Consider the following 57,671-nt stretch of genomic DNA (forward strand, 5'->3'; position numbering starts at 1 on the left):
CCTGTGAAGATGCGCTTGGCGATTTGCCCGACGCGGAGCAGTTCAAGTCGCTTTGGAACAGTGACGAGGTTTCGACGACGAAATGGGGTGATCCAAGCCCCTTTGCCCAAGAGCTTCGCTGCATGACTAACGACGCGTGGCATTTCGGGCATCCGCGCGACTGGAACCCATCGTTGCTCACGTCGAGCCTTCTGACCGATCACACGGAAATTTCGCGGCGGCGCTTCCGCAGTACCGAGGGCGGTAATGTCGAGCCTATCTCGCGCTTCTTCAAGCTGGCATCGGATGGTGTGTCGAACACTCTGCGCGCTGGCACGGATGCCGCGCGCGGCGCTTTTACCAGCCCCAGGCCGATCCACTACAAATACGACCGCTGCGTCACCGTGCGCGAAATGGCGCGGCTTCACGGCTACCCCGACTGGTTCCGGTTCCATGAGACGAAGTGGCACGGTGCGCGGCAGATCGGCAATTCCGTGCCGCCTCCGTTGGCGCGAGCAGTCGCCGGGAAGGTGATTGAAGCACTCGGCTTCGAACCGACACGTCCGACTGAAAGCCTGACGCTTGGCAAGACGGCTCTACTGCGAATGGACATGTCGCAAGCCTGTGAATTTTTTGAAATCGAGAATCCGATCAAGGCGCGCGACCGCAAGAGCGGCGCGCGGAAACGCAAGCAGTCGGAAATCGAGGCGTCAAATGCCCTTGATGCGAGGTAGAAGTTCAAAGATCGCATCGCTCGCGAGCGTGAGCGAAGTGAGATTTTCAGCATCGGCCTTCGCGACCGCCTCAAACTCAGTCACGTAGAATCCGACTCCCTTGATGGCCCGCAGCCCAATCGGCACAACGGTCTCGACATCGTCATTTGCCGCAAACGCTGCCTGAACCTGATTGATAATCTGGCTCGGGATAAACGGGTCTTTGGCCTGCTTCGCTTCACAAGTCACCAACACCGGCTTTGGCTCCTTGGCACTCCCAGCATGGCCAAGGAACAAAGCGTCGATTTCTGTCGAGCGCAGTTTGATGCCCATTTGCAGGTGCGCAAGCTCGAGGAACTGGAACGATCCCGCTACCGCAAAATGGGACTCAATGACCTTGAGGTTGATCGCCACCTGTATCAGCCATGTCTCATCTGACCTGCCAAGGGATTTCGTTACCAGCGGAATGCTTATCGACTGGATCTTGTACCGGTCGGCGTCGAGGCGGACGGGAAATTCCTCAGGGAAAGCGTCTGTTTGCCCTTTGGCAAATGGGATGAACTCGAAACACTCTCCCGCGCCTGTTCGTTGGACGGCAGCGTAACCCTTCATTGCAACAGACACGGGCCAATTCTTCGACGTGTTTCCGCCTCGCAAGAGGTCCTTCATAAAATTAGCCGGATTGCGGTCGCTGAGCTTTACCCCTTTGGAACGGCAATCACGGATCGCTTCGGCAACATCGTCGAGGCTCATCAATGTCCGGCGTAGCGAATTGCCCTGCTCATCCCAGTGCTTTTCGAACAAATGTTCGATGACGATCGGTTTTTGTGAGGCCATACTCGACACATAGCTCAGAGCAATTCTTCATGGAAGCAGCGACCAGATGCTTTCCGAAGCTTGAGCTCGTAACCTTCGGCTTCAAGCAGTTCCTGCTCATCGTCAGGGCAGAACATGAGCGCAGAGTTCACCCAATGCGGTGAGCCCAAGTTCGGCTGAACGCCAGCGATCCTTACCGTTAGGAATGCAATGTACGACCGGGCTGTCGCCGTGGGTCCAGTCAAATCGACCGGCATGCATTACCTTGTTGGTCATGTCCCTGAAATGGAGGTCGAGCCGCTCGCCATCTGCTTGAACAACGATGCCAAGCGGCGGATAGCCGCTATCTTTGAGCCGTTCTGCTAAGCCCAGCATATCATCCAGAAGGCGCAAGTCCGAAGCAATCTCCGCAAGGGCGTGGTCTGCCTCGACTTCCATGCCTCCGCTTGTCACGGCAGACTGATACCCAAAGGTAAGCACCACCTGCAAATTGCGGCGAATAATTCTAGCGATCTCTTCCGGCCTATGCATGGAACCTCCTAGGGAATTTCTGCAGCAGGTGGCACGAACGAGGCAACAAGTTTGCGCCAAAGGAAACCCGGGCGGTAACCTAGATCGGGCGGAATCGGTTAAGCGCCCATTGAATCATGGAACAGCAGGGGCTCGACCCGGACCTCCCTTAGGTTCGGCCCCAGCTCCGGGCGGCCGATCTCGCGCCCGCGCGCGCGGGGACCAGCGGCTCAAGCGGGCAGGCGGCGGCACTTTCCGCCCCGCGTCCGACTTTCACCCAAGCAACGGCCGGGTAAAACTCCACGTTTTCTGGGCTACGGCCGGAACGGCCGGGTCCGTGGCTATTCTGTTCGTACTATTCTATGCCCCCCTTCCCTTCCTCCCCTTCGATCTATTGGGTAGGGAAAAAGTCAGCCGTCCCGGCCGCACCCACGTTTCCTGTGGGTTTCGACCCGGACGTAACCCGGACGTAAGTCGGCCTTAGCCTTGGTAACCCGGCCCTCCGTAGTGATACCCGGCATCTTGGGCATATCCGCCGGACCGGAGCCTCAAGCCCATGTAGGACGGCACGCGATCATCGGTCCCGGGCTTGCCCGTCCCGATGCCGGCCGCTTCCTTGAGTGCCTGGGTCAGCTTCGTCTTTCCGCCGGGGCTTTTCTCGCCATTGCGTTCGCACCAGCGCAGCCACGCCGCATACATTTCATCCTTCGGCACGCTGAACCCCGGCCCGAGGTCGCACATCTCAGCGAGAAACGCGGCGATTGGCGAACTGTGCTGCTGAATATCGTCAATCGCGCCCTGCGAGGCGGAGGGCAGCGCGAATTGTCCCCGTTCTTGAAGGCGTTTCCATCCGGCGATTGCCCAATTCAGGATGCCGGGCAATTCGGGAAGCAGCCTGTCGATCAGGCCACGATCCTCCTGCCCGAGAAAGCTCTTGTCGAACATCAAAGGCACAAAGCGGTTCGCCAGCGCGGGGCTGTTCTCGTCATCGAACCTCGGCAGGCCGTTGGCGAGGATCAGGAACCGGACGCTGAGGCTACCGTGCCAGTACTTGTCACCCTTGCGGTTCACGCTGACCGGGTCCTCGCCCGAAATGCGCAACAGGTTGGTGGCGATCTCACCCAGATCAGACTTCCGACCCAGCCTCATATCGGTGATGGCGGCAACCTGTTTCCCGATGAGGGGCTCGAGGCCGAAATCCTTGCCGAGCTCGCTCACGCTAGGCGCTGCGACATTCGGCCTGCCGATCAGGCCTGTCAGCACCTTGAGGATGGTCCCCTTGCCACACCGGGGCGGCCCAACCAGCAGGAAGATTTTCTGCAACGAGGTGTCTGGCAGCAGCAGATAGCCGAACACCTCCTGTAACACGTCCGGCTCCGGCCCGTCCGGCCACAGCGACCGAAGGAACTTGATCCACTCCACGGGTTCAGGCGCACCGGGGTCATACTCGAGGTCCAACGCGTTCCGGGTGAAGAAATCCGGCGTGGGTGGCAGCAATTCACCGGATGGCAGGTGCAGCAGGCCGTTGCGAAGTGAGATGATCTCGAGCGGCGGCGGTCCCGCTTCCCCCAGCCATACCGGCGGTGCCTTCGCGTCCGCCTCCTCGTGGCAGACCGCTTCGAGCCCCTCGGTCACCCTCCTAACCTTCGTGGGGTCCGGGTTGAACGGCTGATAAATCGGCTTGTCGTCCTCGACCTTCGCGACAACTACCGCATCGTTGAGGATGTGATACAGCTTCGACTGCATCGTCTTGGCCTCCACCAGCGCGTAGGCCCCGTTGCGATACTCAAGCCAATCGCCGTTCGTGTGCAGGGTGTTCGGGAAGAGCTCGGCCCGGAGCCGCTGCGCGGTGCGGAACGGGGTGGCGAATGACAGGACCCGGCGACCGTACTGGTCAACATCATGCGCGAAGTCGCACGCACGTTCGATCTGCCGCTCAGCATATCGGATGGCCCCGCTGCCCTTGTCGAGGACGCTGGCGGATATCCCGTAATCCCGATCAAGGATCACGGCGGCAATCGTCTGGTCATCGCACCCGGCTCGGACAAGGTCGCAGCAAACCGCGAATAGGGGTTCAGACCTCGAGCCGTACCGTGCCTGTTCGTCCGGGTCGCAACCCTGCACGATCAGCATTCGGGTCCGGCCGCTCACGGCATCGGGCAGCATCTCGATGTCGAAGGGCGGGGGGAGACCCTCGAGCTTTACTTTCCCCTGTCCGGCGGCTGGGGCGGCGCTCCTAGCTGGTGCCTGCCTGAATTCGCCCAGGTGATAAACCCGGTCATCGTGCCGCTCGATTGTCGAAGCGAGGACCGGGACCCGCCCGGCCTTCCGCTTCTTCTCGTTGGGCAGGTTGATCGTGCCCGGAAGCCGCATCACCCGATCACAGTTGTGGCAGCTATCGGCTAGGAAAAGCGGGCTGTCGGAAAAGTCGATCTCGATTTGCTCGTTGTATCTCTCCGCCTCCTTGGCCTCCTCGATTTCGCCGCCGATGTAGAAGCTGCGCTCTTCGAGACGCCAGAACCCCTGCGCACCGTTGCCGCTGTCCAAGATCAGGGACGGCAGAGGGCGGTAGGAACGCAGCGCCGCGACGGCCGCCTCCTTCGCTTCATCCGGGTCAATGTTCTTCCGGGCATCGAGGTCAACGTGACCCCAAGCGAACTCCTCCACGTCCTCTTTCTTCGCCTTCGAGCTTATGCGCCCGATTGTCGGGTTCACCGTCCAGTAGAGGTTCATGCGGCCGGAGCGCTCACTGAGCCACGCCAACGCGCGGTCCTCTTCGCCGGAGAAGAATGTCTCGGTGTGTGTCTTCGGCCCCCTCTCGGGCGGGTCCGGGAATATCGCTGTCAGCGCCCAAGGTCCCTCGGGACGGACCCATTGCAGGAATGCGATGGCATCTTCGAGGCGGGCCTCGGGGAGCGTGACTTCGCCGTCAACGGTCCGCTCTTCGTCCCCGGGGCTGGGGGCATTATACTCTTCCACGGAAAGTCTCCTTTCCACCCTGTGAATTGGGCCGTTCGCCTCTGATGGTCAGGGCGGGCGGCCCTACAGTCAGGCGGCCTCGGCTACGCGCTCGAGCTTCTTTGCATCGACCCACGCCTCAACCTCGCTACGGACCCACGCAACGCGATTGGGTGCGAGCTTGACCGGCCTCGGGAACTCGTCGCGCATCATCAGACGGCGCAACACGGATTTGCTCAGTGTCGTGTGCTCGATCACGTCAGCCCGGAGCATGAATGCCGTGGACTTGGAGCGCTTCGGCTCCTTCTTCTCGGCAGCGTCATCAGCGCTGGCCTCGATCTCTTCGGTGGGTGCCTCTTCGGCCATGTCGTCCTCCTTATCCCGCGCGGTTCGCTGCGGTTCGGGAGGGTATTCGCCCGGATCACTGACCCGGGAAATTATGGCTATTGGGTACGATTACACGCGCGCGCCCGGCTCCGGCGCATCACGCCAAGCAGCGATCTCCCGGAATGCCAGCCTCTCATAGTCTGCCAATTCCCCTCGGCTGTCTTGGCCCAACCGGCGGTCGAGCGAGGCGAGCTCGTCCGCCAGCCACGCCACTGCCTCGCTCGGAGCGTGGGGGTCATCGCCGTGATCGTCCTTCGCCGTGCTGTAGAGAGTGGCGGTGACGGACCTGCCCGTCGCATTGCGCCAGTCCATGAGCACGAAGGCGGCCGCCCGGAGCTCCGGCTCGCTCGGCCTCTTGCCCCGTGCCGTCCTTTGCTCGCCCTTCCTTCGGTCCCCCTGTGTGGCATTCTTCGGCGGCCCGCCCCGTTCGCGCCGGATGAGGAAATCCATGAACCCCTCGCCGTCATCGTCACGGGTGTAGAGCCAATACCAGTACTGGATGAGGAGGTCGAAGGGACAATCATCCGCGCCAAGGGTGGTTCGGCGGATATGCTCGAGGTCCTCTTGGATGAGGTCCGCCAATTCGGGCGACTTGCGCCGGATGCCCTCAATGCGGCGCGGCGTTTTCGCGGCCCGGGCCTGTCGCCGGGCCTCTCCGAGCAACTCTTCCCGCTTTAACGCAGCGGGGGCCTCGTGGAATGCCGCATCGGCGTGGGCGCGGGCCTCTTCCTCCGTCCATTGGGCCATCGGGACCGGAGCCGGGAGGTCGGCAACCATGCGCTCGTATTCAGAAAGCCAATCGTCTCCGCTCATGCCCAGAGTGCCCCCCAGCGCAGCATCGCCTCTCGGACCTCGGATGCGTAGGTGTGCTTGTTGTAGGTGCGCCGGAGTTTCTCCCTCGAGTGACCGAGGACCTCCTCGATATGTTCGCCCGGGATGCCCATCTCGGCCATGCACGTTGCCACCGAACGACGAATGTCATGCATGGTCCAATGCTCCATCGGCTCGGGCGGCTCATCGCCCCGTTCCACTGCGGCTTCATTCGCCTTCTCGCTGATGATGCGCATGATGCGATCCTGTGCCTTCGAATATCCGCTAACCGGGGTCTTGCCCCCGGTCGAGGAGAACACGAATTTGTCCTTGAACACCGGAACACTGTCGAGGACTTCGACCGCCGGAGGGGACAGGTAGAATGTGCGGCCCCGGCGGTTCTTGACCCGAGAGGGCACGAGAACAACGGCGGGGACCGTCTCCTCGTCATCCTTGTCGAGCTTCACGTCTCGCCGCTCGCTCCGCTCCATTTCCCCGATCTCTGCCCGCCGCGCGCCCGTGAGTATCAGCATACGGTACATCGGCCCAAACGGATTGCCCATCTCGCCCGCCGCGTCCCATACTTGGCGAAGCTCGTCCATCGAGAGCACCCGCTCCCGTTCGGTGTACGCCTCGACCCGATCAAGGCGGCTAATCGGGTTGGTGGTGATGAGCTGACGATCAACCGCCCAATGGAAGAACTTGCTGAGGTGCTTCCGCATCTCGATTGCGGCCGGTTCGCCGCGCCCCGAAACGACCTTGTCGAGGACGGCGTGAATGTCGGCGCGTGTTATCTCGGAAAGCTCCCGGCCGTGCCACTTCTCGAGTTCGGGCTTCGTGAGCCAATTCCGGGCGAGCTCCTCCCGATTGCCGCTCTTGGCCGTCACCGGCCGGGCGTACTCGTCAATGAAGCGATCAACGAGCGCTTCGACCGTGCGGGACGAATGGCCGGAGGCGGCCTCCTTCCTCTTCTCGGCGTAGTCCACGCCTTGCGAGGCCAATTCCATGATCTCGAGCGCCTGCTTCCGGGCATCGCCGTACTTGACCTCCTTTGCCGTGCCGAGCGTGACGCGGGTGGGCGGACCCTTCTTGGGCGTTCCGGCGTTCGTCACCTTCCCCTTGCCCGCGACACGGTACACGACAGACCACGTCATCTTGCCGGTGGGCGAGACCCGGAGCCGGAGACCGTCGCAAGCGGTGTCCCTGACCTCGAGCGCCAACGCACCCTTCGGGACCCTGAGGTTGCTCAAGTCAGCGTTCGCCAGCCGCCGCTGCTCCATCGGGTACTTCTTCGCTGCGCTTGCCATCCCGGCCCTCCTCAGTAATCTGAGGATACCGGCTAGGTTACCGGTACCCGGGTCCCGGCGAACCCCGCCGAAACCTTCCGAGCTCCGAATAACCCGTAAACCGCAGTAATCCTAATGTTTTCCGAACGCGACGGATTCCTCCGGAACCTCCCGGACCGCAGGAGGCGGACCTTGCCAAGGTTGGGGTCGAGGGTTCGAATCCCTTCGCCCGCTCCATCGTCGTTCATTCGACAGACCTTTCGAAACTAATCGCTCTTATGGTTGGCATCGGCCAGCTGTCGCCGGCCATTTCGACGTCGTCGAGGTGCCCTCGGTCATTTGCGATAGAATGGTCAGCCGACAGTAACCGTTCCGGGAGGGTCAATATTCGCGGAGCGCGCAGGATAGGTCAGCCGCCGCCACAGCCATTCCAACGGTCCCTGACGATGCGAGCCCAGCCACCAGCGGCTCCAAGCCAACATCAGCGCGAAGAAGGCGAGTCCAATCGCATAGGTTTCGGGCACGCGAAGCGTACCCATCATCCCCAACCCGATCCCGTAAAACAGAAAGCTCATCACCACGCTGGTCGCAACATAGTTTGTTAGCGCCATTCTCCCCGCGTCCGCCAGTGCGCGCTCGACCCGCGGCAAACGGGAGATCGCCAGGAGAAAGGTCGCCGCATATGCGAGCCCCAACGGCGCGGTTCCGGCGAGCGAAGACCAGTGGGATTGCTGGTGGGGCATCTGTTGCGCGTAAACGATCGCGCACGGAACCCCGATGACGGCCCCGCCAAGCGCGACCTGCCAAAGCAGGCGACGATTGCCGATCAGTTGCCCGCGCAGGAGCAGCCGACCCGCCCACATGCCGAGGAGCATCGTCCCCAACACCTTGATAAAGCGCCAGTCCTCGATCCGGGATATGATCCCGAACGCCCACTCGGATGCCGCACGCGGCACGAACTCGGCGAAGCCTCCGGTGGCGAGGTCGTTGAAATAGGCATCGTTCGAGGTAGCGGTGCCGCCGGCGCCGACATAGATCGCCATGGCGGCGTCCCACATCGGTTTCGTCCAGTCCGGATGCGGCACGGTGACCAGCCATACCAGCAGTGCGGGTACCACGAAAATTAGGAGTGCCGATACAAGCAGCAACGCCCGGTCCGACAAGCGTCGGAAGAGGGGCAGGGTAAATCCCATGAGCGCGTAGAGCATCAGGATATCGCCCGGCCAGATCAGGCAGATATGGATCAGACCGAACATGAGCAGGACCGCCATTCGGCGACGGAAGATACGGATGCCTTTGGCGCCACGCGCTTCCAGCCGCTCGAGCTGCAAGGAAAAGCCGAGCCCGAAGAGCGCGGAAAAGATCGTGTAAAATTTGCCGTCGAGCAATCCGTTGAAGACAGCGGCAAACTGCTGCAGCGTAATGCCTCCCAACAGATCGGCGGTACGATCACCGGCGAACGGGATTCCGATCCACACGGGCAGATTTGCGAGCAGGATGCCGAAAAGGGCAAAGCCGCGCAAAGCATCGATCTCGGTAAATCGATCGCCGGGGTCCGCCGGGGCAATGAGACTCGCGGTCTTCATCTCGCGTGATGCCTTTTTGGATCGGTTGACCCTAACAGGCTATCGTCATCCGTCCAGTCGCCATCGACATCCGCATGAGTTCTGAGAATCTAGGACGGACATCGCTGACCGGAATCGGGCCAACTGATCGTCTGCGTCCTATGGCGGTTCCGATTGTCCGACAATTGGCGTGGCATGACGCATTGTCGTCCCGATTCGGTCGCTCCCGGCCTGCACCGCTTCGCCTACCAAGATCAGGGTTGGCGCCGTTGCGGCGAGCGCGCGGGTCGCCAGTCCGAGAAGGTCGAGGCGCGTCGACAATATCATTTCGTGCGGCAGGCTGACATTGCAGGCGATGAGGACCGGCGTGCCGCCCGGCATGCCGTTGGCGATCAATTGCCGGGAAATTTCGGACGCCGCGTCGCGTCCCATATAGAAGGCGAGCGTGGCGCCTGCGCGCGCGAGATCGTGCCAGTCGAGATCGAGCGCCGCGCCCCGGCGACTGTGCGCGGTGACGAACCGGACTTCGCGTGCCACGCCGCGCAGCGACAGCGAAACGCCTGCGGAAGCCGCCGCCGCGCTTGCGGCCGTGACGCCGGGGCAGACATGGACCGCGCATCGCGCCGTGCGGAGAGCTTCCATTTCTTCGTTCGAGCGGCCGAACAGCGAAGGATCGCCGCCCTTGAGCCGGACGACGCGTCGGTCCGCGGTCGCGGCGGCGACGAGCATCGCGTCGATCGTCCGCTGGTCCTGCGAATGGCGGCCCGAACGTTTGCCGACCGGGACGCGTTCCGTTCCGGCCGGAATGAGGTTGAGGATCTCGGGCCCCACGAGCGCGTCGTAAAAGACGATGTCGGCGCGTTCGATCAGCCGCACCGCCTTCATCGTCAGATATTCGGGATCGCCCGGCCCCGCACCGACGAGCCATACCGTGCCGGGGGCGAAGTCGTCAGGCTGCATGGCTGGTCTCCTCGGTCAGGATGCGGGCGAGTGCGGGGCGGCACGAGCCGCAGTTGGTTCCCGCGCCGATGGCGTTGCCGATAGCGGCGACATCGGCGAGGCCTTGATCGCGGATCGCCGCGACGATCGTCTTCAATCCCACATCGAAGCAGCTGCAGATGATTGGCCCGCGGTCGGCCTGCACGCCCGGCGCGCGGCCCGCGAGCAGCGTCGGCGCAACTTGCGGCGCCGAAAGTTGCGCGATCAGCCAGTCGCGCGGCGGCAATTCGCCGTTTTCAGTCAGGAACAGCGCGGCGGCCAGCCGGTCGTTGGCGATCACTGCGACGCGGCGCGTCCCGCGTCCCGCATCGACCGCTTCGATGCGCTGTCCGGCAGGAAGCAGCGTTTCGAGCCGCTTGGGATCGCCATTGCCCGCGACCTCCCACATCACCCCCGACGGCACGGCGACGCGCGTCGCCCACAGGCACGGCGGGCGTTCGGCAAGTTCGCCCCTCGACAGGATGAAGCCGCGCCAGCGCACCGCGACCGGCTCGATTGCGGCGGGCGTCCGCTTGAACCCCGGCTGGCCCGAGATGGGATCGACGAGCGGGCGGGTGAGAAGGCCGGTACGCCCGCCGCTCGATGTGCGATCGGTCCAATGGATCGGCACGAAGAGTTCGCCGCGGCGCTGGCCATCGTGGAGTGCGACGCGAAAGATGCTGTCGCCCTGCGGCGTCGAAACGCGCGCGAGGCCGCCGTCTGCAAGGCCGAGCCGCTCCGCATCGGCGGGATGCACCTCGACCAGCGGTTCCTCGCGATGGCGCGCGAGCTTGGGCGCAAGGCCGGTACGCGTCATCGTGTGCCACTGGTCGCGGTAGCGCCCGGTGTTGAGCGTGAGCGGCCATTTTTCGAGCGGTTCGGGCAGCGGCTTTTGCGCAACCGCGATCAGGCGCGCGCGTCCGTCCTCGGTTGGATAGCGGCCGTCGGCAAACATCTGCTCGCCGCCCCAGCGAAAGGGTTCCATTGCATCATAGGCGGCGTTGCCGCCATGCGCTGCGCCGGGGAGGGCGAAAAAGCGCGCGCCGTCATTCTCATAGGTCGAAAGGCGGCAATGCTCGCGCCAGATGTCGGCTGGGCGGTCATAGGCGAAGGCGTTCTTCCACCCCATCCGCCGTGCGACTTCCTTGACGATCCACCAGTCGGGCATCGCTTCGCCGGGCAGGGGAAAGAGCGCGCGCTGGCGGCTCACCGTGCGGTCGCTGTTGGTGACCGTTCCGTCCTTTTCGCCCCATGCGGCGGCGGGCAGGCGGACATGGGCGAAGGCGCCCGTGTCGGTTTCCTCGATCACATCGCTGACGACGACGAAGGGGCAGGCGGCGAGCGCCTCGCGCACGCGGCCCGCGTCGGGCATCGATACGGCGGGATTGGTCGCCATCACCCACAGTGCCTTGATGCGGCCCTCGCCGATGCTGCGAAACAGGTCGACCGCCTTCAGCCCCGGCTTTTCGGCCACCGCGGGCGCAGCCCAGAAGCGCGCGATGCGTTCGCGATTGTCGTCCGCGAAATCCATATGCGCGGCGAGCGTCGAGGCGAGCCCGCCAACCTCGCGCCCGCCCATCGCATTGGGCTGGCCCGTGATTGAAAAAGGCGCGGCACCGGGCTTGCCGATGCGCCCCGTCGCGAGATGCAGGTTGAGGATGGCATTGCCCTGATCGGTGCCGATTGTCGACTGGTTCACCCCTTGGCTGAACAGGGTGATGGTGCGCGGCGTCGCGGCGAACAGCTCATAGAAATGCCTGAGGTCGGCGACGGGCACGTCGCAAGTGCGCGCGACCGACCACAGGTCATTCCCCTCTCCAAGCTGATCCCAGAAATCTTGCGGAACGGCTACATGCGCGGCGAGATAAGCGTCGTCGACCACACCCGCCTCGCGGCAATGCTGGAGCAACCCGTTCATCAACGCGACGTCGCTGCCGGGGCGGAGCGCAAGATGCAGGTCGGCCTCTTCGGCGGTCTCGGTGCGGCGCGGGTCGATGACGACAAGCTTCGCGCCCGCATCGCAACGTGCGCGGATGCGCTGATAGACGATCGGGTGGCACCAGGCGGTGTTGCTGCCGACGAGAACGATCAGGTCGGCGGCATCAAGGTCGTCATAGGTCGCAGGGACGATGTCTTCGCCGAATGCGCGCGTGTGCGCGGCGACGGCGCTCGACATGCAAAGGCGCGAATTGGTGTCGATGTTCGCCGAGCCGATGAAACCCTTCATCAGCTTGTTGGCGACATAATAATCCTCGGTCAGCAACTGCCCCGACACGTAAAAGGCAACGCTGTTCGGGCCGTGGCGCGCGATGGTGTCGCGAAACTTCTTCGCGACGAGGTCGAGCGCCTTGTCCCAGCTCGCGCGCTTCTTGCCGATCATCGGATGGAGCAGGCGGCCTTCGAGTCCGACTGTCTCGCCGAGATGCGTGCCTTTGGAACAGAGGCGGCCGTGGTTCGCGGGGTGGTCGGGATCTCCCGCGATTTCCAGCGAGCGCTCGCCCGTCACCGTCGCGCGAATGCCGCAGCCGACGCCGCAATAGGCGCAGGTGGTGCGGATGGCATCGGCCATCAGGCAGCGGCCTTCAATGTGCTTGCCCGGCATATCAGCACGCGCCCGCCGTCGATCTTGACCGGCACCGTCGGCGTGCAGCCCTTGTCATCGCCGAGCGCCTCGCCCGTGGACAGGCTGATCCGCCAATTGTGCAGCGGACAGGCGACCGCCCCGCCATGGACGATGCCCTGCGACAGGCGGCCGCGCTTGTGCGGACAGCGGTCGAGCAGCGCGAAGACCTTGCCCTCCGCCGTGCGGAAGACGGCGATGTCGTCGCCGCCCTCGACCTGCACCGTGCGGCTGCCGCGAACGGGGATCTGGTCGACCCAGCCGATGTCGAGCCATTCCGCGGTCGTCGTCATGCGATTTCCTTTTGGGGCGTGAATCGCGCCATCGGCGCATGATGTTCGGCCTCGGCGCCCTCGGCACGCTGTGCCCATGGGTCGTCCTGGCTGAAGCTTTGCGAGTAGAGGAAGCGCGCGCGCAGCGCCTCGCGGCCTGCCTCGTCGTCGACGATGCGCGCCTTGATATGCTCGAGCCCGACGCGCTCGATCCACGGCGCGGTCCGCTCGAGATAGCGCGCTTCCTCGCGATAGAGCTGGATGAAGGCAGCGCAATGGTCCATCGCTTCCTGCTCGGTCGCAACCTTGCAGAGCAGGTCGGTCGCGCGGACATGGATGCCGCCATTGCCGCCGACATGCAGTTCATAGCCGCTGTCGACGCAGACGACGCCGAAGTCCTTGATCGTCGCCTCGGCGCAGTTGCGCGGGCAGCCCGACACTGCGATCTTGAACTTGTGCGGCATCCAGCTGCCCCAGCTCATCCGCTCAAGCTTGACGCCGAGCCCGGTCGAATCCTGCGTGCCGAAGCGGCACCATTCGGACCCGACGCAGGTCTTCACGGTGCGCAGCGCCTTGCCATAGGCGTGGCCCGAGACCATCCCCGCGGCGTTGAGGTCGGCCCAGACGGCGGGCAGATCCTCTTTCTTTATGCCGAAGATGTCGAGCCGCTGGCCGCCGGTGACCTTGACCATCGGCGCTTCATACTTCTCGACGACATCGGCGATCGCGCGCAGTTCGGTTGGGTTGGTCAGCCCGCCCCACATGCGCGGGACGACCGAGTAAGTGCCGTCCTTCTGGATATTGGCGTGGAGCCGCTCGTTGACGAAGCGGCTTTGCTGGTCGTCGACATATTCGCCGGGCAGCGCGCAGAGCAGATAATAATTGAGTGCGGGGCGGCACGCGGAACAGCCATCGGGGGTCGACCAGTGGAGCTTCTGCATCACCTCGGGGATCGAGCGCATATCTTGCGCGACAATCTCGCGGCGGACGTCGTCGTGGCCGAAGCTCGTGCATTTGCACATCGTCTTGGGGCCGCTCTGCACATCGTCGCCCAGCGTCAGCGCGAGGAGATTTTCGACGAGGCCGGTGCAGCTTCCGCAGCTTGCCGAGGCCTTGCAGCTGCCGCGCACGGCGTCGAGGCTGTGCGCGCCCTTGGCGATGCACGAGACGACCTGGCCCTTGGAGACGCCGTTGCAGCCGCAGATTTCCGCATCGTCGGAAAGCGCCGCAACGGCCGCCTTAGGGTCCGCCTGCCCACCCCCGGAGGCGAAGGCCTGGCCAAAGATCAGCACGTCGCGCAGGTCGGACACGTCCTCCTGCTTCTTGAGCAGATCGAAATACCAATTGCCGTCGGCGGTATCGCCATAGAGCACCGCGCCGACGATGCGGTCGTCCTTGACGATGACGCGCTTGTAGACGCCGCGGCTGGCGTCGCGCAGGACGATATCCTCGCACCCGTCGCCGCCCGAAAAATCGCCCGCCGAAAAGACATCGATACCCGACACCTTGAGCTTGGTCGAGGTGACCGAGCCGCGATAGCCCGTCGGCGTTTCGACCAGCCCGTCGGCGAGGCTGCGGCACATATCCCACAAGGGTGCGACGAGGCCATAAACCTGCCCGTCATGCTCGACGCATTCGCCGACGGCGAGGATATCGGCATCGCTCGTCACCATATGATCGTCGACCTGGATGCCGCGCCCGACCGCGAGCCCCGCTTCGCGCGCAAGCGCGGTCGAGGGGCGGATGCCGACCGCCATGACGACGATGTCGGCGGGGATCAGCGTTCCATCCTTGAGCTTCACGCCTTCGACCTTGCCGTTGCCAATAATCTCGGCGGTGTCGGCGCCGGTCAGGATCGTTTGGCCGCGTGCTTCGAGCGCCTGTTTGAGCAGCCATCCCGCCGCCTCGTCGAGCTGGCGTTCCATCAAGGTCGGCATCAGGTGCAGCACCGTGACCTTCATGCCGCGCAGGGAGAGGCCGTGCGCGGCTTCGAGTCCCAGCAGGCCGCCGCCGATCACCACCGCGCTGCCTCCCCTTTCGGCGGCACTCAGCATCGCGCCGACATCGTCCATGTCGCGAAAGGCAATGACGCCGGGCAGGTCCTTGCCGGGGACGGGGATGATGAAGGGGTCGGAGCCGGTCGCGATGAGCAGCTTGTCATAGCTCTCGCTGACCCCGCCGCGCGTCGTCACCGTCTTCGCTTCGCGATCGATCGTGACCACCGGGTCGCCCGCGACGAGCGCTATGCCGTTTGCCGCATACCAGTCGGCATCGTTGATCACGATATCGTCGAAGCATTTTTCCCCTGCGAGCACGGGGGAGAGCATGATGCGGTTGTAATTGACGCGCGGTTCGGCGCCGAAAATCGTCACGCGGTAGCGCGCCGCGTCGCGCGCAAGCAGTTCCTCGACCGCGCGGCAGCCGGCCATGCCGTTGCCGATGACGACGAGGTGCTCGCGCGTGTCGCTTTCGGCCTTGATCGGGCGATGTTCCATCAAAGTATCCAGTCCAGTTGAAGCCAGAATTTGTCGGTGTCGGTCGCGAAGCCGTCGGCACGGTAGCGGGCATAGCGCGCCGAACCCGTCACCTTGCCAAGCTTGCCGCTCGCGAGCAGGTCGATTTCGTCGCCATAGGCGCGGTGCGCGCGGTCGCTGCGATAGTCGTGATAGGCGGCCTGCAGTGTCACGGCCTTGAGCGGGCCGACCGCCTTCCAGCTCCAGCCCGCGGTCGCATAGAGGTCGCGCACTCCATCGGGCGGGGTGACGAGGAATTTGTCGGCCCAGCCCTGGAATTTGAACCCGGTCGCGAGCGGAGTCTGGAAGCTGGTCAGCGCGGCCCCGTTGTCGGCGCCGAGTATTTCATACCCGACGCCGACCCGGGGTCCGCCGAGGTCGAGAGCGACGTCGGCGATCCAATAGTCGGAAGAATAGTTGTTCGGATTGCGGTCCCAATCGGACTGGCGCGCATAGCTGAATTGATAGGCGATTTTCGCTTTGCCGATGGGCTGGTTGCCATCGAGCCGCAGGCCATAGCTTTGGCTCGACAGCCGAAAACCCTGAACCGCTGCTTCGTCCTGATCGACGAGATAGGCGAAGGCCGTGACTTTTCCGACGGGCGTCTGCGTGCTCAGATTGGCAAGGACATTGTCCCCCGACACCGCCTGCTGCCGCGTACCCGCGCCGTCGATGCCCCAAATGGTGCGCACGCTCCACGCATAGGCGATGTCGGCCTTCACGCCCTGCGCGGGCACGATTTCGGCACGCACCGCGTCGTAACTCTGGCCATTCTGGCGAAAGCCGACACCGCCAACGAAGCGTTCGTCGTCAAAGCCCAGCTTTTGCCGCCCGGCGGTGATCGCAAAGCCCGGCGAAGCATAGCGGAGCTGCGCGCGGGCAAGGGCGATATTCTGGGGATCGGCGACCAGCGGCAGCGTTGCCGGGCCGTGGAGGCCATCGAAATAGTCGTCGACGATCGCGAGGTTCCCCTGGCCCTCGACGAGGGCCGACCAGCGCCCCGCCTTTGCCTCGACCCCGGCGCGGACGCGCAGGGTCAGCGCGTCGGCGTCGGCGGCGACTCCGTCCTGATCGACGGTTTCATAGCGCAGCCGCGCCTCGCCGAGCGGCTTCAGCCCGATGGCCTGGGCGTGAGCCGCCCCGGCCGGCGCGAGCGCCAGCAGCAGGATGAGCGTGCGGTTCATGGGTCAGATCCGCACGCCTTCGGCCGCGCCCCAGGTGCGACGCCATTGGCCCTTGACGAGCGTCAGCGCGACGAGCGCCGCGACCGCGAGTCCGGCGAAGATATAAAATCCGGGTGCGAAGCTGCCCGTCCACTGCTTGGCGAAGCCGAGCGAGGAGGCGAGATAGAAGCCGCCGACCCCGCCCGCCATGCCGACGAGTCCTGTCATCACGCCGATCTCTGCCGAAAAGCGCTGCGGAACGAGCTGGAACACCGAGCCATTGCCCGTGCCGAGCGCGAGCATCGCGACCACGAACAGTCCGAGCGCGGCCGGCAGGCTGTCCGCCTGCGGCACCCCGGCGAGCGCCAGTGCCGCGACGACGAACACCATCATCAGCGCCTTGACCCCGCCAATGCGGTCGGCGAGCGCGCCGCCGAAGGGGCGCACGAGCGACCCGGCAAATACGCAGCCCGCAGTGCAATAGCCCGCAAGCACCGGCGTCAAATCGAACTGGTCGGTGAAATAGATGGTGAGCGATGCGGCGAGGCCGACGAAGCCGCCGAAAGTCACCGAATAAAAGGCCATCAGCCACCAGGCATCGGCGCTTTTGAGCGGCTGGAAATAGTCGACCAGCTTCTTGGGCGCGGGCGCATTCGGCGCATCCTTCGCCATGAAGAGATAGAGGACGAAGACGATCGACAGCGGGATGCAGGCGAGGCCGAGCACGGCATTCCAGCCGAACAGCTTGGCGAGACCCGGAGCGAAGAGCGCGGCGAGCACCGTGCCCGAATTGCCCATGCCGGCAAGCCCCATCGCCTTGCCCTGATGTTCGGACGGATACCAGCGGCTCGCGAGCGGCAGCGCGATCGCGAAACTCGCCCCGGCAAAGCCGAGGATAACGCCCAGCGCGAGTGTGCCCTCGAAGCTGTTCACGCCGGCGACCCATGCCGTGAACAGGCCAGCTATGACGATCGCCTGACTGATCGCGCCCGAACGCTTCGGCCCGATGCGATCGACAAGCAGGCCGTTGACGACGCGCAGCAGCGCCCCCGCGAGCGTGGGAACTGCGACCATCAGCCCCTTTTGCGCCGGGGTCAGCCCCAATGTTTCGGAAATTTGCGGCGCGAGCGGGCCGAGCACTACCCACACCATGAAGGCGAGATCGAAATAGAGAAAGGCGGCAATCAGCGTGGGCAAATGCCCGCTCGACCAAAAGCTCGTCTTTCCACCCGCTGCACTATCACCCGTGTTTGCCATCGTCCGTCCCCTTGTGTGACGGGCAATAAAAAAGCCGCCAGGACGGCGGCCATGCGGGCGCATCCTGACGGCTTCATTGCCTGTGGGATAACGGGGAAAAGGCTCCCCGTCCGCCTGCGGTCCGGCCCCGGCGCTGGAGCCTCTTCCGCCTTATCCTGCCCCGGCAGCCCTGCCGAGTGCGATTAACCTGCCTGATTCGCGTGTTCGCCGCAAGCGGTTATTTCGCAGGTGCAGCATAAAATTCGAGACGGGGAATTTGTCAGGGCAATTCCGAAAGATAGCTTTCGATATCGTCCGGATCGAAGGCGCGGCCGTCGAAAAAGCGGTCGCTGCCGAGCATCAACCGCCCCTGCACCGACCCCGCACCGGTGGGGCCTTCGAGGCCTCCTTCGAGCTTCGAACTCGCACCCGGAAGCGGCGCGGCGGAGCCCGCAAGCGCGGCGCGATAAAGGTCGGGCCGGAACACGTCGGTCGCCGTCGCGGCGTCGCGCGGCGAATAGGAAAGCCCGTCCCAGCGCGTCATCTGCGAGTAGAGCCAGGCCGCCTGGCTGCGCCAGGGGAAGTTCGCCGCCTCGCGGTACTGGAACATGAAATCGGGATAGTGAAGGGGATTGCCGCCGGGAACGATGCGGATACGGTCGGTGATCGCGCGCAGCACCGCGTCCTTCGGCGCGTCGAGATATTCGCTCCGTGCGAGGATCGCGGCGCATTCCTCGGCGGCCTCGGGATCGACGAAATGCGCCGCCGCCTTGTGGAGCGCGCGGATCAGCGCGAGCACGGCATCGCGGCGATCGTCGGCGATCGCCGTCCGCATCGCGAGCACCTTTTCGACGCCGCGCCGCCAGATTTGCGCAGTGGCGAGTGCAATATGGCCGACACCGCGGTCGACAGCGATCGAGTTCCACGGCTCGCCGACGCAGATGCCGTCGACCTCGCCCGCCGCGAGTGCGTCGGCGGCAAAGGGCGGGCTGGTGACGACGATCTCGACATCCTCATCGGGACGGATGCCGACGCCCGCGAGCCAATAGCGCAGCATATAATTATGGCTCGAATAGCGGTGGACGACGCCGAAGCGCAGCGGCCGCGCCGGCTTTCTCGCGACGGCGATCGAGCGCAGCGCGGCACCGATCGCCGCCGGGTCGCCCAACGTGGCTCCCAGTCCGACTTCCTTTGCCAGCGTGGTCGAAAAGGTCACGGCATTGCCATTGAGTCCGAGGACAAAGGGGACGGCGAGCTCGACCGGCGGCCGATCGCGGCCCAAGGCTGTCGCTATGGCGAGCGGTGCAATCAGATGCGCTGCGTCGGTGTGACCATAGAGCAGCCGGTCGCGCACCGTCGCCCATGTCATATCGCGCACCGGCTGGACCTCGACACCTGCTTCGGCTGCAAAGCCCAGCTCGTGCGCAAGGATTGGCAGCGCTGCATCGACGAGCGGAAGGAAGCCGATACGGAAAGTTTCGCGGCTCACGGCTGGTCCCCCATCAATTCTTCGCTCGTGATGATCGCCTCGGCGATTTCGGCGATCCGGCGGTTTGTGCGCATCGCCTGCCCGCGCAGCAGCGCATAGGCCGCCGGCTCGTCGATCTGGCGGCGCTTCATCAAAATGGCCTTGGCGCGGTCGATCGCCGTACGGTCGGCGAGCGCGCCCTTTGCCTCGTCCAGCTCGCGCTGAAGGCGCGAAAAGGCCTGGAAACGGCGCACCGCCAGATCGACGACGGGCTTGATCCGTTGCTTCGACAGCCCGTCGACGACATAGGCCGACACGCCCGCATCGATCGCTGCGCCGGTCGCCTCGGCATCGCTCTGATCGACGAACATCGCGATCGGCTTTGCGAGCGCGCGCGACACGGTAAAGAAATCCTCGAGTTGGTCGCGGCTTGGATTTTCGAGATTGATCAGCACGACCTCGGGGGCTGCCGCTTCGATCTGTGCGGCGAGGGGGCCTGCGGGCTCGATGATCACCAGATCGTCGAGCCCCGCTTCGCGCAAGCCGTCGGATATGACGGCTGCTCGCCCCGCGCTGGTGTCGATAATCGCGATCCTCATGATCGGGCCTTTACGCTGCAGCGCACAAATCGACCAGTAGGTTTCTCTCCAAAGTGCCGATTCAAGAGCGAATGCATGATGTTGCGTAATTATCTTACGCGTTGGGGCGCAGAGAATGCGGCTGTGCGTTCGTCAGCCCCGCGTTCCGTCAGCCTTGCATCACAGGTCGCGCAGCGGATTGGCTTCGGCTGCCTGTTCGCGCGTCAGAAGAGCCCGGGAAGCTCGCGCTGGGCGACGCTGGGTTTTTCCGGAACCAACATTTCGGGTTGGCTCACGGGCGTCGCAGAGCGTGCCGACGCGGCTCCCGCCTCGGCTCCGGCAATCTGCGCTGCGCAGCCGCGACCGGCGAGGAAGTCGATCGCCGTGCTTACCGACGCTTCGCGTGGGTCGCCGAGCGGGAACGACATATCGTCGGCTGCGGCGCAGTTGTTCGCAATCTTGGGCGCCAGCCCGTCATAATAGTCGCCCTGACCGGCCCCGTTCGCGGTCGCAAAAGCGACGACGCGCATCCGGTCGTCGCACTCGGCCTTGTCGAGCGCAATCTGCCCAACCGGCTTGCCATAGGTATTGGCGCCGACCAGCGTCATGTTGGTGCCCAGCCACGGCAGCATCCCGTTGATGACGAGTTCGCTCGCCGACGCGGTCGAACCGGTGCCGATGAAGGCGATGCGTGTCGGCGCGATCGATTCGGGCTGCACGGTAAAGAAGTGCCGATCATTCTCCGCCGATTTCGACGAGCGGAAGACCGTTTGCGAGAAAATCTCGGACGATGTGCGGTTGCGGCCGAGCAAATCGCCCATCAGTTCGGCAGTCGAAACCAGCCCGCCGCCATTATAGCGGAAATCGATGATGACGTCGGTCACGCCCTGCGCGCGGAAATCGGCAAAGGCGGTGCGAAGCTGCGCATTGGCCGAGGTGATGAAGGTGCGCAGGTTGAGATAGCCGTAGTTGCGTCCGCCATCGCTGATGATCTTGGCGCCATAGCGGTCGGAAACGGGGTCGAGCGAATAGTTGGCCTTGGTCACCGTCACGTCGCGCGTGCCGCTTGCGTCGCTGATGCGCAACACGCGCGCGACGCCGGGGTCGCTCGGGCCGAGCGCGGCGGTGATGCCAGCGGTGCCTTCGGCGGCGACGATGTTGGCGATCGTGCGCAAATTGCTGCTGCTCGTCCCGATCGCGAGGATGCGCGTGCCACGGTCGACCCCTGCGGCAAAGGCGGGGGCGTTTTCGTAAGCTTCGGCGATGACCACCTGCTGCGTGCCCGCATCATAGGAGAGGCGCACGCCAAAACCGGCGCTTGATCCGCTCGCATAATAGGCATTTTCTTCGGCGATAGAGGTAATGTAGGTGAAATAGCGGTCCTTGCCCAATGCGCGCGCGGGCGCGACGAGCGCGTCGATATAGGCCTGGACATTCGCGTAGCTCGCCGGATTGACGCTGCTCGCGACATCGCCGGGGAACAGATACCATTCGTCGATTACCGCCTTGGCAAAGCTCTGGCGCGCCGAAAGCGAGCAATTGGCAGTCGGCGTCGGCGTCGGTGTCGGTGCGGTGCCGATCGGGCCGCTGCCGCCGCCTCCATTGCCGCCTCCCCCGCACGATGCGAGCATCAGCGCCGCAAGCGAAACGGCCGCCACCGATTGCCTGTATCGATTCAAAGGCATTCTCCCGGTTCCCCCCAACATACGCGAGCCGACATAAATCGGCGATGAATTGCGCGCGTCACCGTTCGCCGTCCTCGGGCGTGCCGCGTCCCTTGAAGCCTTGCGCAATCACATAAAGCTCGGGCGATCCCTTGCGGCTCGCCGGCGGCTTCGCATGTTTGACGGTCGCGAAATTCGTCTTGAGCAACGCCAGCAGTTCGCGGTCGGCGCCGCCCGCGAAGACCTTGGCGACAAAGGCGCCGCCGGGCTGCAGCGTCTGCACCGCGAAATCGGCGGCGGTTTCGGCGAGCGCAATCGTGCGGAGGTGGTCGGTCTGCGGGTGACCGACCGTGTTCGCCGCCATGTCCGATACGACAAGGTCGGGCGCGCTGCCGAGCGCATCGATCAGCGCATCCGGGGCCGCATCGTCCATGAAATCCATTTCGAGGATCGCGACCCCCTCGATCGGCTCGCATGCCAGCAGGTCGATACCGGCGACGCGGGCGCGCGGGTTGGTCTTGCGCACGACCTGCGACCAGCCGCCGGGCGTGATGCCAAGGTCAACGACCGCGCGCGCCTTTTTCAGGAAGCCGAATTTCTCGTCGAGTTCGATCAGCTTGTACGCGGCGCGCGAGCGATAGCCTTCGGCCTGCGCGCGCCGCACATAGGGATCGTTGAGCTGGCGTTGCAGCCAGCGCGTCGACGATGCGGTGCGTCGCCGCGCGGTCTTGACGCGCTCGTGCAGACCACCGCGACCGCTGGCGCCGCCACTTCCCCCTTTGCGCTGGCTCATTTGCGGAACTCGCGCCGCGTCACGGGGATGTCGCGGCCCTGCCGCGCGAGCGTGCGCAAGATGCCCTCGCGAATGCCGCGGTCGGCAACGCCGACGCGCGCTGCGGGCCACAGGTCGATGATGCTTTCGAGGATCGCGCAGCCCGCGACGACCAGATCGGCGCGTTCGCGTCCAATGCATGCGATCTCGGCGCGGTCGGCAAGGCTCGCCTCGGCCAGACGGCGGCTGATCCCGCGCATCGCTTCGGCGGGAACCGCAAGGCCATCGACCGCGCGGCGGTCGTAGCGCGGCAGGTCGAGGAAAACGCTGGCAAGCGTCGTCACCGTCCCGCTGGTGCCCAGGAGGCGCAGCGGTTGCCCGGCAAAGCGTTCGGCGCGTCCGGCGAAATCGGCAAAGGCGCTGCGCGTCACCTCCCGCATCCGGGCATAGCTTGCCTGCCGTGCGGCGAGGCTGTCTTCGGTCAGCGGGCTATATTCGGTCAGCGAAACGACGCCCCACGGGACGCTGATCCAGTCGCGGATGTCGACATCATTGTCGGAAATATCGACGTGCATCAATTCGGTCGATCCCCCGCCAATGTCGAAAATCAGCGCCGGGCCGTCTCCGGGCTCCATCAGATTGTGGCAGCCGAGCGCCGCGAGGCGCGCTTCCTCGGCCGCCGAGATGATGTCGAGCGCGATTCCCGTCTCGCGCTTGACGCGTTCGGCAAGTTCGGCGCCGTTCGACGCGCGGCGGCACGCTTCGGTCGCAACCGCGCGCGACAGGGTAACGTGGCGGCGGCGCAACTTGTCGGCGCAGATCGACAGCGCGGCGACCGTGCGATCCATCGCTGCTTCGCTGATTCGGCCGCTATGGTGCAATCCCTCGCCCAGGCGCACGATACGCGAAAAAGCATCGATGACGACAAGTTCGCCGTCCTGCGGTCGGGCGATGAGGAGGCGGCAATTGTTGGTGCCGAGATCGATGGCGGCATAGGTCCGCGGCCGGTCGAAAGGCAGGGGGCGCGTGCCCGCACCCGTCCTGATCCGTCCTTTTGCCGCCGACCCGGGCCGCGGCGGTCGCCCCGATGGCGCTGCCATTTGCCGCATGGCTATTCTAACCTGTCCAATCACGCGCCCGCGCGAAGCCGCGAGCGTGCACTTGCCGCCAGCCTAGGCCTCGCCGCGCGCGAAGGCAAGCCCGGCTCCCGGCGGGCCGAATCGACGCAAAAACCCCGCCCGGTGCGGGACCGGACGGGGGCAAGGGACTACAGAAATTTATTGGGGGTCGGGTCTGCGCTTAGCGGCGGCAGCCGTCATTCCCCTTGTCGATCGCGCGGCCCGCGATGGCGCCGACGGCGCCGCCGATGATCGTGCCGACGGTCTTGTCGCCGCGGCCTGCGATCTCGTGACCGGCAAGGCCACCCGCGATCGCGCCGATGATGGTGCCGCCCGTGCCATTGTCGCACTGGCGATAGTGGCGGCGGTCGCCACGATAATAGCGACGGTCGCTCCGGTAATCGCGGCGGTCATAGCGGCGATTGTCGCGACGGTCATAGCGACGGTCGTCGCGGTCGTAGCCGCTGTAATAGGTGTCATAGCCGCCGTTGTAATAGCCGTGCTGGGCTGCGGCAGGGGTTGCGACGCCGAGTGCCGAAACCGACATCAGGGCGGCGAGGGGGAGGGTCAGTTTCTTGATCATTGTCATACTCCAGCTTCGTCGGTGTGCCCTTTATGGGGCGGGGTTGGGTCGTTGATGGTCTTTTGCCCGATTCGTTTTGAGCGAACCCTGAACGCCGCGGTTGGCTGGCGTTCAGATTGGCGTGCGCTTGCGACTTGCGCAGCGGGGGCATCGCGCCCTATCGCGGCGCCGATGCGCCGCATTCTGCTCGCCGCCCTCCTTTTCCTCCTCCTCGGCCCGGTCCCGTGGAGCGCGCAGCGTCGGGTCCAGATGATCGAGAGCGATTTGGCGAAGGCCGTACCGCTTGCCGCCCCGCGCGCTGCGGCCGGCGCTCTCCGCTATGTCCGCGGCTGGCGCCTCGAAAGCCGCGACAGCCGCTTCGGCGGCTTTTCGGCGTTGGCCGAAGTGGCGCCGCGGCAGTTTCTGGCGGTCGCGGACAATGGCCGCTGGGTGCGGATCGATCTGCGCGGCGACAAGCCGCGCCTTGACCTTGGCGGCCTTCCCGACATGGGTGACGAACGGCGCAGCAAGGGGCTCCGCGATGTCGAGGCGATGGCAACCGATCCTTACAGCGACCGGGTCTGGCTCGCGCTCGAAGGCGATCATCAGCTATGGCGGCTCGACAAGGGGCTTGGCCGCATCGCGGCGCGGCGCCGGCTTCCGTCGGAAAATTGGGGCGCAAATCGCGGCGCCGAGGCGATGGCGCGGCTTCCCGACGGACGCTTCATAATATTTGCCGAGAGCCGCGCAGGCGGCGGAGCGACCGAGGCGCTGCTTTATGCAGGCGATCCCGTCGAAGGCGGTATGCCGCTACGCTTTCGATACGATGCCGAAGGCAAGGGCGCGGTCGCCGATGCCGCCGCGCTTCCCGACGGGCGAATCCTGCTCGTTCACCGCAAGCTCGGCTGGAACCCCGTGTTCACGACGATCGTCGCGGTCGCCGACCCCGCCGCAATCCGAGCCGACAGCATCTTGCGTTCGCGCGCGGTCGGAACGGTCCCGGCGGCGATTGCCGACAATTATGAAGGCGCCGCCGTCACCGAGGCGTCGGGGCGCACCTATCTGTGGCTTGTGTCCGACGATAATTTCCAGCGCTGGCAACGCAGCCTGCTCGTGCAGTTCGAACTCGTCGGCCTGTCAGCCGGACAGCAAAAAGGCGGCGCCGTTTCCGGGCCGCCTTGATGCAGTTCAGCGGAGGCTGGGCTTAGGCGGCCTTTTCGGCCAGCTTCTTTGCCACTTCCTTCTTCAGCTTGCGGGCATTGGTCGAAAGCTGATCGTCGCCGGCCTTCATCAGCCAGTTGTCGAGGCCGCCATTATGCTCGACCGAGCGCAGGCCGTGCGTCGACACGCGCAGCTTGACGCCCTTGCCGAGCGCGTCCGACAGCAGCGTCACATTCTGCAGGTTCGGCAGGAAAGTGCGCTTCGTCTTGTTGTTGGCGTGGCTGACGTTGTGGCCAACCTGGCGGCCCTTGCCGGTCAGTTCGCAAATGCGCGACATTGTCTTCGTCCTCACAAAATCTGGGCGGCGCGCCGGTTGGCGCGGAAAGCGCCGAAAAGACCGGTTGGGCCGGGAAAGGCGCGCGCTTACCGGCTTGCAGGAGATTCGTCAAGCGCATAGGCCGTCATCATGGCCTCCTTCCCGCTGCCCTCCCATATGCGCCGCGCGCTCGATCTGGCGCGGATTGCCGCCGAATGGGGCGAGGTGCCCGTCGGCGCGGTGATCGTCAAGGACGGCGTGATCGTTGCCGAAGGGCATAATGCCCCGCGCGAATCGCACGACCCGACCGCGCATGCCGAAATCGTCGCGATGCGCCGCGCCGCTGCCAGGCTCGGCAACGAGCGGCTCGATGGCTGCGACCTTTATGTCACGCTCGAACCCTGCGCGATGTGTGCAGGCGCCATTGCCCATGCACGGATCGCGCGGCTTTATTATGGCGCCGACGATCCCAAGGGCGGCGCGGTCGCGCACGGCCCGCGCCTTTTCGCGCAGCCGACGATCCACCACCGGCCGGAAATTTTCGACGGCATCGGCGCGGGCGAGGCGGCGGCGCTGCTGAAGGATTTTTTTGCCGCGCGGCGATGAATATGGCGCGGTCCGGTTTGGGGGTGTTAGCGGACTTTACCTGTAGACTGTTACACTTAATATAGCACGGCCTGTTGGAGCATAATCTCGTGTCTATCCTTCTTGCAATCGGCCTCGCCTCTTCGGTGCCCCTGATCGACGTTCACCGTCATGCCGGATGGCCGGACAGCGATGGCGATGCAGTGCAACGCGGGCAACTGGAGGAGCTTGAGAGGAACGAGGTCGAAGTGGCCGTTGTGGCCGTCACGAACGAGGCAGACGTCGAGCGCTGGCAGCGCAAAGGCATCATCGTTGGCACCTGGATTGTCTGCCCGCGCAACCAAGGCGAGCCTCGCTACCACTGCTTCCCGGATAACGAGGGTTGGGCGGACCCCGTTTGGCTGGAGGAAGAACTCGCGGCCGGAAGAGTTCATGCCTTCCACGAACTCACTCCAAGCTATTCTGGCATTTCGCCTGCCAATCCGCGTCTGGAGCAGTATTGGGCGCTTGCGGAAGCATACGACGTGCCTGTAGGCGTCCACACGCAGAGGGGTCCTCCGCCGGGAGCAAGGAACAGTATCCGATCCGAACCTGACTGCTGCCCAAATTACGATCCGGAGATGGGTAATCCGGCACTCCTTCGACCGGTTCTTGCGAGACATCCGGACCTTCGCATCTGGCTGCAACACGTTGGCGCGGGACGTGGAGACCACCAGGCGTTCTGGCCGGAAACGCTGGCTCTCCTGAACGACTATCCGAACGTGTATGTGGATCTGTCGATTACGAACGGAGCAATGCCACTCGAAGAGTACGAGGCAACGTTGCGAAGGTTGATCGATGAAGGCTTCGGCGACAGGATCATGTTCGGAAGCGACAATCTACCAATCGGCCCCATCCTCCAGCGGATCGAGGGCTTCACGTGGCTGGATGACAATCAGAAGCAGGCAATGCTGCACGGCAACGCCACGAAGTTCTTTCGATTGACCGAGTAAGTCCGCAACCGGTCGATTTCAGACCTTCGTCATCCCGGACCTGATCCGGGATCCACGGCCGCGCTGAAGGCATGGACCCCGGGTCAAGCCCGGGGTGACGACGAACCGGGATTGCGACTTTTGGTGCGAAGCAGCCTTTAAAGCTCGCCGCCCAGCGCGCCATATTTTGCCTCGAAGCCCGCCTTGTCGCCGCGTGCGAGATAGCCTGCCTGGTCGACCAGATTGTCGCGCGCGATGCGGCCCGTGAACGCGCCGAGCTGATCGTCGATGCGCGCGATGTCGGCGTCGGTCCAGTCGGCGATCTGCTGGAAGCGCGTCACGCCCATGCCCGCCAGCATCGCCGCGAGCTTGGGGCCGACGCCCTTCAGCAGCTGGAGATTGTCGGCGCCCGCAGCCGGTGCAGCGGTCGGCGCCTCGGGAACGGGGGCGGCTGCGGGGGGCGGGGGAGGCGGCGGTGCGGCGGGTTGCGGTTGCGGCTCGACGGGTTTGAAGCGCGCGGGTTCGGCGGCCACGATCTCGGGCCGGGCGGGTTCGAGCGGCTTGCGCGGCTCGGCGGGCGGCGCGACCGGCGGCGCGGCGCTGTCCGCCTTGCCGCGTCCGAGCAGCCACCACAGCAAAAGGAGCGCGACAACGACGCCGACCGCCGCGATGATCCAGTTTTCCTGAAGCCAAGTCATGATCTATCTCCCTGCCTTTCGTTGGGTCGCTGAGAATTATTGCGCCTCGCGCGCCACCTCGCGCCAGCCGATGTCGCGGCGGCAGAAGCCGCTTGCGAAATCGAGCTTGTCGACCGCCGCATAGGCGCGCGCCTGCGCCTCGGCGACGCTTTTGCCCGTTGCCGTCACATTGAGCACGCGCCCGCCCGCCGCGACAATCGCGCCGTCGGCGCGCGCGGTGCCGGCATGAAAGACGCGCACGCCCCCCGCTTCGGCCGCGGCGATGTTGCGGATCGCGCCGCCCTTTTCGGGGGTGCCGGGATAGCCGTTCGCCGCCATCACGACGGTCAGCGCATAATCGTGCGAAAAGGCGGGCGGCTCGGCATTCGCAAGGCTGCCCGTTGCGGCTGCATGGAGCAGCGCGGCGAAATCGCCCTTGTAGCGCATCATCAGCACCTGGCATTCGGGATCGCCGAAGCGGCAATTATATTCGATGAGCTTTGGCCCCGCATCGGTGAGCATCAGCCCCGCGAACAGCACGCCGACATATGGCGTGCCTTCGGCGGCGAGCGTTGCCACCGTCGGGCGGACGATGCGGTCCATCACCTGCGCCTCGAGCGCGGCGGTCAGAACCGGCGCGGGGCTGTACGCGCCCATGCCGCCGGTATTGGGGCCGGTGTCGCCGTCGCCGACGCGCTTGTGGTCCTGCGCGCTGCCAAAGGCGATGACGTCGGCGCCGTCGGAGAGCGCGAAGAAGCTCGCTTCCTCGCCGGTCATGAATTCCTCGATCACCAGCTCGGCCCCTGCGCCGCCGAACGCGCCGTCGAACATGTCGGCGATCGCCGCCTCGGCTTCGGCGCGCGTTTCGGCGATGATCACGCCCTTGCCCGCGGCGAGACCGTCGGCCTTGATGACGACGGGAATGTCGAAGCCATCGAGCGCGGCGAGCGCCTCGTCGGCGGAGGTGCAGCGGACATAGGCGGCGGTCGGGATGCCGGCGCGCGCGCACAGATCCTTGGTAAAGCCTTTCGATCCCTCGAGTTGCGCCGCTGCGGCGCCGGGGCCGAAGGTCGCGACGCCCACCTCGCGCAGCCGGTCGGCGAGCCCCGCGACGAGCGGCGCTTCGGGGCCGACGACGACGAATTCGATAGCGTGCGCGCGCACCAGCGCGACCAGCGCGTCGATGTCGTCGGCGGCGACGGGAAGGCATTCGGCGTGGAGCTCGATCCCCGGATTGCCGGGCGCGGCATAGAGCTTGTCGCAGCTCGGCGATTGCGCGAGCTGCCACGCCAGTGCATGTTCGCGGCCCCCCGAGCCCACAAGCAGGATATTCATGTCAGTCCCTTTTCCCGATACGGCCTCCGACACGGACACCGCCGCGCGGCTGTTAGCCGAGGATGCGCCTGGCGACAATGCGCCAGCCCTGTCGGTCAGCCAATTGTCGGCGGCGATCAAGCGTACCGTAGAGGATGGCTTCGCGCGCGTGCGCGTGCGCGGCGAGCTGTCGGGGGCGAAGCGTGCGGCGTCGGGGCATTTCTATGCCGCGCTCAAGGACGATAATGCGCTGATCGACATGGTGATGTGGAAGGGGCAGGCGAGCCGCCTCGCCTTCCGCCCCGAGGACGGGATCGAGGTGATCGCCACGGGCAAGCTCACCACCTATCCGGGGCGCTCCAAATATCAGCTCGTCGTCGATAGCCTCGAGGTCGCGGGCGAGGGCGCGCTGATGCTGCTGTTCGAAAAGCTCAAGGCGCGGCTCGGCGCCGAGGGGCTGTTCGACCAGGGGCGCAAGCAGCCGCTTCCCTATCTGCCGCGCACCATCGGCGTCGTCACCTCGCCGACCGGCGCGGTGATCCGCGACATCCTCCACCGCCTCGCCGACCGCTGCCCGACGCATGTGATCGTCTGGCCGGTGCTCGTGCAGGGCGAGGGCGCGGCGGCGCAGGTTGCGAACGCGGTGCGCGGTTTCGACGCGCTGGCGCCCGGCGGCCCGGTGCCGCGCCCCGACCTCGTCATCGTCGCGCGCGGCGGCGGGTCGATCGAGGATCTGTGGGCGTTCAACGAAGAGGTGGTCGTGCGCGCGATCGCCGACTGCCGCATCCCGACGATCAGCGCGGTCGGGCACGAAACCGACGTCACGCTCGCCGACTATGCCGCCGACCGCCGCGCGCCGACGCCGACCGCCGCGGCCGAGATGGCGGTGCCGGTGCGCGCCGAACTGCAGGCGCAGCTGGCGACGTGGAACGGGCGGATCATCGGCGCGGCGAACCGCCACCAGGCGCTCGGCGCCGAACGGCTTGCCGCGCTCGCGCGCCACCTGCCGAAGCGCGAGGCGCTTTATGCGCCGCAGCGCCAGCGGCTCGACGATGCGCACGGGCGGCTCGACCGCTGCCAGCAGCACCGCGTCGCGGTGGCGGCCGAGCGGCTCGCGACGCGCGGCGCGGCGCTGCGCCCGTCGCTGCTCGCGCGCGGCTGGGACCGCGACCGGGCGAAGCTCGAGGGGCTGGCACGGCTGCTCGTCTCGCTCGACCCGCGTGCGCTGCTCGCGCGCGGCTATGCGATGGTACGCGATTCGGCGGGGGCGATCGTGACGACCGCGGCGGGGGCGAGGGCTGCGGGAACGCTGCGACTGCAATTCGCCGACGGCGAGGTCGCGGCCGAGGTCGGTGGGGGCGCGGCTCCTGCACCCGGGCCGGCGCCGCAATCGGCACCGAAAGCTGCGCGCAAGCCTCCCGCAGCGCCGGGGCGCGGGCAGGGCGAGCTGTTCTGACGGCGGAAGGGGTGGCCGCGGCGCGCATCGCTGCTATAGTTGCGGCAATGACCTCTACCCGAACGGATTTCGACCGATGCTGATCGCCAGCCGCAACCGCCTCGCCCGCCTCCATTATGGCCCCAACGGCTTTCGCGTGCTGTCGCCGGGCGACCATGTGCTCTGCGCGGTGAGCGGTGCGCCGATCGGGCTTGACGAGCTGCGCTATTGGTCGGTCGCGCGGCAGGAACCCTATGCGAGCGCCGCCATTTCGGTGCAGGCGGCGCTCGACGCCAAGGAATGACGCGCGCCGCGCGGACCGCGCTTTTCTGGACCGCGCTGCCGCTGCTGGTCGCGGGCTGCGTCCCGCCGCCGGGCGAGCCGGCGCCGCAACCGACCGCTTCGCCCCAGCCCGCCCCTGCCGAGGCGCCGCGCCCCGTGTCGGCGCCCGCGCCCCCCGTGCCCGAGGGGCCGCGTGATTTCGAACTGCAGGGCAGCGCCGTCCAGGGCGGCGCAATGCTCGGCCGCGCGCCCGGCGGCACGCGCGCGCTGACCTTCGACGGCGAGGCGGTGCCGCTTGGCGGCGACGGGCGCTTCTTCATCGCTTTCGATCGCGACGCGCCGACGACCGCGCGGCTCGCCGCGACGCTCGCCGACGGGCGGACGGTCGAGCGAACGCTGATGGTCGCGCCGGGAATTTGGCGGATCGAGCATATCAACGCGCCGTATCGCGGCAGCGCGTCGAGCGACGCCGACTTCCGCCGCCGCCGCCCCGCCGAACTTGAACAGATCGCCGTGGCGCGCGCCATCGCGGCCGATGCGGAGGGGTGGCGGCAGCGCTTCATCTGGCCCGTGCAGGGGCGTTTGTCGGGCTTCTTCGGGTCGCAGCGCGTCTATCAGGGCAAGCCCGGCAGCTATCATGGCGGCACCGACGTCGCCGTGCCGCGCGGCACGCCCTTCGTCGCGCCCGCCGACGGCGTCGTGGTGCTCGCCGCGCACCAGCCCTTCACGCTCGAGGGCAGGCTCCTCATTGTCGATCATGGCATGGGATTGAACAGCGCCTTCCTCCACTGCGACACTCTCGACGTCGCAGTGGGCGAGCGCGTCGTGCAGGGGCAGAGGCTGGGCACCGTGGGGTCGACCGGGCGCGCGACGGGGCCGCATCTCCACTGGGGAATCAAGTGGCGCGACGCGCGGCTCGACCCCGGCACGCTGGCCGGCCCGATGGTACGATGATGGACGAAAACAAGGTCCGGAATTCGTAACCAATGTAACAAAATGTCGCAGATGCGCCGCTACGAAAGCATAGAATTTCGCGGATTCTCAGGCATGTTGCAAATACGTCACAATCGCCGACGAAACCGAATGGCGCGCCGGGATTTTCCTTTACTCGGCCCAGCATAGCGGTCATCCCGCACGCTATCGGGGTGTCTGTGGGCGGCAATTATTGCCGTTCTGCGACAGGGGCCCGGGTATCTTGAAACACTCAGTAGCAAGGGACTGCACTGTGAAGAAAACCCAATTTTCGATGCTGAAACTGAGCGCCGCTCCCATTGTCTTGGGCGCCGCTCTGCTTTCGGCTCCCGCCTATGCGCAAGGGGCTCCGGCCGATGACGAAGCGTCGAACGATGACGCTATTATCGTCGTGACCGGCTCGATTCTGCGCCGGACCAACACCGAAACCGCCTCGCCGGTTACCGTGCTCAGCGCGCAGACGCTCGAAGAACGCGGTCTCAACACCGTTTCGGAAGCGGTGCAGCGCCTGTCGGCCAACGGCGCCGGCACGATCACTCAGGGCTGGAACACCGGCTTCAACTTCGCCAGCGGCGCGAACGCCCCGGCGCTTCGCGGCCTGACCGTCCAGTCGACGCTTTCGATCTCCGACGGCCTGCGCATGGCGCCCTATCCGCTCGCGGATGACGGCCAGCGTAACTTCGTCGACCTCAACACCATCCCCGACGCTGTCGTCGAGCGCATCGAAGTGCTGCGCGACGGTGCGTCGTCGACCTATGGTGCCGATGCGATCGCGGGCGTTATCAACGTCATCACCAAGAAGGAAATCCAGGGCCTCCACCTTGGTGGCTCGCTCGGCATCTCGCAGAAGGGTGATGCCGGCGAACAGCGCATCGACGCGACCTGGGGCTATGGCGACCTCGCCAACGACGGGTTCAACTTCTACGTCAGCGGCGAATATCGTCGCCAGGACGCGCTTTATGCGCGTGATCGCGGCTATCCGTTCAACAACAAGGACTGGACTTCGATCTGCGGCGCCAGCGGCAGCTGTATGTCGAACCAGAACTGGAATGGCTTCACTCCCGAAAATGGTCTCTTTAACGGCCTGATCAGCATTCCTGGCGTTACCCTCGTCCGTCCGGTTTCGGCGACCAACCCCAACACGGGCGCTGGCCGTTTTGAATTCCTGAATCCGGCGGCCGGCTGCCGCGGATACAAGATGCACCAGAACATTGGCACCTCGGCGACGGCGCCGCTTGCGGGGGTCTGCGAGATCAACTGGCAGGGTGATCACATCATGCTGCAGCCGGAGATCGAGCGTCAGGGGCTGACCGCGCGCTTTACCGCCAATGTCGGCGATCGCGCACAGGTCTATGCAATTGCCAACTATTATAACACCAAGACGCATGCGACCTTCACTCCGCTGGGTCTGAACGGCACGCCCACGTCGCCGAACAACGGTGCGGCCGCATATAATGTGATGCTGCCCGTCTATGTCTGCGCCAACGGTGTGGGGACGCTGTCGGGCCAGAACACGGGCTGTACGGCGGCCAATGGCACGTTGAACCCGTATAACCCTTATGCTGCGTCGGGACAGACGGCACAGGCGTTCGTGCGTTCGACGCGTGACCGTACGGTCGATACGAGCTCGCGCTCGCTGCGCGGTGTTCTCGGCATCGAAGGTAGCTTCGGCGACGATTGGCGCTATTCGGCCAACTTTACTGCCTCCGAAGTTCGTCTGAAGCGCACCCAGGCAAATTACTTCATTCCGCAGCGCATCATGGACGTTGTCGCACGCGGCACGCTCAATCTGAACGACCTTGAAGCCAATTCGCAGGAAATCTGGGATTATATTGCTCCGGTCAACACGACCACCTCGGTGTCGGAGCTGTGGCAGTTCCAGGCGACGTTGGCCAAGGATCTGTTCCAGCTTCCGGGCGGTCCGCTCCAGGCGGCGGTCGGTGTGTCGTACCGCGACGAATCGATCGACGCGCCGAGCGCCAACCCCGGCACGCTGGGCAACCAGTATGATCGCTATTACAGCATCAATGCCGTCGGTACGGCGGGTAGCCGCGATGTGAAATCGGCGTTCTTCGAACTGAGCGCGCCAGTCATCGAGCAGATCGAGCTGACCGCTTCGGGTCGTTACGACGATTATTCGACGGGTCAGTCGAACTTCTCGCCGAAGCTTGGCGTCAAGTTCACGCCGATCCCGCAGGTTGCGGTTCGCGGTACCTTCTCGAAGGGCTTCCGTATCCCGAGCTTCAACGAATCCTTCGGTCTTCCGACCACCGGCTTCGTGACGCGTACGGTCAACTGCACCACCTTTGCGGCGTTCTGCGCAGCGCACGGCAACAACGCCTACGCGACGCAGAGTTATTCGCTGGGTCTGACGCAGGTCGGCAATCCGGACCTCGATCCTGAAAAGTCGACGGCTTTCACCGCCGGCATTATCGTCGAGCCCATCCGCAATGTCAGCCTGACGGTCGATTTCTGGCACATCAAGGTCAACGACCTCATCACCGGCGTGACCTCGACGGCAGCGGCTGAAGCGGCCTATTATTCGAACAACGGCGTCGTGAACATCCCGGGCATAACCGTGCTTCCGGGCCAGCCGGACCCCGCATTCCCGAATGCGCTTCCGCTGCTCGGCTTCATCCAGTCGTCGTACACCAACCAGGACTCGCAGGTCGTCAGCGGCCTCGACTTCGGTGCCAACCTCAGCCTGCCGATCGGCAGCAACCTGACGTGGCGCAGCAACTTCGACGCGTCGTACATGATCAAATATGAACTGACGACCGACGCTGGTGACAAGCTGCGCTATGATGGCACGCTCAGCCCCTGCAACATCACGTCCTGCTCGGGTTCGCCCAAGTGGCGCGCGTCGTGGCAGAACACGCTGGCTTTCGGCGACACCACGCTCAGCCTGACGGCCTATTACACCAAGGGCTATGACACGGCGTCGATCGACTTCGGCGGCATCAAGGGCGATTGCCAGTTCAACGCTGACAATGGCGTCTCGACGCACAGCTATGTCGATGGCAGCCCGGTCAACTGCAAGACCAAGGATATCTGGAACGTCGACTTCACGGCGAGCCAGAAGATCGGTGACAAGTTCACCATCTATGCAAACGTCCTGAACGTATTCGGCATCAAGCCGCCGTTCGATCCCGACGCTGCCTATGGCATCTTCGGCTTCAACCCGGCGTGGGCCGGCCCGAACATCATGGGTCGTTACTTCCGCCTTGGTGCGAAAGTCAGCTTCTAAGACTGGCCAATATGGAATAGATGGGCGGCCCCTCGCGGGCCGCCCATTTTTTTTGGGAAGGCTGGCCGACACAGTCAGGCTGGTTATTGAAAAGAAAGGAAGTTATTGCATGATCAGAATTCTCTCCCTTGCTGCGGCCCTCGCCGCTGCACCGACGGCAGTTCATGCAAAGGCCGAAGCGCCGCAAGGTGAAAAGCCCGCCGCCGAAAAGAAAATCTGCAAGCGGGAAACCGCAACCGGTTCGATCATGGCGCGCGTGACTTGCCGTACCAAGGCCGAATGGGAAGCCATCACGGCGCAAAGCCAGGCCGACCGTGATCTTGCCAACGACGCCGCCCGTTCGCGGTCGCTCGTCGGGCAGTCGCGCTAATCGATCCGGACTGCAACGCCGTACCGGGGCGGCGTTGCCATTCCTTCACCCCGCCGCCAGCGCCAGCGCGCCGTCGCCCTCGTCGACCTTGATCGTCGACCCGTCCTTCACCTCACCCTTCAAAATCAGGTCGGCGAGCGGGTCCTGCAGATATTTCTGCACCGCGCGCTTGAGCGGCCGGGCGCCATAGACGGGGTCGTAGCCGACGCGGCCGAGCCACGCGCGCGCGGCATCGCTGAGGTCGAGCGTGATCTTGCGGTCGGCGAGCAGCTTCTGCACGCGCGCGACCTGAATATCGACGATCCCCGCCATATGCTGCTGCGCGAGGCGGTTGAAGAGCACGATCTCGTCGAGCCGGTTCAGGAATTCGGGGCGGAAATGGCCGCGGACGATCTCCATCACCGCGGGCTCGGCCTGCTCGACCGGCGCGTCGTCGGGGAGCGCGGCGATCGCCTGGCTGCCGAGGTTCGAGGTCAGGATGATCAGCGTGTTGGTGAAATCGACCGTACGCCCCTGCCCGTCGGTCAGCCGCCCGTCGTCGAGCACCTGGAGCAGGATGTTGAACACGTCGCCGTGTGCCTTTTCGACCTCGTCGAAGAGCACCACCTGATAGGGGCGTCGCCGCACCGCTTCGGTGAGCACGCCGCCCTCCTCATAGCCGACATAGCCCGGCGGCGCGCCGACCAGCCGCGCGACGCTGTGCTTTTCCATGAACTCGGACATGTCGATGCGCACCATCGCATGATCGTCGTCGAACAGGAATCGCGCGAGCGCCTTGGTGAGCTCGGTCTTGCCGACCCCCGTGGGGCCAAGGAAGAGGAAGCTGCCGAGCGGGCGGTTCGGGTCCTGCAGCCCGGCGCGCGCGCGGCGCACCGCGGTCGACACGGCGCGCACCGCCTCGTCCTGCCCGATCACGCGCTGGGCGAGCGTTCCTTCCATGGCGAGCAGCTTTTCGCGCTCGCCCTCCATCATCCGGTCGACGGGGATGCCGGTCCAGCGGCTGACCACCGCGGCGATGTCGTCGGCGGTCACTTCTTCGCGCAGCATCGCGTTGCCCGCGACCGCCTCGGCGTCGGCGAGCTGCTTTTCGAGCGCGGGGATGGTGCCGTAGCTGAGCTCGCCCGCGCGTCCGAGATCGCCGGCGCGCTGCGCCTGTTCGAGCGCGCCGCGCGCGGCGTCGAGCTGCTCCTTGATCTTCGCCTCGGCGTGGATCTTGTCCTTTTCGGCCTGCCATTTTTGCGTGAGTTCGGCCGACTGCTGTTCGAGATTGGCGAGTTCGGCGCGCAGCGCGGCGAGGCGATCCTTCGATGCCGCGTCGCTTTCCTTGCCGAGCGCCGATTCCTCGATCTTCATCTGGATGATCCGCCGGTCGAGGCTTTCGATCTCGTCGGGCTTCGATTCGACTTCCATGCGGATACGGCTTGCGGCCTCGTCCATCAGGTCGATCGCCTTGTCGGGCAGGAAGCGGTCGGAAATATAGCGGTTCGACAGCGTCGCCGCGGCGACGATCGCGCCGTCGGTGATCCGCACGCCGTGGTGCAGTTCATATTTTTCCTTGAGCCCGCGCAGGATCGAGATCGAATCCTCGACGGTCGGCTCGCCGACGAACACCGGCTGAAAACGCCGCTGGAGTGCCGGGTCCTTTTCGACATGCTTGCGATATTCGTCGAGCGTCGTCGCACCGATGCAGTGGAGCTCGCCGCGCGCCAGGGCCGGCTTCAAAAGGTTCGACGCGTCCATCGCGCCTTCGGACTTCCCCGCGCCGACGAGCGTGTGCATCTCGTCGATAAACAGGATGATCTCGCCCTCCGCCGACTTCACTTCGTCGAGCACGCTTTTCAGCCGCTCCTCGAACTCGCCGCGATATTTGGCGCCGGCGATCAGCGACCCCATGTCGAGCGACAGCAGGCGGCGATCCTTCAAGCTGTCGGGGACGTCGCCATTGGCGATGCGCAGCGCGAGCCCTTCGGCGATCGCGGTCTTGCCGACGCCGGGCTCGCCGATGAGCACGGGGTTGTTCTTGGTGCGCCGTGCGAGGATCTGGACGGTGCGGCGGATTTCCTCGTCGCGGCCGATCACGGGGTCGAGCTTGCCCTCGCGCGCGACGTCGGTGAGGTCGCGGGCATATTTCTTGAGCGCTTCATAGCTGTCCTCGGCGCCCGCGGTGTCGGCGGTGCGCCCGCCGCGCAGCGCGTTGATCGCTTCGTTCAGGGCCTCGGCGCGTATGCCGGCATCGGCGAAGGCCTTGCCGACCGGGCTCGACGCGGCGAGCGCCATCGCGAGCAGCAGCCGCTCGACCGTGACATAGCCGTCGCCCGCCTTGGTCGCGACCTGTTCGGCCTGGTCGAGCAGCCGCACCGCATCATTGTCGAGCCCCGGCGTCGCCTGCGCGCCCGATCCCGATACGGCGGGCACTTTCGCCAGCAGCGCGTCGATGCCCGCCACCGCGCGCGCCGCGTCACCGCCGGCGCGCTGGATCAGGCCGGCGGCCATGCCTTCCTTGTCCTCGAGCAGCGCTTTCGCAATATGTTCGGGGCTGATCCGCTGGTGGTTCATGCGGATCGCGATCGTCTGCGCGGCCTGCAGGAATCCCTTGGCGCGGTCGGTGAATTTCTCGAGGTTCATGCGGTCTAAGCCCCTTTCGTCCCTCGCAAGATAGTGTTGCCATTTTACAACACAAGAGGGGCTGGCGCGCCTCGTCGCGTGCGGCAATCGGGCGGGCCGTTGTCGCCGTCCGACGGGTCGCCCGCGGGCCGCCCTTGCTGCCGCAACCGCGCTTCCCTTTCGGCGGCACAGGCTCTAGAGGCTTGGCAATATGGCCGAAGACACTTTGTCCCATTTTCGCATGCGCATCCGCCGCGACACGAGCGCCGTCGCCGACTGGCTGCGCGAGATGTGGACGCGGCGCTGGTTCCGCTGGCTCGGCTATCTGGCGCTCGCCGGGCTCGCGGGGCTGCTGCTGATCTGGGCGGTTTTCGCGCGCGACCTGCCGTCGGTCGACCAGTTGCGCGACTATGAGCCGCCGCTGCCGACGATGGTGCGCGATGCCGAGGGCAAGCCCGTCCACAGCTATGCGCGCGAGCGGCGCGTCCAGCTTGCGTACAGCGAATATCCGCCGCTGCTCGTCCGCGCCTTCCTCGCTGCCGAGGACAAGACCTTTTTCGAGCATGGCGGGATCGATTATCCGGGCATTGCGTCCGCGATCGTCACCAATTTGACCAACAGCGGACGTCCGGTCGGCGCATCGACGATCACGCAGCAGGTCGCGAAGAACCTGCTGTTGACCAACGAGCTCAGCTATCGCCGCAAGATCCGCGAGGCGATCCTTGCGATGCGGATCGAGGATGCGCTGACCAAGGAGCAGATTCTCGAGCTCTACCTCAACGAAATCCCGCTCGGACGCCGTGCCTTCGGCGTCCAGGCGGCGGCGCGCGCCTATTTCGACAAGGATGTCGACGAGCTCGACCTTCACGAAATGGCGTTCCTCGCGATCCTGCCCAAAGCGCCCGAGCGCTACGGTCGCGCGCGGTTCGAAGACGATGCGGTCGCGCGGCGCAATTTCGTGCTCGGATCGATGGAGAATAATGGCTGGATTACCGCCGCGCAGCGCGACGCCGCGCGCGCGATGCCGCTCGGCCTCAGCGAGAGCGGCAACCGCGCGGTCGCGCAGGTCGGCGGCTATTATATGGAAGAGGTGCGGCGCCAGCTGATCGCCGAGTTCGGCGAAACCGCCGAGGACGGCCCGCTCAGCGTCTATGCCGGCGGGCTGTGGGTGCGCACGCCCTATGATACCAAGATGCAGGACGCGACGACGCGCGCGCTGCGCCGCGGGCTCATCCGTTATGACGCGGGCAAGGGCTGGTCGGGGCCGATCGCGACGATCGAGGCCGACGACCAATGGGCGAGCCGCCTTGCTTCGAGCTTTATCGGCATCGACTATGACGGGTGGCGGATCGCCGCGGTAGTCTCCAAATCGGCGGGCGAGGCGCGCATCGGCTTTTCGAACGGTGAGACGGGGCGCCTCCCCGCGAGCGCCGCGTCGATGCGCTATCGCAAGACCGGCGGGAGCGCGTTCGACGCGCTGCGCCCCGGCGACCTGATCGCCGTGAAGGCGACCGGCGGCGGCAGCTATGCACTCAAGAATATTCCCGAGGTGTCGGGCGGCATGGTGGTCGAAAGCCCGCATTCGGGCCGCATCTATGCGATGCAGGGCGGGTTCGACGTGCGCTTGTCGCCGTTCAACCGCGCGACGCAGGCCGAGCGCCAGCCCGGCTCGACGATCAAGCCCTTTGTTTACGCCGCCGCGCTCGACAACGGCATGACCCCCGCGACGATGATCGTCGACGGCAGCTTCTGTGTCTATCAGGGCGCGCGCTTCGGCAACAAATGCTTCCGCAACTTCGGCGGTGCGGGCGGCAGCGGCGAACATACGATGCGCTGGGGCCTCGAACAGTCGCGCAACCTGATGACGGTGCGCGCGGCGAGCCAGATCGGCATGGAGCCGGTCGTCGAAACGATCAGGACGATGGGGATCGGCGAGCATGAACCCTATTTGTCGACCGCGCTCGGCGCCGGATCGACGACGGTCGAAAAAATCACCAACGCCTATGCGATGCTCGCGAACCACGGCCGCGAACTCAAGCCGCGGGTGATCGACTATGCGCAGGACCGGCGCGGCAAGGTGATCTTCCCGCGCAACTGGCGCGCGTGCGACGGCTGCAACATGAAGGATTGGGACGGCAAGCCGATGCCGCGCTTTGCGCCGTCGGGCGAGCAGCTGATGGACCCGATGACCGCCTACCAGGTCGTTCACATGCTCGAGGGCGTCGTCCAGCGCGGAACCGCAGTGCGGCTGCGCGACCTCGGCATCCCGCTCTTCGGCAAGACGGGGACAACCTCGGGGCCCAACGACGTCTGGTTCGTCGGCGGCACGCCCGACGTGATCGCCGGCGTCTATATCGGTTTCGACCAGCCGCGCAGCATGGGCGGCTATGCGCAGGGCGGCAGCCTCGCCGCGCCGATCTTCAAGGACTTCGCGCTCGTGGCGCTCGCCGACCGCCAGCCGATTCCCTTCGCTGCGCCCAAGGGCGTGCGCATGGTGCGGATCGATCGCCGGTCGGGACGCCGCGTCTATGGCAGCTGGCCGACGTCGGACCCCAAGGCGTCGATTATCTGGGAGGCGTTCAAGCCCGAAAGCGAACCGCGCCGCACGATTCGCGAAGAGGAGATCAAGCCCGCGCGTCCCGCTCCCCGCCAGGATGCGCCGGTGCGGCAGGATTCGGGCCGCCGGACCGACAGCGAGTTTCTCGAGGATCGCGGCGGGATCATCTGACCCCCCGCCGCCACCTTTCCCTGAAGCGCGCGAGCGCCTAAGGGCATGACGGATATTTTTCAGGAGCATCAGACATGCGCGCCGAAGCGCAGGATCATTTGGACAAGATTGGCGCGGCGCTCGCGCTGCTGCGGCGATTCCTCGATTGGGATCGCGCGGTGCGACGGCTCGACGAGCTCAACGCCAAGGTCGAGGACCCGACGCTGTGGGACAATCCCAAGGCGGCGCAGGAGGTGATGCGCGAACGCCGCCGCCTCGACGAGGCGATCACCGCGACCCGCGCGATCGAACAGGAAGCGGCCGACACCGCCGAGCTCATCGAGCTGGCCGAGATGGAGGGCGACGAGGCGCTCGTCGACGATGCGGTGGCAAGCCTTGCCGCGCTCGCCGCGCGCGCCGAGGAGGACAAGGTCAAGGCGCTGCTCGCGGGCGAGGCCGACGGCAACGACTGCTATGTCGAGGTTCACGCGGGCGCGGGCGGCACCGAAAGCCAGGACTGGGCCGAGATGCTCCAGCGCATGTATATGCGCTGGGCCGAAAAGCGCGGGATGAAGGTCGAACTCGTCGAATATCAGGCGGGCGAACAGGCGGGCATCAAATCGGCGACGATGCTCGTGAAGGGCGAAAACGCCTATGGCTATGCCAAGACCGAAAGCGGCGTCCATCGGCTCGTCCGCATCTCGCCCTATGACAGTTCGGCGCGGCGCCACACGAGCTTTTCGAGCGTCTGGGTCTATCCGGTCATCGACGACGACATCAATATCGAGGTCAACGAAAGCGACCTCAAGATCGATACCTATCGCGCCTCGGGCGCGGGCGGGCAGCACGTCAACACGACCGACTCGGCCGTCCGCATCACGCACATCCCGACGGGCATCGTCGTCGCGAGCCAGAACGACCGCTCGCAGCACAAGAACCGCGCGACCGCGATGGGGATGCTCAAGGCGCGGCTCTACGAAGCCGAGCTGCAAAAGCGCGAGGCCGAGGCATCGGGCGAATATCAGGCGAAGACCGAGATCGGCTGGGGCCACCAGATCCGCTCCTACGTCCTCCAGCCCTATCAGCTGGTGAAGGATTTGCGCACCGGCGTCACATCGACCGCGCCCGGCGACGTGCTCGATGGCGCGCTCGACCCGTTCATGGCGGCGGCGCTGTCGCAGAAGGTGACGGGCGAGAAGGTCGAGGTGGAGGACATCGACTGATGCGCCGCGCGGTCCTGATCGCCGCGCTCGTCGCGCTGCCGCTGCTCGGCGGGTGCGATAGCCTGTGGGAGGATGGCGGCGACCGTATCGACACCGCGCGCGATTTCCCGCCCGCCGACCGGCCCGTTGCGCCGATCACCTCGACAAAATGGTCGACCGAGGAAGCGCGCGACCGCGTCAACGAGGCCGAGGATGTGATGGACTCGGCCGATGTCCGCCCCGGCATGACCGTCGCGGACATCGGCGCGGGCGACGGCTATTATACCGTGCGCCTCGCGCCGCGCGTCGGCGCCAGCGGACGCGTGCTCGCGCAGGACATCATCCCCGAGGTCATCGACCGCCTCGCCGATCGCGTGACGCGCGAACGGCTCGACAATGTGTCGCTCAAGCTTGGCGCGGTCGACGATCCGCGGCTGCCGTCGAACAGCTTCGACCGCGTGTTCATGGTCCATATGTACCACGAGATCGAGGAACCCTATGCCTTCCTCTGGCGGCTGCGTCCCGCGCTGCGCGCCGGCGGGCAGGTGATCGTCGTCGACGGCGACCGTCCGATCGCCGAGCACGGCACCCCGTTCCGCCTGCTCGTCTGCGAGTTCGAGGCGGTGGGCTACAAGCTCGTCTCCTATGACGACAAGCAGCATGCGGGCGGCTATCTCGCGCGCTTCGTCCCCGATGGCCAAAGGCCCGAACCGGACGACATCAAGGTGTGCAAGAACCCCTGATCCATTGATCCTCCCTGACGCGAAGCGATGGGAGGGGGTCCGCCCGCGAAGCGGTAGTGGAGGGGCCGCGACGCGGCGCCATTAAGCCCCTCCGTCAGCGCTGCGCGCTGCCGCCTCCCCCTGCCTTCGGCACGGAGAGGAGCGACTTTCAATAGACGATCAGCCGTTCGTCCGGCGTGATACCCGCAAACAGGCTCACCAGCCCCCCCGCCTTCACCTGCGGCGGAAGGTCGGGCGCCGTCAGTCCCGCGAGCGCCATCCCCGACTGGCAGGCGACGAGTTCGACCTCCATTGCCGCCGCCTCATCGAGCATCGCGGCAAGGTCGAGCTGCCCCGCGGCGCGGCGCGCGGCGTCGCCGTCGAACGCCAGCGGCGCGCGCAGCAGCGCCACCGCCTCGCCCTGCGCGAAAATCCGCGCCCGCCGCCCGAGCGCCGCCCACGCCATCGCAGCCTCAAGCGCGGCATAGAGCCGTGCGCTGTCGGCGCTTGCGACGATGATCGTTAGCCGTTGCATGCGGGGCACCCGGGGTCTTTCGCGACGGCAATTTCGCGCCAGCGCCGTTCGAGCATGTCGACAATCGCCAGACGGCCGGTGAGCGCGCGGCCCCAGCCGGTCAGCGCGCGCACCGCTTCCAGCGCCGCCATCGTGCCGACCATCCCGGCGAGCGCGCCCATCACCCCCGCCTCGGCGCAATTGATGCCGGGGCGGTCGGGGTCGTCGCCGACGAGACAGGCATAGCAGGGGCTGTCGCCGCGCCAGCCTTCGTAGAGCGCCACCTGCCCCTCGAACGCCCCGATCGCCGCCGAGAGCAGCGGAATCCGCCGCGCGACGGCGGTGCGGTTGACCGCAAGCCGGGTCGCGAAATTGTCGCAGCCGTCGAGGATCAGGCTCGCCCCGGCGAGCAAGGTCGCGGCATTGTCGGGGCCCAGCCGCTCGGCCATCGAAACGGCCTCGACATGCGGGTTGATCCGCCGGGCCGCGTCGGCGGCAACGATTGCCTTCGATTGGCCGATATCGGCGTCGGTGAACAGCGGCTGGCGCTGCAGGTTGGACAGTTCGACCACGTCATCGTCGATGATCGTCAGCCTGCCGACCCCCGCAGCGGCGAGATAGGTGATCGCCGGGCAGCCGATCCCGCCCGCGCCGATGACGGCGACGTGCGCCGCTTTCAGCTTCGCCTGCCCCGCTCCGCCGAACTGCGGCAGGATGATCTGGCGGGCATAGCGGTCGAGTTCGGCGTCGGAGAGCAAGGTCAGTCGTTCTGGCGGCGCGTCTTGATCGCCGACAGCGAGCCGACATTGTCGGGGATATTATCGTCCTCTGCCTCTTCCTCGGCGCTGCCGCTCGCAACACCGGTCGATCCGAAGCCGCCCGCACCGCGCACGGTCTCGTCAAGACTCTCTACTTCGGCGAAGCTGGCGCGCTGGACCGGGGCGGGAACGATCTGCGCGATCCGGTCGCCGCGCTTGATCTCGAAATTGTCGTCGGACAGGTTGGCGAGGATCACCTTCACCTCGCCGCGATAGTCGCTGTCGATCGTTCCCGGCGTGTTGAGGCAGGTGATGCCATGCTTGAGCGCGAGCCCCGATCGCGGGCGCACCTGCACCTCATAACCCGGCGGAATCGCCATCGCAAAGCCGGTCGCGACCGCGTGACGCGCGCCGGGGCGCAGCGTCAGCGTCTCGGCGGCGACGACGTCCATCCCCGCCGCGCCGTCGCTTGCATAAGCGGGCAGGGGCAGGCCGCCGCCGTTGGGCAGGCGCTGGATGGCGATTTCAATCGGCTTCAATGGGTGCGCGGGTTTCGAGGGCATCGGCGATCTTTTCCATCAATTTGCGGGCGACGGCCGGCTTGGGCAGCCGGTCCCAGCTTTCTACGCCCGCGTTGCTAACAATATGTACGCGGTTCGTCTCGCCCCCCATCGGGTCGGCGGCGACGTCGTTCGCGACAATCCAGTCGCATCCCTTGCGCGCAAGCTTGGCCTCGGCGTGCGCGACGACATCGTTGGTCTCGGCGGCAAAGCCGATCAGCAGCGGCGGGCGGCGGTCGCTTTTCGCGACGCTCGCCAATATGTCGGGGTTCTCGGCAAGCGCGAGCGGGGGGACCTCGCCGCTGCCGTCCTTCTTGATCTTTTGCGCGCGCGTGTCGGCGGCGCGCCAGTCGGCGACCGCGGCGACCATGATTGCCGCATCGACCGGCAGCCCCGCGGCGACCTCCCTTTCCATTTCGACCGCGGTCTCGACATCGACGCGGATCACGCCCGCGGGGGTCGGCAGCGCAACGGGGCCGGCGATCAGCAGCACTTCGGCGCCCGCTTCGGCGGCGGCGGCGGCGATGGCAAAGCCCTGCTTGCCGCTCGACCGGTTGGCGATGTAGCGCACCGGGTCGATCGGCTCGTGCGTCGGCCCCGCGGTGACGAGGATGCGGCGGCCGTGGAGCGGGCGGTGGTTCGCGGGCGCGAAATCGGGCTGGCCGGTGAGCGGCGATGGCGCGGGCGCGCTCGCTAGCGCCGCCTTGATCGCGGCAAAGATCGCCTCGGGCTCGGGCAGGCGGCCGGGGCCATATTCGCCGCACGCCATCTCGCCCTCGTCGGGCTCCATCACGCTGACGCCGTCGCCTCGCAAGGTGGCGACGTTGCGCTGCGTCGCGGGGTGCAGCCACATGCGGACGTTCATCGCGGGCGCGGCCAGCACCGGCTTGTCGGTCGCGAGGAGCAGCGTCGTTGCAAGATCGTCGGCGATTCCCGCCGCCATCTTGGCCATCAGATCGGCGGTCGCGGGCGCAACGACGACCAGGTCGGCCTCGCGGCTGAGCTGGATATGCCCCATCTCGACCTCGTCCTTCAGGTCGAAGAGGCTGGTATAGACCTTGTTCTCGCTGAGCGCAGCGAGCGTCAACGGCGTCACAAACTGCTCGCCCGCGCGCGTGAGCACGCAGCGCACGACGTGCCCCGATTTGCGAAGCAAGCGGACAAGCTCGATGCTCTTATAGGCCGCGATGCCGCCACCGATGATCAGCAATATACGCGGGGCGGGCATCGGTCGGGGTCTCCTTTCGCCCTAGTTATGCGTCCGCGCCCCCCAGTTCAAGCGAGGTGGCGTTTCGGTCAGGCGGCGGTCCGCGCGACCAGCCGGGGCGGCGCCAGCGCGCGCCACAGGGCGACGACGGCCGCTGGCGCAAAGACCAGCCCCGCGAACAGCGTCGGAACGACCAGCATCCCCCAATAATCATTGTCGACGCGGGCAAAGACCATGAAGGCCGTCGCATAGCCAAGATGGAACAACAGGCCGAAGGTGCCGAGGCGGCCGCGCCACGCGAGCCAGCCGAGAAGCGCGAGCGGGACAAGCAGCGCCGTCAGCCAATAGGGCGCGATGAATCGCAGGATCGAAGTCTTGTGAACAAAGGACAGATAATTGTTCCAACCGCCGAGCGCGAGCCATCCACCCCCGGCGCAGTCCGATGCCCGCGCGACTTCGGCAACGGCGCTTGCGTGGAGCGCCAGCCCGGCGAAAAATGCGACGCCGATTGCACTCCAGCCCAGCGCGGCGCGCCAGTTGCGATCGATCAGCGCAAACAGGCCGAACAGAGCCGCGACAGGCAGTATCGTTTCCCGAATCGCGAGCGCGGCTGCGACTATCGCCATCGCGCCCCACGGACGCTCTGGCCGGTGAATGGCGAGCGCAAGCGCGACCAGCACGCCGGCGATCACTTCGTGCATCAGCACCCATTGGCCCGACATCACCTGGCCCAGATTGACGGCGATCAGCAGGACGGCAAATCGGCCATATGGCGGAAGCGCGGGGTCGCTCGTCAGGCGGCGACGCCATGCCCAGAGCGTCGCGAGTGCGAGAAGGCTCGCGAGCGCAATGCCGGCGGGCAGACCGATTGCCGCCAGTATCGTCGCGAGGGTTGGCAGCCGCATCACCGCAAAGGGACGGAGCGGATAGCCGTTGGCGCGATGCTCCGCAGCGGCGGCCTCATAATAGGGGGTGCCGGTTTCCATGCGCCGCACGATTTTCACATAAAGCGCGTGGTCGCCGATCATCCCTTCGGCCCGGGCGATTCGCGGCGCGTCGAGATTGGGGTTGACCGTCTTGTGCCCGCCCGCGACGCCCAGCAGCATCAGTGCGGCGAGGATCGCGAGCAGCAGGGCGGCGACCGGGCGCGGCGCGGTCGACAGCCGGTTCCACTGTTTTGCCGGGGCGAGGGGGAGGTCTATTTGCGCCATGTCAGCGCCGCCGACATGGCGAAATTCCAGATCGCGCCGACGAGGACGCCCGCAACGCCGGCGACCCACCAGCGCTCCTGCTGCCCGGCGACCCACGTGCCGATGCCGATGTTGGCGAGCGCACCGATCGCGGAAATTGCATAGAAGCTCGCCAAACCCGCGACGATAGCGCGTCCTCTCAGCTTGCGGTCGGCATAGGTGAAGCTGTTGTTGAGGAAGAAGTTGAAGGCGATGGCGGTCATCACAGCAGCAGTCTGCGCGGCGACGAAGCCGCTTCCCGCGCCGAGCACGCTGCGCAGCACCGCCAGGTGGACGAAGACGCCGAGTCCGCCGACCATCAGGAACTTGATCAGCCGGACGGGGACGAAACGTCCGATCGTCTTGTCGGCGATCAGTTCGGCATAGTCGGCGATCGCCCGCGCACCGAGCTTGCTTTCGCCTGCCTCGCGCGTGCGAAACCGATAGGGGATTTCGGCCACCTTCATCGGCTCGGGGCTCGACGCCAGAAGGTCGAGCAAGATCTTGAAGCCGATGGCGGACAGCCGGGGCAATGCCCGCTCGAACGCCTCGCGGCGTATCGCGAAAAAGCCGCTCATCGGGTCGCTGACATGGGTGCCGAGCGCGAGCTGCCCGGCGCGCGTCGCGAAACGGCTCATCCGTGCCCGCCCTTCGTCCCAGTCGCCGATGCCGCCTCCCGCCATATAGCGCGTGCCGACGGCGATATCGGCGTCGCCCCCCTCGATCGCTGCGATCAGATTGGGCAGCGCTTCCTCGCTGTGCTGCAGATCGCCGTCCATCACCGCGATGATCGGCGCTGCGGTCGCGAGCATGCCTTCGACCACCGCCGACGACAGGCCGCGCCGTCCGACGCGCTGGACGATGCGGACGTGCCGCGACGTGCGGCCGATGCGGCGTACGAGATCGCTCGTGCCGTCGGCCGAATCGTCATCGACGAAGATCACTTCCCAGCCGCGCCCCGCGAGGACGAGCGACAGTCTTTCGATCAACCGCTCGACATTCGCGGCCTCGTTGAGCGTCGGCACCACGACCGCCACTTCGAGCGGCAGGCTGGACGTATCGAGAATCGCGGGGGAGGCGAGGGTGTCGTGGCGCATATTGCCTCGGTCTGCCCGGACAAAGGCGTCCGGTTCGGTCGAGAGCAATGGCTAGAGAAACAAGGTAAATGTTCGGTAACTATGGCCGCGGCAGCGCAGCTTCAACCGAGCCAGTGCAGCAATCCCGCGCCCGCTATGGCGCCCGCCACCGCCGCCAGCGCATAGCTCCACCAGACGCGCCGCTCGCCGCTTTCCCACATCAGCGGGATTTCGGGGAGCGGCGGGCTCGGCGGCGCGGCGCCCTTGCGCGGCAATTGCTCGTCGAGGCGACGGATGATGTCGGGGATCAGCGCGAGCGTCCCCGCCTGCTCGCGGAGGCCGTCGGCGAGCGCGGCTTCGGGGCCAAGCTCGTCGCGGATCCAGTTCTTCACGAACGGGCCCGACACGTCCCACATGTTGATCTGGGGGTTGAGCATCGTCGCGACGCCCTCGACCATCACCATCGTCTTTTGCAGCAGCAGCAGGTGCGGCTGCGTCTGCATGTCGAAATCGCGCGTGATCGCGAACAGCCCGTCGAGCATCTGGCCGACGCTGAGCTCGCTCACCGGCTTGCCGCGCATTGGCTCGCCGACCGCGCGCAGCGCCGTCGCGAACTCCTCGACGCTGTGATAATCGGGCACATATTGCGCCTCGAAATGGATTTCGGCGACGCGGCGGTAATTGCCCGTGGTCAGGCCATAGAGGATCTCGGCGAGCCAGAAGCGCGCCTTGCGGTTGATCCGCCCCATGATGCCGAAATCGACCGCGGCGATCGTCCCGTCGGCCTTCACGAACAGATTGCCCTGGTGCATGTCCGCGTGGAAAAAGCCCTCGGCGATCGCCTGGCGCAAAAAGGCGTGGACGAGGTTCGAGGCAAGCGCTTCCATGTCGTGCCCCGCCGCGACCAGCTTGTCGCGGTGCGAAATCTTGACCCCGTCGATCCAGCTTTGCGTCATCACGCGGCTTGCGGTGCGGTCCCAGTCGATCGCGGGGACTTCATAGGTCGGCTCGGCCGCCATCGCGTCGGCAAGCTCCGACGCCGACGCCGCCTCGCGCCGAAGATCAAGCTCGCGCAGCGTCCAGCGCCGGAAGTTGGCGATCACCTGCCGCGGGCGCAGCCGCGCCGCTTCGCCGCCAAACGCCTCGAGATGCGCGGCCGCCCATTCATAGGTTTCGATGTCGCGCGCGAACTGCTTGTCGATGCCGGGACGGCGCACCTTGACCGCGACCTTGCGCCCGTCGGTCGTCACCGCGCGGTGAACCTGCGCGATCGACGCCGACCCGACCGGCTCGGGGTCGAATTCGGCATAGAGGTGTTCGAGCGGCGCCTCGAACGTCTGCTCGATCTCGGCGCGGATACGCTCGAAGGCGACGGGGGGCAGCGCGTCCTGCAAGGTGAGCAGGTTGCGCACCGCCTCTTCGCCGACAAGGTCGGGCCGCGTCGCGAGCGTCTGGCCGAGTTTCACCGCGGCGGGGCCGATCGCCTGAAAGGCGGCGGCATAGTCCGGATATTTGGGCTGGATCGTGCCGAACCGCGCGAGGCGGCACAGCCGCTTGACCCCCATCGGCGTTGCCGGCGCGCTCTCGATCCCGCGCAGCGCGCCGTGGCGTGCGAGGATGCGGCCCCATTTCAGCAGCCGGAAAATATGGGTGACGGGGCGGGTCATATCTGAAAGCCCCTCCCCTTCAGGTGTGTCAGGTCGTTCACGCCTTCCACCCGCTGTGGATCGCGACCAGCCCGCCCATGATCGGTTCGGCCTTCACCGCGGTAAAGCCCGCGTCGCGGATCATCTGCGCGAACTGGGGCATCGGCGGAAAGCGGCGGATCGATTCGATCAGATAGCGATAGCTGTCCTCGTCCTGTGCAATGAGCTTGCCGAGCCTGGGGACGACATGATGCGAATAGGCGTCATAAACCTGCGCAAATCCGGGCCATTCGTTGGTCGAAAACTCGAGGCAGAAAAAGCGGCCGCCAAAGCGGAGCACGCGGTGCGCCTCGGCCAGCGCGGCGGGGATGTCGGTGACGTTTCGGATGCCGAAGGCGATCGTATAGGCGTCGAAAAAGCGGTCGGGAAAGCTCAGCCGCTCGGCATTCTGCTCGCTCCAGACGAGGCTGTCGATGCCGCGCTGCGCCGCGCGGTCCATGCCGACGGCGAGCATGTCGGGGTTGATGTCGGCGACGGTGATGCTTGCGCCCGATGGCTCCATGCGAAAGGCGATGTCGCCGGTGCCGCCCGCCATGTCGAGGATCGCCTCGCCCTCACGCGGCTTGACGCGCCGGACGAAGCGGTCCTTCCACAGCCGGTGCATCCCGCCCGACATCGCGTCGTTCATGATGTCATACTTGCGCGCGACGCGGCTGAACACCTCGCCGACCATTGCGGTCTTGCGGCCTGCGGGGACCTGGTCATAGCCGAAACTGACGGTATCGGGGGTGGGCATCGAGGGGCGCCTTCGGGACGATGTGCGGAAGTGGATATGCGCCTTTAGCCAAGGCTTGTGGCGCAGGCAAATGCCAGTTACCGCCGCGCAAATGCCCGAGCTTCCCGAAGTCGAAACCACCGTGCGCGGTCTCGCTCCCTTTCTGGAGGGGCAGCGGCTGGTGACGGTGACGACCTTTCGCCCCGACCTGCGGCGGCCCTTTCCCGTCGATCTGGCGCAACGGCTGACCGGCGCGGCGGTCACGCGGCTGTCGCGGCGCGCCAAATATGGCATCGTGTCGACCGATCGCGACGACCATCTGATCTTCCATCTCGGCATGTCGGGGCGCTGGCGCACCGAGGGCGGCGAGGCGGGAAAGCACGACCATCTGCTGCTCGAAACCGCGGCCGGACACCGGCTTTTCCTCCACGATCCCCGGCGCTTCGGGTCGGTCGACCTCGTCAGCGGCGACCCGCTGAGGGCCTTTCCGGCCTTCGTGACGCTCGGCCCCGAGCCGCTGTCGGACGCATTCGACGCCGGCTGTCTCGCGCGCGCGCTTGCGGGGCGAAAGGCGCCGGTGAAGGCGTTGCTGCTCGACCAGACGGTCGTCGCGGGGCTCGGCAACATCTATGTGTGCGAGGCGCTCAACATGGCGCGCATCTCGCCGCTGCGCGCCGCCGCCGACGTCCCGAAGGCAAAGATTGCCGCGCTCGTTCCCGCGATCAAGGAGGTGCTGGTGGCGGCGATTGCCGCGGGCGGATCGACGCTGCGCGACTTCCTCGGTCCCGAGGGCGACCTCGGCTATTTCGCGAAGGATTGGCGCGTCTATGGCCGCGAAGGCGCGGCGTGCCAATGCGGCGGGACGATCCGGCGGACCGTGCAGTCGGGGCGCTCGACCTTTCATTGCCCCAAATGCCAGCGCTGAAAGTGGCGGGGAAACCAAAGCTGGAAATCGGAAGGCGGCACTTTCTCCCCTCCCGCAGGCGGGAGGGGCAGCGAGACTTGCGAACCTCGTTCGTTAGTCGCAGCGGGGTGGGCAATAGCACCGCTGCTGGCCCACCCCCGGCCCCTCCCGCCTGCGGGAGGGGAACCCTGCGCTGTTCTTCGAGGCCCGCCCCGCAAAGCCTGCATTTCCCGCATGGATCGGCCGAAAACCATTGACCTTCACCCGCATGCTGGCTATGGGCCCACCCTTCGAGCAGGGTCCGGTCTTCCGGAACCGGCCGTATCCGGACATTGATTCGCCGCCCGCGCGCGATTCGGCTGCTCCGCTTTCGGCTGTGCTCCGACCGTTGAACCGATTGGATATTTGAGGAACTTATGGCCAATACGCCGCAGGCAAAGAAGCGCATCCGCCGCAACACGGCGCGCACCGTCGTGAACAAGAATCGCGTCTCGCGCATCCGCACGCTGGTCAAGAAGGTCGAAGCCGCGGTCGCCGCGGGCGACAAGGACGCTGCCGCTGCAGCGCTCAAGGCCGCACAGCCCGAAATGGCGCGCGGCGTCGCGAAGGGCGTGCTTCACAAGAACACCGTCGCGCGCAAATACTCGCGCCTGACGAAAAGCGTGAACGCGATCGCCTAAATCGCTCCGTCCCGAAAGGGCACAAAAGAACCCGCCGCGCTTCGAGCCGGCGGGTTCTTTTTTGTGACTCTACGATGGCAATTACATTGCAACGCGGTAAGTCGCGGATTTCTCGCGATTCGTTTTCTGGCAACATTACTGTCACAATAAAAATGTTTAAAAACAACAACTAAAGTGCAGTAGCGCGGGTTTCTGCGGGCCGCGACGAGTCAAGATTTTTATTTCAATATTTTTACATCAACCGGTCTTGATCGACTCGGCCCGGTCTGACTAGACAAGGGTGTCGTCGGCCTTCGCTGGCGGCCGCCACATCGACATGTTTCACGCTTTTTCGGGCGCTTTGCCCGGGACAGGACGCTTGCGCCCTGCCGAAGCGGGGATTCGGCGTGCAGCGGCCGCGCGAGGCGTCCGGGACGGGGGACGAGAGGGGGCGGCATCGCGTGAAGAGGGACGGGGATCGGCATGACTTTGACGCGCGGGATGTGGATGTGAGCAGCGATGCCGTGACACTCTGGCCCCGCGTTGCCGAAGGACTGCGCCGTGACCTTGGCGCGCGCACCTTCGACCATTGGCTGAAGCCCGTCCGCTTTGCCGACTTCTGCACCCTGTCGGGCGTGGTGACGCTCGAGACCGCCAGCCGCTTTTCGGCCAACTGGATCAACGAGCGATTCGGCGAGCGCCTCGCGCTGGCGTGGCGGCACCATCTTCCCGCCGTGCGCAGCGTTACGGTGCGCGGCGGCGCGGCGGCCGCCGAACGCGCCGCGGCGCTGACGACGCCGGAGCTTCCGGTCATCGCCGACGCGCCGACCGCACCCGTCGTGCTCGCGGGCTTCGATCGCCGGCTGACCTTCGAACGCTTCGTCGTCGCGCGCAGCAATATCCTTGCCGCCAATGCCGCGCGGCGGATGGCGATGGCCGAGGCGCCGCAGTTCAACCCGCTTTACCTCTGTTCGGGCACCGGGCAGGGCAAGACGCACCTGTTGCAGGCGATCGCGCAGGATTATGCCGCGACCTATCCGGGCGCGGCGATCATCCTGATGTCGGCCGAAAAATTCATGCTCGAATTCGTCAGCGCGATGCGCGGCGGCGACATGATGGCGTTCAAGGCGCGGCTGCGCGCCGCCGACCTGCTGCTGCTCGACGATCTGCAGTTCGTGATCGGCAAGAATTCGACGCAGGAGGAATTGCTCCACACGATCGACGACCTGATGTGCTCGGGCAAGCGCCTCGTCGTCACCGCCGACCGCCCGCCCGCGATGCTCGACGGGGTCGAGGCACGGCTGTTGTCGCGGTTGTCGGGCGGGCTCGTCGCCGATATCGAGGCGCCCGAAGACGGCCTGCGCGAACGCATCATCCGCCAGCGGCTCGCCGCGATGCCGATGATCGAGGTGCCCGACGCGGTCGTCGCGTGGCTGGTCAAGCATTTCACGCGCAATATCCGCGAACTCGAAGGCGCGCTCAACAAGCTGCTCGCCTATGCCGCGCTCACCGGAACGCCGATCGACCTGACGCTTGCCGAAGACCGGCTCGCCGAAAATGTCCGCAGCGCGCGCCCGCGCATCACGATCGACGAGATCCAGCGCGCGGTGTGCGCGCACTACCGGCTCGACAAGTCCGAAATGTCGTCGAAGCGCCGCGTCCGCGCGATCGCCCGCCCGCGGCAGGTCGCCATGTATCTGGCGAAGGAGCTGACGCCGCGCTCCTATCCCGAGATCGGACGCCGTTTTGGCGGGCGCGACCATTCGACGGTGATCCATGCCGTGCGGACGGTCGAGGCGCTGCGCGTCGCCGACAGCGAACTCGATGCCGAGATCGCCGCCATCCGGCGCAGCCTCAACAGTTGATGGGTCGCACCACAGCGAAAAGGCCCGGTGTCCTTGCGGAGACCGGGCCTTTTTGTTGGTGACGAAACCTCGTGCCTAGGGTCCTGACCCTAGCCCTTTTCGGGCGGTGCGACGGTGATCCGCACGCGCTCGCCCGAATTGCCGGGGAAGCCCGTGAACATCGCTTCGACGAGGTTCGGCACCAGCGTCTGGAGGTTGTTGTCGCGCGACTGCGCCTCGGCCTGTCCTTCGAACAGCCGCGCACCGTCGGCGGTGCGGTCGATCTGCAGCTTCAGTCCGCTCGTATAGACGGTGTAGCTGCTGACGTCGTTATAGCCCCAGCCCGGACCGAACCCGCCCCACAGGAAGGGGTCGCGATAGCCATAGACATAGCGGCGTCCGCCCGGACCGCGCACGACGACGGGGCGATAATAGCCCGGACCCCAGCCGCGATACCAGGGATCGCCGAAGCCGGGGCTCGACACGACCTTCTCGCGGCCCTTGTCGACGCCATAGTCCATGCGGACGAGCAGGTCGGGGCTTTCGCCGGGCGCGACGGGGCGATAGCCGAATTGCGTCAGTTCGCTGGCGACAATATTGGCATACCGCCCAAACTCAATCCCGCCTTCGAGCGCGGGATTGCTCGCCTCGACCGCGAAGGTCTGGCCCTGCGGTGCGGGAAGCTGCGACTGGAAGCGCGCGACATCGGCCTTGAAGGGCGTCGCGCAGCCTGCGAGCGCGAGGGCTGCCGCCGCTATGGCGGAGAGGCCCAGTCGCCGGGAAATCTTGTTGCTCATCGTCATGCTCCGTGATTCGGGTGCACCATATGGGCGCTTTCTATAGCATGACTATACCACAGCGACTTAACCTTGGTTGAACCCGCTTCGTCGCACTTTTGTTCGCGACAAGTTCGCCGTGGCGCCGCGGCGGCTTAGCGGCAGAGCCCGAGCGCGGCATAAGCCGCGTCGAGCGTCGGCCGCGCGAGCGCCGATGCACGCGCCGCCCCTGCCTCGAGCGCGGCGTCGATTGCCGCCGGATCGGCCTTGAGTTCGGTCAGCCGCGTCGCGATCGGACGCAGCGTTTCGACGAGCAGCTCGCCAAGCGCGGGCTTGAACGCACCGAACCCCTGCCCCGCAAAGCGCGCGAGCACGGCGTCGACGCTCTCGTCGGCCATCGCGGCATAGATCGACACCAGATTCTTCGCCTCGGGCCGCCCGTCGAGCCCCGGAGCCTCCGACGGCAGCGGTTCGGGGTCGGTCTTCGCCTTGCGGATTTTCGCCATGATCGTGTCGGCATCGTCGACCAGGTTGATCCGGCTCATGTCGCTCGGGTCCGATTTCGACATTTTCGCGCTGCCGTCGCGCAGGCTCATGATCCGCGCCGCGGTCGGCGGGATCGTCGGTTCGGGAAGGGTGAAGGTCTCGGTCCCGGTGTCGAGGTTGAACTTGGTCGCGATGTCGCGCGCGAGTTCGAGATGCTGTTTCTGGTCGTCGCCGACCGGGACGTGCGTCGTCTGATAGATGAGCACGTCGGCGGCCTGCAGCACCGGATAGGCATAGAGCCCGACGCTCGCGCCCTCGCGATTCTTGCCCGACTTTTCCTTGAACTGCGTCATGCGGTTGAGCCAGCCGATGCGCGCGGTGCAGAAAAGCAGCCACGCCAGCTCGGCGTGCGCGGGAACGCGCGCCTGGTTGAACAGGATCGCCTTTGCCGGGTCGATCCCCGCCGCCATCAGCGCCGCCGCCATTTCGCGCGTGTTCGCGGTCAGTTCGGCGGGGTCGTTGTAGACGGTGATCGCGTGCAGGTCGGCCAGGAAATAGAGCTTCTCGCCGGGCATCTCGTCCTGCATCCGCACCCAGTTGCGGATCGCGCCCAGATAATTGCCGAGGTGCAAATTTCCGGTGGGCTGGATGCCCGATAGCGTCCGCATATGATCTTTCCCGTCAGAGTTGTCAGAGTTGGCGCCGGCGCAGCTGGCCGACGGTTTCGCGATTGACCACGCCAAGAAGGAAGGCGCAACCGAAGAATATCGTCGCGCCCGCCGCCACCAGCGCCGATAGCGCGGCGATTCGTTCGAACACGCCGCCGACGAAGGCATCGCCCGCGAGCGGGATCAGATAGTGGAGGGCAATCGCCATGGCGGCGGCGGCGACGACGATCCGCACGATCCGCCCCGCGACGCGCGGCGACAGGCGATAGCGTCCGCTGCGGTGCAGGATCGTATAGAGCATCGCGACATTGCTCCACGCCGCGATTGATCCCGCGAGCGCGAGCCCGACGATCCCGAAGCGCGGGATGAGCAGCAGGTTGAGCGCGATGTTGAGCAACAGCGACGCCCCCGCGGTCCACACCGGCGTGCGCGTGTCCTTGCGCGCGAAGAAATTGGGGACGAGCACCTTGACCAGCACATAGGCGGGAAGGCCGACGACGAGCCCGCCGACGACCGCGCCGGTCGCCAGCCCGTCGGCGACGCTGTAATTGCCGCCGACGTAAAAGGCGCTGGTGATCGCCGGTCCCGCGACGAACAGCGCGACGGCGGCCGGTACGGTGAGCAGCATCGCAAGCTCGACCGCATTGCTCTGCAGGCGCGCCGCACCGTCATCGTCGCTCGCCGCGATGAAGCGCGAGAGTGCGGGGAGGATCGCGGTGCCGAGCGCGATGCCGATAATGCCAAGCGGAAGCTGGTTGAGCCGGTCGGCCATCGCGAGATAGGTGATGCTCTTGTCGGGCAGCGTCGCGATGAAGAACAGGTCGATGAAGCGGCTGATCTGATAGATTCCCGCGCCGAACACGGCGGGAAGGATCAGCACCCCCATCTCGCGCACCCCCGCGGTCATCCGCGGACGGCGCAGCGCCGGGGCAAAGCCCGCGCGACGCACCCAGAAGAACAGCCAGCCAAGCTGGAACAGCCCCGACAGCGTGACCGCGATGGCGAGGTACAGTCCCGTCGCGGTGCGCGCCGCCTCGCTGCCGTCGCCCTGCACCATGCCGAGCAGCAGCGCCGCAATCAGGCAGATGTTGAGCATGATCGGCGCCGCGGCGGCGGCGGCGAAGCGCGACAGGCTGTTGAGGATCGCGGCGAACAAGGTCGCGACGCTCATGAAGGCAAGATAGGGAAAGGCGATGCGCGCCATCAGCACGGCATGGCCGAACATCGGCGGGTCGCCCTCCAGCCGGTCGCTCGCGAACAGCCCCATCACCCACGGCATGACGACAAGCAGCAGCGCCGAAAAGACGATCAGGATCGGAATCAGCACCGCGAGCACCGATTCGGCGAAGCGCCGCGCCTCGCTCGCGTCGCCCTCCTTCGTCATGCGCTGGTTGAACAGCGGGACGAAGGCGGCGGCAAAGGCGCCTTCGGCGAACAGGCGCCGGAAGATATTGGGAAGCTGGAAAGCGAGCTGCCAGGCATCGGCGACGCCGCCGGCGCCAAGGATGCGCGACAGCAGCATGTCGCGCACGAACCCGAACAGGCGGCTCACCATCGTGAGCCCGCCGATCGTGCCGACGCTTTTGATCAGGCTGCTCATGTCGCGAGCCTGCCCTTCGTGACGGGCTTAGGCTTCGCCAACCGGGGCCGGCATTTCGCCTTCCGCCGCATTGCGTTCCTGCAACTGCTGCATGAACAGGCCGTGGAAATCGATCGGTTCGAGCAGCAGCGGCGGGAAACCGCCGTCGCGCACGGCGTCGGCGACGACGCGGCGCGCGAAGGGGAAGAGGATGCGCGGCGCTTCGGCGAGGAAGAAGGGCTGAAGCTGGTCGTCGGGGACGTTGCGGACGCCGAAAAGGCCAGCATATTGCAGCTCGATGACAAAGGCGGTGCCTTCGTCGAGCTTCGACGTGACGTCGATTTTCAGCGTGACCTCGAACAGATTTTCGCCGACGCCGTCGGCGCCGATGTTGAACTGGACGTCGATCTGCGGTGCCGACTGCCACTGATAGACGGCCGGGGCGTTCGGGTTCTCG

49 protein-coding genes and 1 pseudogene (2 of these 50 only partly in view) are annotated in these 57,671 nt (G+C 65.9%); 15 read left to right on the top strand and 35 right to left on the bottom strand.

From position 1 onward, the window contains the following. Positions 1-713: the 3' portion of a DNA cytosine methyltransferase gene (locus tag H7692_RS10395; RefSeq protein ID WP_227340129.1), read on the top strand. Its footprint begins 610 nt before the window's first position; only the last 713 of its 1,323 coding nucleotides appear in the window; its start codon lies beyond the left edge, outside the window; its stop codon occupies positions 711-713. Here the strand turns inward: H7692_RS10395 and H7692_RS10400 are convergent. The 19 genes from H7692_RS10400 to H7692_RS10490 form a co-directional block, all read right to left on the bottom strand. After that, positions 690-1,529 (bottom strand): hypothetical protein, encoded by an 840-nt coding sequence (locus H7692_RS10400; protein ID WP_227340130.1) that lies wholly within the window; start codon positions 1,527-1,529, stop codon positions 690-692. The two genes, H7692_RS10395 and H7692_RS10400, sit on opposite strands and share 24 nt — an antisense overlap. 102 nt (positions 1,530-1,631) lie before the next feature. Continuing rightward, the gene (locus tag H7692_RS10405; protein WP_227340131.1) at positions 1,632-2,039 is read right to left on the bottom strand and encodes a hypothetical protein; all 408 of its coding nucleotides are present in this window, start codon (positions 2,037-2,039) and stop codon (positions 1,632-1,634) included. Positions 2,040-2,498: 459 nt separating this feature from the next. Continuing rightward, the gene (locus H7692_RS15180) at positions 2,499-4,997 is read right to left on the bottom strand and encodes a phage/plasmid primase, P4 family (protein ID WP_227340132.1); all 2,499 of its coding nucleotides are present in this window, start codon (positions 4,995-4,997) and stop codon (positions 2,499-2,501) included. Positions 4,998-5,066: 69 nt separating this feature from the next. Continuing rightward, on the bottom strand, positions 5,067-5,342 hold the full coding sequence (locus tag H7692_RS10415) for a helix-turn-helix transcriptional regulator (protein ID WP_227340133.1): 276 nt from the start codon (positions 5,340-5,342) through the stop codon (positions 5,067-5,069). Between the two features lie 90 nt (positions 5,343-5,432). Then, entirely contained in the window at positions 5,433-6,176 is a 744-nt protein-coding gene (locus tag H7692_RS10420; RefSeq protein ID WP_227340134.1) for a hypothetical protein, read from the bottom strand. Continuing rightward, complete coding sequence (locus tag H7692_RS10425; protein ID WP_227340135.1) at positions 6,173-7,480, bottom strand: tyrosine-type recombinase/integrase; 1,308 nt, start codon at positions 7,478-7,480, stop codon at positions 6,173-6,175. The genes H7692_RS10420 and H7692_RS10425 overlap by 4 nt, the downstream gene beginning before the upstream one ends. 332 nt (positions 7,481-7,812) lie before the next feature. Next, complete coding sequence (locus H7692_RS10430) at positions 7,813-9,045, bottom strand: DUF418 domain-containing protein (protein WP_201928355.1); 1,233 nt, start codon at positions 9,043-9,045, stop codon at positions 7,813-7,815. Positions 9,046-9,183: 138 nt separating this feature from the next. Then, positions 9,184-9,984 (bottom strand): uroporphyrinogen-III C-methyltransferase, encoded by an 801-nt coding sequence (gene cobA, locus H7692_RS10435; protein WP_222136787.1) that lies wholly within the window; start codon positions 9,982-9,984, stop codon positions 9,184-9,186. Beyond that, positions 9,974-12,571, bottom strand: a complete 2,598-nt coding sequence (locus H7692_RS10440) for a nitrate reductase (protein WP_222136788.1) — start codon at positions 12,569-12,571, stop codon at positions 9,974-9,976. Before H7692_RS10440 ends, cobA begins: the two co-directional genes overlap by 11 nt. After that, a complete protein-coding gene (gene nirD / locus H7692_RS10445) occupies positions 12,571-12,915 on the bottom strand; it encodes a nitrite reductase small subunit NirD (RefSeq protein WP_222136790.1) in 345 nt (114 codons plus the stop codon). Before nirD ends, H7692_RS10440 begins: the two co-directional genes overlap by 1 nt. Beyond that, the gene (gene nirB / locus H7692_RS10450; RefSeq protein WP_222136792.1) at positions 12,912-15,389 is read right to left on the bottom strand and encodes a nitrite reductase large subunit NirB; all 2,478 of its coding nucleotides are present in this window, start codon (positions 15,387-15,389) and stop codon (positions 12,912-12,914) included. The genes nirD and nirB overlap by 4 nt, the downstream gene beginning before the upstream one ends. Next, positions 15,389-16,591 (bottom strand): hypothetical protein, encoded by a 1,203-nt coding sequence (locus tag H7692_RS10455; RefSeq protein ID WP_222136794.1) that lies wholly within the window; start codon positions 16,589-16,591, stop codon positions 15,389-15,391. Before H7692_RS10455 ends, nirB begins: the two co-directional genes overlap by 1 nt. Positions 16,592-16,594: 3 nt before the next feature. Then, positions 16,595-17,827 carry a nitrate/nitrite transporter gene (locus H7692_RS10460; RefSeq protein ID WP_222136796.1) on the bottom strand — a complete coding sequence of 411 codons (1,233 nt, stop codon included), beginning with the start codon at positions 17,825-17,827 and terminating at the stop codon, positions 16,595-16,597. A gap of 259 nt (positions 17,828-18,086) precedes the next feature. Further along, a complete protein-coding gene (locus tag H7692_RS10465) occupies positions 18,087-19,295 on the bottom strand; it encodes a CmpA/NrtA family ABC transporter substrate-binding protein (RefSeq protein WP_201928348.1) in 1,209 nt (402 codons plus the stop codon). Beyond that, entirely contained in the window at positions 19,292-19,873 is a 582-nt protein-coding gene (locus tag H7692_RS10470) for an ANTAR domain-containing response regulator (protein WP_201928347.1), read from the bottom strand. Before H7692_RS10470 ends, H7692_RS10465 begins: the two co-directional genes overlap by 4 nt. 203 nt (positions 19,874-20,076) lie before the next feature. Next, complete coding sequence (locus H7692_RS10475; protein WP_222136798.1) at positions 20,077-21,537, bottom strand: S41 family peptidase; 1,461 nt, start codon at positions 21,535-21,537, stop codon at positions 20,077-20,079. A gap of 58 nt (positions 21,538-21,595) precedes the next feature. Beyond that, positions 21,596-22,309, bottom strand: coding sequence for an RlmE family RNA methyltransferase (locus H7692_RS10480; protein WP_201928345.1), 714 nt, complete (start codon positions 22,307-22,309; stop codon positions 21,596-21,598). Continuing rightward, complete coding sequence (locus tag H7692_RS10485; protein ID WP_201928344.1) at positions 22,306-23,397, bottom strand: Ppx/GppA phosphatase family protein; 1,092 nt, start codon at positions 23,395-23,397, stop codon at positions 22,306-22,308. The genes H7692_RS10480 and H7692_RS10485 overlap by 4 nt, the downstream gene beginning before the upstream one ends. Positions 23,398-23,587: 190 nt before the next feature. Further along, a complete protein-coding gene (locus H7692_RS10490; protein WP_201928343.1) occupies positions 23,588-23,989 on the bottom strand; it encodes a glycine zipper 2TM domain-containing protein in 402 nt (133 codons plus the stop codon). Positions 23,990-24,160: 171 nt separating this feature from the next. On the opposite strand from H7692_RS10490, the gene H7692_RS10495 reads away from it, so the two are divergent. Then, the gene (locus H7692_RS10495) at positions 24,161-25,150 is read left to right on the top strand and encodes an esterase-like activity of phytase family protein (RefSeq protein ID WP_227340136.1); all 990 of its coding nucleotides are present in this window, start codon (positions 24,161-24,163) and stop codon (positions 25,148-25,150) included. 22 nt (positions 25,151-25,172) lie between these two features. Here H7692_RS10495 and rpmB read toward each other — a convergent pair whose 3' ends face one another. After that, positions 25,173-25,466, bottom strand: coding sequence for a 50S ribosomal protein L28 (gene rpmB / locus H7692_RS10500; protein ID WP_201928341.1), 294 nt, complete (start codon positions 25,464-25,466; stop codon positions 25,173-25,175). Positions 25,467-25,595: 129 nt separating this feature from the next. Between rpmB and tadA the strand changes: the two genes are divergently transcribed. Continuing rightward, positions 25,596-26,051, top strand: coding sequence for a tRNA adenosine(34) deaminase TadA (gene tadA / locus H7692_RS10505; RefSeq protein ID WP_222136802.1), 456 nt, complete (start codon positions 25,596-25,598; stop codon positions 26,049-26,051). 74 nt (positions 26,052-26,125) lie between these two features. After that, on the top strand, positions 26,126-27,022 hold the full coding sequence (locus H7692_RS10510; RefSeq protein WP_227340137.1) for an amidohydrolase family protein: 897 nt from the start codon (positions 26,126-26,128) through the stop codon (positions 27,020-27,022). 137 nt (positions 27,023-27,159) lie between these two features. On the opposite strand, the gene H7692_RS10515 is transcribed toward H7692_RS10510, so the two are convergent. Next, positions 27,160-27,699 carry a hypothetical protein gene (locus H7692_RS10515; RefSeq protein WP_222136804.1) on the bottom strand — a complete coding sequence of 180 codons (540 nt, stop codon included), beginning with the start codon at positions 27,697-27,699 and terminating at the stop codon, positions 27,160-27,162. Between the two features lie 36 nt (positions 27,700-27,735). Continuing rightward, complete coding sequence (gene purD / locus H7692_RS10520) at positions 27,736-29,013, bottom strand: phosphoribosylamine--glycine ligase (RefSeq protein ID WP_227340138.1); 1,278 nt, start codon at positions 29,011-29,013, stop codon at positions 27,736-27,738. Here purD and xseA point away from each other — a divergent pair. The 5 genes from xseA (at position 29,012) to H7692_RS10545 (ending at position 35,298) form a co-directional block, all read left to right on the top strand. Beyond that, on the top strand, positions 29,012-30,448 hold the full coding sequence (gene xseA / locus H7692_RS10525; protein ID WP_227340139.1) for an exodeoxyribonuclease VII large subunit: 1,437 nt from the start codon (positions 29,012-29,014) through the stop codon (positions 30,446-30,448). The two genes, purD and xseA, sit on opposite strands and share 2 nt — an antisense overlap. Positions 30,449-30,524: 76 nt before the next feature. Beyond that, positions 30,525-30,731 carry a DUF2093 domain-containing protein gene (locus H7692_RS10530; RefSeq protein WP_201928335.1) on the top strand — a complete coding sequence of 69 codons (207 nt, stop codon included), beginning with the start codon at positions 30,525-30,527 and terminating at the stop codon, positions 30,729-30,731. Beyond that, on the top strand, positions 30,728-31,663 hold the full coding sequence (locus H7692_RS10535; protein ID WP_222136808.1) for a M23 family metallopeptidase: 936 nt from the start codon (positions 30,728-30,730) through the stop codon (positions 31,661-31,663). Before H7692_RS10530 ends, H7692_RS10535 begins: the two co-directional genes overlap by 4 nt. A 322-nt stretch (positions 31,664-31,985) precedes the next feature. Next, entirely contained in the window at positions 31,986-34,928 is a 2,943-nt protein-coding gene (locus H7692_RS10540) for a TonB-dependent receptor plug domain-containing protein (protein ID WP_222136809.1), read from the top strand. Positions 34,929-35,037: 109 nt separating this feature from the next. Beyond that, a complete protein-coding gene (locus H7692_RS10545) occupies positions 35,038-35,298 on the top strand; it encodes a hypothetical protein (RefSeq protein WP_201928332.1) in 261 nt (86 codons plus the stop codon). A gap of 45 nt (positions 35,299-35,343) precedes the next feature. On the opposite strand, the gene clpB is transcribed toward H7692_RS10545, so the two are convergent. Beyond that, a complete protein-coding gene (clpB, locus tag H7692_RS10550; protein ID WP_201928331.1) occupies positions 35,344-37,923 on the bottom strand; it encodes an ATP-dependent chaperone ClpB in 2,580 nt (859 codons plus the stop codon). Positions 37,924-38,113: 190 nt separating this feature from the next. Here clpB and H7692_RS10555 point away from each other — a divergent pair, with 190 nt between their 5' ends. From H7692_RS10555 to H7692_RS10565, 3 genes are all read left to right on the top strand, one after another. Then, the gene (locus tag H7692_RS10555) at positions 38,114-40,630 is read left to right on the top strand and encodes a transglycosylase domain-containing protein (protein ID WP_222136810.1); all 2,517 of its coding nucleotides are present in this window, start codon (positions 38,114-38,116) and stop codon (positions 40,628-40,630) included. 74 nt (positions 40,631-40,704) lie between these two features. Further along, the gene (gene prfB / locus H7692_RS10560; protein WP_222136811.1) at positions 40,705-41,832 is read left to right on the top strand and encodes a peptide chain release factor 2; all 1,128 of its coding nucleotides are present in this window, start codon (positions 40,705-40,707) and stop codon (positions 41,830-41,832) included. Next, a complete protein-coding gene (locus H7692_RS10565; protein WP_227340141.1) occupies positions 41,832-42,554 on the top strand; it encodes a class I SAM-dependent methyltransferase in 723 nt (240 codons plus the stop codon). The genes prfB and H7692_RS10565 overlap by 1 nt, the downstream gene beginning before the upstream one ends. Positions 42,555-42,702: 148 nt before the next feature. Here H7692_RS10565 and H7692_RS10570 read toward each other — a convergent pair whose 3' ends face one another. The 8 genes and pseudogenes from H7692_RS10570 to H7692_RS10605 all read right to left on the bottom strand — a co-directional run bounded on the left by H7692_RS10570 (position 42,703) and on the right by H7692_RS10605 (position 50,319). Continuing rightward, a complete protein-coding gene (locus tag H7692_RS10570; protein WP_227340142.1) occupies positions 42,703-43,068 on the bottom strand; it encodes a DsrE family protein in 366 nt (121 codons plus the stop codon). Then, on the bottom strand, positions 43,056-43,805 hold the full coding sequence (locus tag H7692_RS10575; protein WP_227340143.1) for a HesA/MoeB/ThiF family protein: 750 nt from the start codon (positions 43,803-43,805) through the stop codon (positions 43,056-43,058). Before H7692_RS10575 ends, H7692_RS10570 begins: the two co-directional genes overlap by 13 nt. Before the next feature lie 101 nt (positions 43,806-43,906). Further along, positions 43,907-44,368: pseudogene (dut, locus tag H7692_RS10580) on the bottom strand (dUTP diphosphatase); the annotation flags it as partial. Then, the gene (coaBC, locus tag H7692_RS10585) at positions 44,331-45,593 is read right to left on the bottom strand and encodes a bifunctional phosphopantothenoylcysteine decarboxylase/phosphopantothenate--cysteine ligase CoaBC (protein ID WP_222136815.1); all 1,263 of its coding nucleotides are present in this window, start codon (positions 45,591-45,593) and stop codon (positions 44,331-44,333) included. The pseudogene dut and the gene coaBC, both read right to left, overlap by 38 nt. Positions 45,594-45,661: 68 nt before the next feature. Continuing rightward, positions 45,662-46,783 (bottom strand): hypothetical protein, encoded by a 1,122-nt coding sequence (locus H7692_RS10590; protein ID WP_227340144.1) that lies wholly within the window; start codon positions 46,781-46,783, stop codon positions 45,662-45,664. Continuing rightward, entirely contained in the window at positions 46,771-47,898 is a 1,128-nt protein-coding gene (locus H7692_RS10595) for a glycosyltransferase (RefSeq protein WP_227340145.1), read from the bottom strand. Before H7692_RS10595 ends, H7692_RS10590 begins: the two co-directional genes overlap by 13 nt. A gap of 101 nt (positions 47,899-47,999) precedes the next feature. Further along, positions 48,000-49,544 (bottom strand): 2-polyprenylphenol 6-hydroxylase, encoded by a 1,545-nt coding sequence (ubiB, locus tag H7692_RS10600; RefSeq protein WP_222136821.1) that lies wholly within the window; start codon positions 49,542-49,544, stop codon positions 48,000-48,002. Positions 49,545-49,581: 37 nt separating this feature from the next. Continuing rightward, positions 49,582-50,319, bottom strand: a complete 738-nt coding sequence (locus H7692_RS10605; RefSeq protein WP_201928320.1) for a class I SAM-dependent methyltransferase — start codon at positions 50,317-50,319, stop codon at positions 49,582-49,584. A 91-nt stretch (positions 50,320-50,410) separates the two neighbouring features. Between H7692_RS10605 and mutM the strand changes: the two genes are divergently transcribed. The 3 genes from mutM (at position 50,411) to dnaA (ending at position 53,726) form a co-directional block, all read left to right on the top strand. Beyond that, entirely contained in the window at positions 50,411-51,223 is an 813-nt protein-coding gene (mutM, locus tag H7692_RS10610) for a bifunctional DNA-formamidopyrimidine glycosylase/DNA-(apurinic or apyrimidinic site) lyase (RefSeq protein ID WP_222136823.1), read from the top strand. 395 nt (positions 51,224-51,618) lie between these two features. Then, positions 51,619-51,882, top strand: coding sequence for a 30S ribosomal protein S20 (rpsT, locus tag H7692_RS10615; RefSeq protein ID WP_201928319.1), 264 nt, complete (start codon positions 51,619-51,621; stop codon positions 51,880-51,882). 488 nt (positions 51,883-52,370) lie between these two features. Then, positions 52,371-53,726, top strand: a complete 1,356-nt coding sequence (gene dnaA / locus H7692_RS10620; protein ID WP_201928318.1) for a chromosomal replication initiator protein DnaA — start codon at positions 52,371-52,373, stop codon at positions 53,724-53,726. Between the two features lie 89 nt (positions 53,727-53,815). On the opposite strand, the gene H7692_RS10625 is transcribed toward dnaA, so the two are convergent. The 4 genes from H7692_RS10625 to secB form a co-directional block, all read right to left on the bottom strand. Beyond that, positions 53,816-54,502, bottom strand: coding sequence for a DUF4136 domain-containing protein (locus tag H7692_RS10625; protein WP_390881111.1), 687 nt, complete (start codon positions 54,500-54,502; stop codon positions 53,816-53,818). 134 nt (positions 54,503-54,636) lie between these two features. Further along, positions 54,637-55,635, bottom strand: a complete 999-nt coding sequence (gene trpS, locus H7692_RS10630) for a tryptophan--tRNA ligase (RefSeq protein WP_227340146.1) — start codon at positions 55,633-55,635, stop codon at positions 54,637-54,639. Between the two features lie 22 nt (positions 55,636-55,657). Next, positions 55,658-57,235 (bottom strand): murein biosynthesis integral membrane protein MurJ, encoded by a 1,578-nt coding sequence (murJ, locus tag H7692_RS10635; protein WP_201928315.1) that lies wholly within the window; start codon positions 57,233-57,235, stop codon positions 55,658-55,660. Between the two features lie 27 nt (positions 57,236-57,262). Further along, positions 57,263-57,671: the 3' portion of a protein-export chaperone SecB gene (gene secB, locus H7692_RS10640; RefSeq protein WP_222136831.1), read on the bottom strand. The gene runs 107 nt beyond the window's last position; 409 of the gene's 516 nt are visible here — the last part of the coding sequence; its start codon lies beyond the right edge, outside the window — the gene reads right to left on this strand; the stop codon is at positions 57,263-57,265.

The sequence above is a fragment of the Sphingopyxis sp. P8 genome (assembly GCF_020622175.1).
GTDB classification, from domain to species: domain Bacteria; phylum Pseudomonadota; class Alphaproteobacteria; order Sphingomonadales; family Sphingomonadaceae; genus Sphingopyxis; species Sphingopyxis jiangsuensis.

Excerpts from the sequence above, each read along its gene's own strand:
- H7692_RS10490 (WP_201928343.1), bottom strand. The coding sequence starts at position 23,989 with ATGATCAAGAAACTGACCCTCCCCCTCGCCGCCCTGATGTCGGTTTCG.
- H7692_RS10565 (WP_227340141.1), top strand. The coding sequence starts at position 41,832 with ATGCGCCGCGCGGTCCTGATCGCCGCGCTCGTCGCGCTGCCGCTGCTC.
- trpS (WP_227340146.1), bottom strand. The coding sequence starts at position 55,635 with ATGCGGACGCTATCGGGCATCCAGCCCACCGGAAATTTGCACCTCGGC.
- mutM (WP_222136823.1), top strand. The coding sequence starts at position 50,411 with ATGCCCGAGCTTCCCGAAGTCGAAACCACCGTGCGCGGTCTCGCTCCC.
- H7692_RS10400 (WP_227340130.1), bottom strand. The coding sequence starts at position 1,529 with ATGGCCTCACAAAAACCGATCGTCATCGAACATTTGTTCGAAAAGCAC.
- ubiB (WP_222136821.1), bottom strand. The coding sequence starts at position 49,544 with ATGACCCGCCCCGTCACCCATATTTTCCGGCTGCTGAAATGGGGCCGC.
- purD (WP_227340138.1), bottom strand. The coding sequence starts at position 29,013 with ATGAATATCCTGCTTGTGGGCTCGGGGGGCCGCGAACATGCACTGGCG.
- H7692_RS10595 (WP_227340145.1), bottom strand. The coding sequence starts at position 47,898 with ATGCGCCACGACACCCTCGCCTCCCCCGCGATTCTCGATACGTCCAGC.
- H7692_RS10605 (WP_201928320.1), bottom strand. The coding sequence starts at position 50,319 with ATGCCCACCCCCGATACCGTCAGTTTCGGCTATGACCAGGTCCCCGCA.
- H7692_RS10470 (WP_201928347.1), bottom strand. The coding sequence starts at position 19,873 with ATGAGGATCGCGATTATCGACACCAGCGCGGGGCGAGCAGCCGTCATA.
- H7692_RS10460 (WP_222136796.1), bottom strand. The coding sequence starts at position 17,827 with ATGGCAAACACGGGTGATAGTGCAGCGGGTGGAAAGACGAGCTTTTGG.
- coaBC (WP_222136815.1), bottom strand. The coding sequence starts at position 45,593 with ATGCCCGCCCCGCGTATATTGCTGATCATCGGTGGCGGCATCGCGGCC.
- tadA (WP_222136802.1), top strand. The coding sequence starts at position 25,596 with ATGGCCTCCTTCCCGCTGCCCTCCCATATGCGCCGCGCGCTCGATCTG.
- H7692_RS10420 (WP_227340134.1), bottom strand. The coding sequence starts at position 6,176 with ATGAGCGGAGACGATTGGCTTTCTGAATACGAGCGCATGGTTGCCGAC.
- rpsT (WP_201928319.1), top strand. The coding sequence starts at position 51,619 with ATGGCCAATACGCCGCAGGCAAAGAAGCGCATCCGCCGCAACACGGCG.
- H7692_RS10455 (WP_222136794.1), bottom strand. The coding sequence starts at position 16,591 with ATGAACCGCACGCTCATCCTGCTGCTGGCGCTCGCGCCGGCCGGGGCG.
- H7692_RS10555 (WP_222136810.1), top strand. The coding sequence starts at position 38,114 with ATGGCCGAAGACACTTTGTCCCATTTTCGCATGCGCATCCGCCGCGAC.
- H7692_RS10405 (WP_227340131.1), bottom strand. The coding sequence starts at position 2,039 with ATGCATAGGCCGGAAGAGATCGCTAGAATTATTCGCCGCAATTTGCAG.
- H7692_RS10430 (WP_201928355.1), bottom strand. The coding sequence starts at position 9,045 with ATGAAGACCGCGAGTCTCATTGCCCCGGCGGACCCCGGCGATCGATTT.
- H7692_RS10480 (WP_201928345.1), bottom strand. The coding sequence starts at position 22,309 with ATGAGCCAGCGCAAAGGGGGAAGTGGCGGCGCCAGCGGTCGCGGTGGT.
- H7692_RS10590 (WP_227340144.1), bottom strand. The coding sequence starts at position 46,783 with ATGGCGCAAATAGACCTCCCCCTCGCCCCGGCAAAACAGTGGAACCGG.
- H7692_RS10535 (WP_222136808.1), top strand. The coding sequence starts at position 30,728 with ATGACGCGCGCCGCGCGGACCGCGCTTTTCTGGACCGCGCTGCCGCTG.
- H7692_RS10415 (WP_227340133.1), bottom strand. The coding sequence starts at position 5,342 with ATGGCCGAAGAGGCACCCACCGAAGAGATCGAGGCCAGCGCTGATGAC.
- xseA (WP_227340139.1), top strand. The coding sequence starts at position 29,012 with ATGTCAGTCCCTTTTCCCGATACGGCCTCCGACACGGACACCGCCGCG.
- H7692_RS10545 (WP_201928332.1), top strand. The coding sequence starts at position 35,038 with ATGATCAGAATTCTCTCCCTTGCTGCGGCCCTCGCCGCTGCACCGACG.
- H7692_RS10475 (WP_222136798.1), bottom strand. The coding sequence starts at position 21,537 with ATGCCTTTGAATCGATACAGGCAATCGGTGGCGGCCGTTTCGCTTGCG.
- rpmB (WP_201928341.1), bottom strand. The coding sequence starts at position 25,466 with ATGTCGCGCATTTGCGAACTGACCGGCAAGGGCCGCCAGGTTGGCCAC.
- nirB (WP_222136792.1), bottom strand. The coding sequence starts at position 15,389 with ATGGAACATCGCCCGATCAAGGCCGAAAGCGACACGCGCGAGCACCTC.
- H7692_RS10440 (WP_222136788.1), bottom strand. The coding sequence starts at position 12,571 with ATGGCCGATGCCATCCGCACCACCTGCGCCTATTGCGGCGTCGGCTGC.
- clpB (WP_201928331.1), bottom strand. The coding sequence starts at position 37,923 with ATGAACCTCGAGAAATTCACCGACCGCGCCAAGGGATTCCTGCAGGCC.
- H7692_RS10570 (WP_227340142.1), bottom strand. The coding sequence starts at position 43,068 with ATGCAACGGCTAACGATCATCGTCGCAAGCGCCGACAGCGCACGGCTC.
- H7692_RS10425 (WP_227340135.1), bottom strand. The coding sequence starts at position 7,480 with ATGGCAAGCGCAGCGAAGAAGTACCCGATGGAGCAGCGGCGGCTGGCG.
- H7692_RS10515 (WP_222136804.1), bottom strand. The coding sequence starts at position 27,699 with ATGACTTGGCTTCAGGAAAACTGGATCATCGCGGCGGTCGGCGTCGTT.
- murJ (WP_201928315.1), bottom strand. The coding sequence starts at position 57,235 with ATGAGCAGCCTGATCAAAAGCGTCGGCACGATCGGCGGGCTCACGATG.
- H7692_RS10625 (WP_390881111.1), bottom strand. The coding sequence starts at position 54,502 with ATGAGCAACAAGATTTCCCGGCGACTGGGCCTCTCCGCCATAGCGGCG.
- H7692_RS10495 (WP_227340136.1), top strand. The coding sequence starts at position 24,161 with ATGCGCCGCATTCTGCTCGCCGCCCTCCTTTTCCTCCTCCTCGGCCCG.
- cobA (WP_222136787.1), bottom strand. The coding sequence starts at position 9,984 with ATGCAGCCTGACGACTTCGCCCCCGGCACGGTATGGCTCGTCGGTGCG.
- H7692_RS10530 (WP_201928335.1), top strand. The coding sequence starts at position 30,525 with ATGCTGATCGCCAGCCGCAACCGCCTCGCCCGCCTCCATTATGGCCCC.
- nirD (WP_222136790.1), bottom strand. The coding sequence starts at position 12,915 with ATGACGACGACCGCGGAATGGCTCGACATCGGCTGGGTCGACCAGATC.
- H7692_RS10485 (WP_201928344.1), bottom strand. The coding sequence starts at position 23,397 with ATGCGGCAAATGGCAGCGCCATCGGGGCGACCGCCGCGGCCCGGGTCG.
- prfB (WP_222136811.1), top strand. The coding sequence starts at position 40,705 with ATGCGCGCCGAAGCGCAGGATCATTTGGACAAGATTGGCGCGGCGCTC.